This is a genomic window from Streptomyces sp. Ru62 (genome assembly GCF_002920615.1).
Lineage (GTDB): Bacteria > Actinomycetota > Actinomycetes > Streptomycetales > Streptomycetaceae > Streptomyces.
Window position 1 is genome coordinate 1 of the sequence record NZ_PQSU01000050.1, and the last position, 46,178, is coordinate 46,178.

At 72.4% G+C, this 46,178-nt stretch carries 46 protein-coding genes and 1 pseudogene; 18 read left to right on the plus strand and 29 right to left on the minus strand.

Going from position 1 to position 46,178, the window contains the following annotated elements; genetic code table 11:
- Both C3492_RS40380 and C3492_RS40385 read left to right on the plus strand, forming a co-directional pair.
- Nucleotides 1–476, plus strand: a pseudogene (locus C3492_RS40380) (ATP-dependent helicase); the annotation flags it as partial.
- Between the two features lie 211 nt (nt 477–687).
- A complete protein-coding gene (locus C3492_RS40385; protein WP_103817580.1) occupies nt 688–1,572 on the plus strand; it encodes an alpha/beta fold hydrolase in 885 nt (294 codons plus the stop codon).
- A gap of 14 nt (nt 1,573–1,586) precedes the next feature.
- On the opposite strand, the gene C3492_RS40390 is transcribed toward C3492_RS40385, so the two are convergent.
- Nucleotides 1,587–2,492, minus strand: a complete 906-nt coding sequence (locus C3492_RS40390; protein WP_103817581.1) for an NYN domain-containing protein — start codon at nt 2,490–2,492, stop codon at nt 1,587–1,589.
- Between the two features lie 218 nt (nt 2,493–2,710).
- Here C3492_RS40390 and C3492_RS45010 point away from each other — a divergent pair, with 218 nt between their 5' ends.
- On the plus strand, nt 2,711–2,863 hold the full coding sequence (locus tag C3492_RS45010; protein WP_014674826.1) for a hypothetical protein: 153 nt from the start codon (nt 2,711–2,713) through the stop codon (nt 2,861–2,863).
- A gap of 59 nt (nt 2,864–2,922) precedes the next feature.
- On the opposite strand, the gene C3492_RS40395 is transcribed toward C3492_RS45010, so the two are convergent.
- The 3 genes from C3492_RS40395 to C3492_RS40405 form a co-directional block, all read right to left on the minus strand.
- A complete protein-coding gene (locus tag C3492_RS40395; protein WP_103817582.1) occupies nt 2,923–3,528 on the minus strand; it encodes a MarC family protein in 606 nt (201 codons plus the stop codon).
- A 119-nt stretch (nt 3,529–3,647) separates the two neighbouring features.
- Nucleotides 3,648–4,505 (minus strand): PHP domain-containing protein, encoded by an 858-nt coding sequence (locus tag C3492_RS40400; RefSeq protein ID WP_103817583.1) that lies wholly within the window; start codon nt 4,503–4,505, stop codon nt 3,648–3,650.
- A gap of 185 nt (nt 4,506–4,690) precedes the next feature.
- Nucleotides 4,691–5,332 (minus strand): DUF6758 family protein, encoded by a 642-nt coding sequence (locus C3492_RS40405; RefSeq protein ID WP_041665487.1) that lies wholly within the window; start codon nt 5,330–5,332, stop codon nt 4,691–4,693.
- A gap of 170 nt (nt 5,333–5,502) precedes the next feature.
- Here C3492_RS40405 and C3492_RS40410 point away from each other — a divergent pair, with 170 nt between their 5' ends.
- Entirely contained in the window at nt 5,503–6,726 is a 1,224-nt protein-coding gene (locus C3492_RS40410) for an MFS transporter (RefSeq protein WP_103817584.1), read from the plus strand.
- A 51-nt stretch (nt 6,727–6,777) separates the two neighbouring features.
- Here the strand turns inward: C3492_RS40410 and C3492_RS40415 are convergent, their stop codons facing one another.
- Nucleotides 6,778–7,362, minus strand: coding sequence for a suppressor of fused domain protein (locus C3492_RS40415; protein WP_103817585.1), 585 nt, complete (start codon nt 7,360–7,362; stop codon nt 6,778–6,780).
- A gap of 458 nt (nt 7,363–7,820) precedes the next feature.
- Here C3492_RS40415 and C3492_RS40420 point away from each other — a divergent pair, with 458 nt between their 5' ends.
- Together C3492_RS40420 and C3492_RS40425 are read left to right on the plus strand one after the other, a co-directional pair.
- Nucleotides 7,821–8,945, plus strand: coding sequence for a magnesium and cobalt transport protein CorA (locus tag C3492_RS40420; RefSeq protein ID WP_103817586.1), 1,125 nt, complete (start codon nt 7,821–7,823; stop codon nt 8,943–8,945).
- Between the two features lie 33 nt (nt 8,946–8,978).
- Nucleotides 8,979–9,494 carry a hypothetical protein gene (locus tag C3492_RS40425; RefSeq protein WP_103817587.1) on the plus strand — a complete coding sequence of 172 codons (516 nt, stop codon included), beginning with the start codon at nt 8,979–8,981 and terminating at the stop codon, nt 9,492–9,494.
- 43 nt (nt 9,495–9,537) lie between these two features.
- On the opposite strand, the gene C3492_RS40430 is transcribed toward C3492_RS40425, so the two are convergent.
- Entirely contained in the window at nt 9,538–10,272 is a 735-nt protein-coding gene (locus C3492_RS40430; protein WP_103817588.1) for a hypothetical protein, read from the minus strand.
- A 238-nt stretch (nt 10,273–10,510) separates the two neighbouring features.
- Between C3492_RS40430 and C3492_RS40435 the strand changes: the two genes are divergently transcribed.
- From C3492_RS40435 to C3492_RS40445, 3 genes are read left to right on the plus strand one after another with little or no spacing between them, the layout of a single operon-like run.
- Nucleotides 10,511–11,812 (plus strand): magnesium transporter MgtE N-terminal domain-containing protein, encoded by a 1,302-nt coding sequence (locus C3492_RS40435; RefSeq protein ID WP_030649749.1) that lies wholly within the window; start codon nt 10,511–10,513, stop codon nt 11,810–11,812.
- Nucleotides 11,802–12,416, plus strand: a complete 615-nt coding sequence (locus C3492_RS40440; protein WP_103817589.1) for a DUF1003 domain-containing protein — start codon at nt 11,802–11,804, stop codon at nt 12,414–12,416. The genes C3492_RS40435 and C3492_RS40440 overlap by 11 nt, the downstream gene beginning before the upstream one ends.
- A 43-nt stretch (nt 12,417–12,459) precedes the next feature.
- Nucleotides 12,460–13,593: an Mrp/NBP35 family ATP-binding protein gene (locus C3492_RS40445; protein ID WP_103817590.1), complete on the plus strand. Its 1,134-nt coding sequence runs from the start codon at nt 12,460–12,462 to the stop codon at nt 13,591–13,593.
- A 166-nt stretch (nt 13,594–13,759) separates the two neighbouring features.
- On the opposite strand, the gene C3492_RS40450 is transcribed toward C3492_RS40445, so the two are convergent.
- Nucleotides 13,760–14,161, minus strand: coding sequence for a hypothetical protein (locus C3492_RS40450; protein WP_103817591.1), 402 nt, complete (start codon nt 14,159–14,161; stop codon nt 13,760–13,762).
- Between the two features lie 178 nt (nt 14,162–14,339).
- Here C3492_RS40450 and C3492_RS40455 point away from each other — a divergent pair, with 178 nt between their 5' ends.
- The gene (locus C3492_RS40455; RefSeq protein ID WP_103817592.1) at nt 14,340–16,958 is read left to right on the plus strand and encodes a DUF6185 family protein; all 2,619 of its coding nucleotides are present in this window, start codon (nt 14,340–14,342) and stop codon (nt 16,956–16,958) included.
- A gap of 45 nt (nt 16,959–17,003) precedes the next feature.
- Here the strand turns inward: C3492_RS40455 and C3492_RS40460 are convergent, their stop codons facing one another.
- The 5 genes from C3492_RS40460 to sigE form a co-directional block, all read right to left on the minus strand.
- Complete coding sequence (locus tag C3492_RS40460; RefSeq protein ID WP_103817593.1) at nt 17,004–17,669, minus strand: hypothetical protein; 666 nt, start codon at nt 17,667–17,669, stop codon at nt 17,004–17,006.
- A 251-nt stretch (nt 17,670–17,920) separates the two neighbouring features.
- Nucleotides 17,921–18,367, minus strand: a complete 447-nt coding sequence (locus tag C3492_RS40465; protein WP_103817594.1) for a sec-independent translocase — start codon at nt 18,365–18,367, stop codon at nt 17,921–17,923.
- Nucleotides 18,368–18,451: 84 nt separating this feature from the next.
- Nucleotides 18,452–20,221 carry a S1C family serine protease gene (locus C3492_RS40470; protein ID WP_374938429.1) on the minus strand — a complete coding sequence of 590 codons (1,770 nt, stop codon included), beginning with the start codon at nt 20,219–20,221 and terminating at the stop codon, nt 18,452–18,454.
- 333 nt (nt 20,222–20,554) lie between these two features.
- Nucleotides 20,555–21,610, minus strand: a complete 1,056-nt coding sequence (locus tag C3492_RS40475) for a zf-HC2 domain-containing protein (RefSeq protein ID WP_181140812.1) — start codon at nt 21,608–21,610, stop codon at nt 20,555–20,557.
- Nucleotides 21,607–22,323 carry an RNA polymerase sigma factor SigE gene (gene sigE / locus C3492_RS40480; protein WP_078611813.1) on the minus strand — a complete coding sequence of 239 codons (717 nt, stop codon included), beginning with the start codon at nt 22,321–22,323 and terminating at the stop codon, nt 21,607–21,609. Before sigE ends, C3492_RS40475 begins: the two co-directional genes overlap by 4 nt.
- Nucleotides 22,324–22,557: 234 nt before the next feature.
- On the opposite strand from sigE, the gene C3492_RS40485 reads away from it, so the two are divergent.
- Nucleotides 22,558–23,256: an O-methyltransferase gene (locus C3492_RS40485; protein ID WP_103817595.1), complete on the plus strand. Its 699-nt coding sequence runs from the start codon at nt 22,558–22,560 to the stop codon at nt 23,254–23,256.
- An 84-nt stretch (nt 23,257–23,340) separates the two neighbouring features.
- Here C3492_RS40485 and C3492_RS40490 read toward each other — a convergent pair whose 3' ends face one another.
- Nucleotides 23,341–23,508, minus strand: a complete 168-nt coding sequence (locus C3492_RS40490) for a DUF3117 domain-containing protein (protein WP_018544333.1) — start codon at nt 23,506–23,508, stop codon at nt 23,341–23,343.
- 371 nt (nt 23,509–23,879) lie between these two features.
- Between C3492_RS40490 and C3492_RS40495 the strand changes: the two genes are divergently transcribed.
- Entirely contained in the window at nt 23,880–24,683 is an 804-nt protein-coding gene (locus tag C3492_RS40495) for an enoyl-CoA hydratase-related protein (RefSeq protein WP_103817596.1), read from the plus strand.
- Nucleotides 24,684–24,724: 41 nt separating this feature from the next.
- Here the strand turns inward: C3492_RS40495 and C3492_RS40500 are convergent, their stop codons facing one another.
- Together C3492_RS40500 and C3492_RS40505 are read right to left on the minus strand one after the other, a co-directional pair.
- Nucleotides 24,725–25,312 (minus strand): DNA-3-methyladenine glycosylase I, encoded by a 588-nt coding sequence (locus C3492_RS40500; protein ID WP_103817597.1) that lies wholly within the window; start codon nt 25,310–25,312, stop codon nt 24,725–24,727.
- Nucleotides 25,309–25,674 carry a DivIVA domain-containing protein gene (locus C3492_RS40505; protein WP_103817598.1) on the minus strand — a complete coding sequence of 122 codons (366 nt, stop codon included), beginning with the start codon at nt 25,672–25,674 and terminating at the stop codon, nt 25,309–25,311. Before C3492_RS40505 ends, C3492_RS40500 begins: the two co-directional genes overlap by 4 nt.
- A gap of 138 nt (nt 25,675–25,812) precedes the next feature.
- On the opposite strand from C3492_RS40505, the gene folP reads away from it, so the two are divergent.
- Nucleotides 25,813–26,673, plus strand: a complete 861-nt coding sequence (gene folP / locus C3492_RS40510; RefSeq protein WP_103817599.1) for a dihydropteroate synthase — start codon at nt 25,813–25,815, stop codon at nt 26,671–26,673.
- 54 nt (nt 26,674–26,727) lie between these two features.
- Here folP and C3492_RS40515 read toward each other — a convergent pair whose 3' ends face one another.
- Both C3492_RS40515 and dapE read right to left on the minus strand, forming a co-directional pair.
- A complete protein-coding gene (locus C3492_RS40515) occupies nt 26,728–27,486 on the minus strand; it encodes a TIGR00730 family Rossman fold protein (RefSeq protein ID WP_103817600.1) in 759 nt (252 codons plus the stop codon).
- A gap of 106 nt (nt 27,487–27,592) precedes the next feature.
- Nucleotides 27,593–28,672: a succinyl-diaminopimelate desuccinylase gene (dapE, locus tag C3492_RS40520; RefSeq protein ID WP_103817601.1), complete on the minus strand. Its 1,080-nt coding sequence runs from the start codon at nt 28,670–28,672 to the stop codon at nt 27,593–27,595.
- Between the two features lie 106 nt (nt 28,673–28,778).
- On the opposite strand from dapE, the gene C3492_RS40525 reads away from it, so the two are divergent.
- Together C3492_RS40525 and C3492_RS40530 are read left to right on the plus strand one after the other, a co-directional pair.
- Complete coding sequence (locus C3492_RS40525; RefSeq protein WP_181140813.1) at nt 28,779–29,795, plus strand: heavy metal transporter; 1,017 nt, start codon at nt 28,779–28,781, stop codon at nt 29,793–29,795.
- 286 nt (nt 29,796–30,081) lie between these two features.
- Complete coding sequence (locus C3492_RS40530; protein ID WP_103817602.1) at nt 30,082–30,549, plus strand: ATP-binding protein; 468 nt, start codon at nt 30,082–30,084, stop codon at nt 30,547–30,549.
- A gap of 83 nt (nt 30,550–30,632) precedes the next feature.
- Here the strand turns inward: C3492_RS40530 and C3492_RS40535 are convergent, their stop codons facing one another.
- On the minus strand, nt 30,633–31,730 hold the full coding sequence (locus C3492_RS40535; protein WP_103817603.1) for a bifunctional succinyldiaminopimelate transaminase/glutamate-prephenate aminotransferase: 1,098 nt from the start codon (nt 31,728–31,730) through the stop codon (nt 30,633–30,635).
- Nucleotides 31,731–31,862: 132 nt separating this feature from the next.
- Nucleotides 31,863–32,183 (minus strand): ferredoxin, encoded by a 321-nt coding sequence (gene fdxA / locus C3492_RS40540; RefSeq protein ID WP_014674796.1) that lies wholly within the window; start codon nt 32,181–32,183, stop codon nt 31,863–31,865.
- A 140-nt stretch (nt 32,184–32,323) separates the two neighbouring features.
- On the opposite strand from fdxA, the gene C3492_RS40545 reads away from it, so the two are divergent.
- Together C3492_RS40545 and C3492_RS40550 are read left to right on the plus strand one after the other, a co-directional pair.
- The gene (locus C3492_RS40545) at nt 32,324–33,493 is read left to right on the plus strand and encodes a GNAT family N-acetyltransferase (protein ID WP_374938427.1); all 1,170 of its coding nucleotides are present in this window, start codon (nt 32,324–32,326) and stop codon (nt 33,491–33,493) included.
- 288 nt (nt 33,494–33,781) lie between these two features.
- On the plus strand, nt 33,782–34,648 hold the full coding sequence (locus tag C3492_RS40550; RefSeq protein WP_103817604.1) for a transglutaminase-like domain-containing protein: 867 nt from the start codon (nt 33,782–33,784) through the stop codon (nt 34,646–34,648).
- 9 nt (nt 34,649–34,657) lie between these two features.
- On the opposite strand, the gene C3492_RS40555 is transcribed toward C3492_RS40550, so the two are convergent.
- The 8 genes from C3492_RS40555 to C3492_RS40590 form a co-directional block, all read right to left on the minus strand.
- Nucleotides 34,658–35,272: a response regulator transcription factor gene (locus C3492_RS40555; protein ID WP_030649794.1), complete on the minus strand. Its 615-nt coding sequence runs from the start codon at nt 35,270–35,272 to the stop codon at nt 34,658–34,660.
- On the minus strand, nt 35,269–36,462 hold the full coding sequence (locus C3492_RS40560) for a sensor histidine kinase (protein WP_103817615.1): 1,194 nt from the start codon (nt 36,460–36,462) through the stop codon (nt 35,269–35,271). Before C3492_RS40560 ends, C3492_RS40555 begins: the two co-directional genes overlap by 4 nt.
- 5 nt (nt 36,463–36,467) lie before the next feature.
- Nucleotides 36,468–37,208 (minus strand): ABC transporter permease, encoded by a 741-nt coding sequence (locus tag C3492_RS40565; RefSeq protein WP_103817605.1) that lies wholly within the window; start codon nt 37,206–37,208, stop codon nt 36,468–36,470.
- A complete protein-coding gene (locus C3492_RS40570) occupies nt 37,205–38,134 on the minus strand; it encodes an ABC transporter ATP-binding protein (RefSeq protein ID WP_181140814.1) in 930 nt (309 codons plus the stop codon). The genes C3492_RS40565 and C3492_RS40570 overlap by 4 nt, the downstream gene beginning before the upstream one ends.
- Nucleotides 38,135–38,274: 140 nt before the next feature.
- Nucleotides 38,275–40,797 carry a hypothetical protein gene (locus C3492_RS40575; RefSeq protein ID WP_103817607.1) on the minus strand — a complete coding sequence of 841 codons (2,523 nt, stop codon included), beginning with the start codon at nt 40,795–40,797 and terminating at the stop codon, nt 38,275–38,277.
- 193 nt (nt 40,798–40,990) lie between these two features.
- The gene (locus C3492_RS40580) at nt 40,991–41,407 is read right to left on the minus strand and encodes a DUF6113 family protein (RefSeq protein WP_103817608.1); all 417 of its coding nucleotides are present in this window, start codon (nt 41,405–41,407) and stop codon (nt 40,991–40,993) included.
- The gene (mshB, locus tag C3492_RS40585; protein WP_181140815.1) at nt 41,404–42,264 is read right to left on the minus strand and encodes an N-acetyl-1-D-myo-inositol-2-amino-2-deoxy-alpha-D-glucopyranoside deacetylase; all 861 of its coding nucleotides are present in this window, start codon (nt 42,262–42,264) and stop codon (nt 41,404–41,406) included. Before mshB ends, C3492_RS40580 begins: the two co-directional genes overlap by 4 nt.
- A gap of 48 nt (nt 42,265–42,312) precedes the next feature.
- Nucleotides 42,313–42,507 (minus strand): hypothetical protein, encoded by a 195-nt coding sequence (locus C3492_RS40590; RefSeq protein WP_031163587.1) that lies wholly within the window; start codon nt 42,505–42,507, stop codon nt 42,313–42,315.
- A gap of 172 nt (nt 42,508–42,679) precedes the next feature.
- Between C3492_RS40590 and C3492_RS40595 the strand changes: the two genes are divergently transcribed.
- Complete coding sequence (locus tag C3492_RS40595; RefSeq protein WP_103817610.1) at nt 42,680–44,812, plus strand: S9 family peptidase; 2,133 nt, start codon at nt 42,680–42,682, stop codon at nt 44,810–44,812.
- A gap of 110 nt (nt 44,813–44,922) precedes the next feature.
- On the opposite strand, the gene C3492_RS40600 is transcribed toward C3492_RS40595, so the two are convergent.
- Nucleotides 44,923–45,990 (minus strand): ABC transporter ATP-binding protein, encoded by a 1,068-nt coding sequence (locus tag C3492_RS40600; RefSeq protein ID WP_103817611.1) that lies wholly within the window; start codon nt 45,988–45,990, stop codon nt 44,923–44,925.
- A partial coding sequence (locus C3492_RS40605) for an oligopeptide/dipeptide ABC transporter ATP-binding protein (RefSeq protein WP_374938428.1) occupies nt 45,974–46,178 on the minus strand: 205 nt, incomplete at its 5' end. The genes C3492_RS40600 and C3492_RS40605, both read right to left, overlap by 17 nt.

Genomic DNA, 46,178 nt, shown 5'->3' on the forward strand with positions numbered 1-46,178 from the left:
GCCGGACCCGCAAGACCGCAGCCGCCGAGGTCGCTGTCGACACCGCCGAGGGCACGGAGACCAAGCCGCGTCGGACCCGCAAGACCGCGGCTGCCGCAGAGGCCGCCGCGGACACCGCGGAAGCGACCGAGGCCAAGCCCCGCCGCACCCGCAAGACCGCCGCGGCCGCGCCGGAAGCCCCCGAGGCCGAGGCCAAGCCCCGCCGCACCCGGAAGACGGCCACCGCGGCCGTGGACGCGGTCGACGGGGAGGCGGTCACCGCTCCCAAGGCGCGACGGACCCGTAAGGCCGTCGCCGAGGCGGTTGTTCCGGAGATTCCGGCGCAGGCCACCGAGGAGCCGGAGGTCAAGCCGCGGCGCCGGACCCGCAAGACCGCGGCGTCCGCTGCCGAGACGGCCGGTGAGAGCGTCGAGACGACGCCCAAGCCGCGCCGGACCCGCAAGACCGCGGCGGCCGTGGAGGCTCCCGAGGCCTGACCGCGCGCCGCGTGTGCGGCAGCGTAAGTGCCGGTCCGATGGCCGGGTTCACGACAGTGGACCCGGCCATCGGCGTCCTCAGAGGTACTTGGCGCCACCCCGCGCCACCATCCCGCCCCGCGCCACGACCTGCGTCCCCGCGCGACCGTCCAACCCCTCACCCGCCCACTCCCGATCGGCCGACCCCGCCCACTCCCGATAACCTCTCCCCATGAGCCGGCCCCCCACCTTCGTCCCGCCCCCGGGCGCCCGCGCGTACGCCCTTCGGACGGCGCGCGGTGAATTCGCCGTGGTCGACGCGCCCGTGGCCGTCGGTGTCGAGCCGAAGGGTGTCGCGCTGCTGCTGCCGGGGTTCACCGGCAGCAAGGAGGACTTCAATCCCCTGCACGTACCGCTCGCCCGGCGCGGATACCGGACCGTCGCCGTGGACGGGCGGGGCCAGTTCGAGTCGGACGGACCGACGACGGACGAGTCCGCCTACGCGCAGGAGGAGTTGGCGCGGGACGTGCTCGCGCAGGTGGAGGCGATCGGCGGCCCGGTGCATCTGCTGGGGCACTCCCTCGGCGGCCAGATCGCGCGCGCGGCCGTACTGCTCGACCACACGCCCTTCCTGTCGTTCACCCTGATGTCCTCGGGGCCGGCGCAGATCTCGGCGCCCCAGCAGGAGCGTGTGAAGCTGCTCCGGGACGCGCTCGCGGTGCTGAGCATGGCGGAGGTCTGGGAGACGATCCAGGCGATGGAGCCGCCGGAGGAGACGGAGACGCCGGCGCTCGACGCGGGCCTGGACGACCGGGACGACCTGCGGCGCCGCTGGCTGGGCACGAAGCCCGCGCAACTCCTCGCCACGGGCCGCCAGTTGTGCACCGAGCCGGACCGCGTCGCCGAACTGGCGGCCGTACCGCTGCCGTTCCACGTGCTGTCGGGTGCGCGGGACGACACCTGGCCGCTGCCGCTGCTCGACGACATGGCGGTGCGGCTGAAGGCGCGCCGGACGGTCGTCGAGGGCGCCGAGCACTCCCCCAACACCGACCGTCCGCTGGAGACGGCCCGCGCGCTCGCCGACTTCTGGGACGACGCCCCGGGCACCCGGCGGTAGGAGCTGACGCCTGGCTAGTACTGGGACTGCAGATGTTCCCAGAACCCGTCCCTGAGCGCCCGTCGCAGGTCCGCCTGGCCGCGCAGGGAGTACTGGAGCAGTTCCTCGGCCTCGACGAGCAGGTCCTGGTCGACGGAGCCGGGCAGATAGGGGTGGCCGGGGAACAGCTCGACCATCGCTTCGCGGCCCCGGGAGGCGAGCCAGCGCGCCGCGATCTGGGCGCCGACGAAGCGCACGTCCTCGCGGCTGGGGCGGGCTCCGCCGGTGGTCTCGAACGCGGCGGCCGTGCGCCGGGAGACGTACGGCTTGAAGAACTCCAGGTCGAAGGTGCGCTGGCTGTCGACCTCCCAGAGCAACGGCTCGGCCTGGTTGCGGCCTTCGGGCGCCTCGATGCCCCAGAGGTGGACGCGGGCGCCGTAGCCCTGGGCCGCCTCGACCGCCGAGACCAGGTCCTCGTCGCCACCGAGGAGGGCCGCGTCGCTGATCGCGCGGTGCCGTGCCAGTGATTCCAGGTCGGTCCGGATCAGCGAGTCGACGCCCTTCTGCTGGTTGTTGGCGTTGAGGTTGCCGAGGCGGACCTTGACGTCGGGCAGTTCGGCGATGACCTGCTGCTCGGCGGTGTGGATGCGGCGCCGGGCGCCGTCGTACCAGTAGACGCGCAGCAGCCGGCTGTCCGCGAAGATGCTGCGCGCCTTGTCGATGAGGGCGTCGATCAGGCCCTCGGCGTCCAGGTCGAAGGCGCGGCGGTCCTCGGTCCCGGCGACCAGCCGGCCGACGGCCGCGTACAGGTAACCCGCGTCGACGAAGATCGCATGGGTCGAGGGTGTCTTGGCCACCTCGGCGAGCATGCGTTCCAGCAGCTCGTTCGTGCGGTCGATACGGGCGCCGAGGGCGGCCAGGTCGTCGTTCATCACCTCCATTGTCCTGGTCGTCACAGTGCGAACACAACCGGTCCCGGTCGGTCCTTGCCCAGTCCCCGAGATGTCACTTACCGGTCGGTAATTAGTTGTTCGAAAAATTTCTTTAGCGTAGGGAATGTTCGTAACAAGCGGCGCGTTGACTACGTACGACGCTGGATACACCAGAGGTCACACCAAGTAGTTCTCCGCAGGAGGATGACCAGACGAAGGGAGAAGCCATGCGCTTCGAAATCATGCGACTCGACGAGGTCGACGGCACCGCCGTGGACAGCACCGTCGTGGACGCCGCCTCCGTCAACCGGATCGTTCAGCAGGCCGCCGCCATCGGGCAGCGCCTGTGGATCCGCCCGGCCGAGACCCCGGCCTCGTAACCCGCACGCGGGCTCACCCCGCCACTCAAGCTTTCCGGGGGAGCCGAGCCGCCGACGGCTCAGCTCCCCCGGATCACCTGAGTGACCCCGTTGATGATCTGCTGCACGGCGATCGCGGAGAGCATCATGCCCGCGAGCCGCGTCACCAGGACGACACCGCCGTCCTTGATGACCCGGATGATCAACAGCGAGTAGCGCATCACCAGCCACAGCACCACGTGGATCGCGAGGATCGCGGACCACACCGAGAGCTGCGCGGACACGCTGTCGGCCTTCTGCACGGCCAGGATCACGGACACGATCGCACCGGGCCCGGCCAGCAGCGGCATGCCCAGCGGCACGAGCGCCACGTTCACGTCCTTGGTCTGCTTCGGTTCGTCGGTCTTGCCCGTCAGCAGATCCAGCGCGATCAGCAGGAGCAGCAGCCCGCCCGCGATCATCAGGGCGGGCACGGACACATGCAGGTAGTTCAGGATCTGGTGGCCCAGGACGCCGAAGACGGCGATGACCCCGCCCGCCACGCAGACGGCCTGGAAGGCCATCCGCCGCTGCACCTTGGCCGGCCGCCCGGCGGTCAGGGCGAGGAAGATCGGGGTGATCCCGGGGGGATCCATGATGACGAAGAGGGTCAGGAACAGAGAGCCGAAGACGGCGATGTCGAACATGGGGGAAGTACGGGCCTTGCGGGAAGAGGAACTACGGGCGTGAGGCGGTCCGGACCGCGGGCATGAGGCAGTACGGACCGCGGGTGTGAAGCGGTACGGCGGGTCGGCCCCAGGGGGCCTCAGGCTCCGCCGGTCCCCGGCACCGGGAACGCGCCCGTCGCCCGCCGGGTGATCTCCCCGTACACCTCGGGGTCGGTCGTGAAGGCGCCCAGCGCCACGGTCTTGCGGCTGCCGTGGTAGTCCGAGGAGCCGGTGACCAGCAGTCCCAGCTCCTTCGCCAGGCCCCGCAGGCGGTCCCGGGCATCGGCGTCGTGGTCCATGTGGTCGACCTCGACGCCGTCCAGACCGGCCTCGGCCATCTCCGCGATCCGGAACTCGGGCACGGTGCGGCCGCGCTTGGCGGCGGCCGGGTGCGCGAACACGCAGACCCCGCCCGCGGCCTTGACCAGCCGGATCGCCTCGAAGGGGTCGGTCTCGTGCTTCTCCACGAAGGCCCGCCCGCCGTCGGCCAGCCACTCCTCGGTGAACGCGTCACTCACGGTCGGCACGACACCCAGCTCGACCAGCGCCGAGGCGACATGCGGGCGCCCCACCGAACCTCCGGCGGCGATCCGCTCGACCTGCTCCCAGGTGACCGGCACGCCCAGCGCGTTCAGCTTGGCGACCATCCCCTTGGCCCGCGGCACCCGGTCGTCCCGGACCAGCTCGCGCTCGGCGAGCAGAGCGGGCTCCTCGGGGTCGAACAGGTAGGCCAGCAGGTGCATCGAGACCCCGTCGACCCGGCAGGACAGCTCGGCCCCGGTGACCAGGGTCAGCCCCTCGGGCAGTGCGCCGATCGCCTCGCCGTACCCCCGCGTGGTGTCGTGATCGGTCAGCGCGACGACGTCCAGGCCGGCGGCGGCAGCGTTCCGCACCAGCTCGGCCGGGCTGTCCGTACCGTCGGAAGCCGTGGAGTGACAGTGCAGATCAATACGCACGACAACTCCAGGACACGGACGGAGGCAAGGGGACACCTAAGGATAGCGGTGTTTCCGACCCCCACTGTCACACCCGCACCCGGTGAGCGCCCCCTACTGCAACCCCTAGGGGCGCGGGGAACCGCGCGACAAGCCACCACGCACCCGCAGCCGCGAACGCACAGGACCCGGCACCCCCATGGGCGCTACGGCCGAAGCAAGCGCGGCGACAACGCTCCGCAGGGCACCAGATCCAGCTCCGCCCCCGCCTCCCGCAGGTCGGTCAGCACCAGCTCGTCGTACATCAGCAGACCGGACTGCTCGGGCCACATCACCGCCCACAGCCACATCCCGAGCGCCTCGCCGGCGAAGACGGCGCGGTCGTCCGGGGTGCGGTAGACGTGCCAGAGCGGGGTGGGGCGGCCCGCGGCGAGCACCTTGGCCTCCGGCGGCTTCTCCACGTTCATGTACGACCCCGGGTCCGGGCCGTCGATGCCGGCGTAGTGCGCGCCGAGGCCGACGCCCAGCTCCTCGGCGATCAGGATCAGCTCGCCCGGCCCGCCGAGCGGTCCGGGGCCGGAGCAGGCCACCGCGGTCGCCCGGCCGCCGCTGCGGTCGTCGCCGGCGTACGCCACGCCCGTGAACAGCCAGCCGACCGGCAGCGGCCACGGCATCCACACCGGCACCTGCGTGCGGTGGACCACGACGTTGAGCGCCTCGACGCTGGGCGGGATCACGGGCTGCAGCGGATACACCGTGCCGTGCACGTCGCACTGCCACGCATCGGCGAAGAGTCCGGGAGCCCTGACCCGGCCACCACACCTCGGGCAACTGGGTTCGCCCCTCATAGGGCTCCACGGTCCTACCCCTGCCCGCCCACGTCAAGGACGATCACCCGTCCGGACCGAAGAGCCGCCCCGATGCCCCGTCCGGAGCGATAGATGCATCTTGCATTAATTAGCAGACCTAACTTACTATGTGCATAACCCAACTATCTGCATGAGGACGGGAGAAGCACATGGACCCCTTCGACGCGGGAGCCGGTGGCCTCCTGCGACAGCCCAAGGCGGTCTGGGCCACGGCCGGCGCCTCCGTCGTCGCCTTCATGGGCATCGGCCTCGTCGACCCGATCCTGCCGTCGATCGCGCAGGGCCTGCACGCCACCCCCAGTCAGGTGTCCCTGCTCTTCACCTCGTACTTCCTGATCACCGCCGTCGCGATGCTGCTGACCGGCTTCGTCTCCAGCCGCATCGGCGGCCGCAGGACCCTGCTGCTCGGTCTCGCCTTCGTGGTCGTCTTCGCGGGCCTGGCCGGCACCTCCGGCTCGGTCGGCCAGCTCGTCGGGTTCCGGGCCGGCTGGGGGCTCGGCAACGCGCTCTTCGTCTCCACCGCCCTCGCGGTGATCGTCGGCGCGGCGGCCGGGGGCAGCGCGGCGGCGATCCTGCTCTACGAGTCCGCGCTCGGCCTCGGCATGGCCTGCGGCCCGCTGCTCGGCGCGGTCCTCGGCAACGTGAGCTGGCGCTACCCCTTCTTCGGCACGGCCACGCTGATGGCGATCGGATTCCTGTGCATCACGGCGTTCCTGAAGGAGCAGCCGAAGCCGGCGCGGAAGACCTCGGTCCTGGACCCGCTCAAGGCGCTCGCCCACGGCGGCCTGGCCTCGGCGGCGGTCTCGGCGTTCTTCTACAACTACACGTTCTTCACCGTGCTGGCCTTCACGCCGTTCGTGCTGAACATGACGCCGTACCGCTCGGGCGCGGTCTTCTTCGCCTGGGGTGTGCTGCTCGCCGTCTTCTCGGTGATCGTCGCCCCGCGCCTGCAGGCCCGGTTCGGCTCGCTGAAGGTGCTCGGCGGCTCGCTGGTGCTGCTCGCGGCGGACGTGCTCGTGCTCGGCTACGGCAACCACACCACGGCCGTCGTGTGCACGATCCTGTCCGGTGCCTTCATCGGCGTGAACAACACCGTGTACACCGAGCTGGCCCTCGGCGTGTCGGACGCCCCGCGCCCGGTGGCGAGCGCGGGCTACAACTTCGTCCGCTGGTTCGCCGCCGCGGCGGCGCCCTACTTCGCGCCCAAGATCGAGGAGTGGACCGACATCCACGTCCCCTTCGTGGTCGCGGCCGTCACGGCGGTGCTGGGCGCGCTCGTGGTCGTCGTACGGCGCAAGGCCCTCACCCACGAGGCCGAGGAGCTGGAGCCGGGGCACGCCACCGAGGACGGTGTCGGCGTCTTCGCCAACTGACCGGATCCGGCCTTGTGTTGGTGAGATCGGTCACGTGCGGCCGGTGCCGTGTCAGTCCAGCGGGACGGATCTGCGGGCGGGGTCCCTCAGGTCCGTCCCGTGTCCGAGCCAGCGCTCCTGAAGGGCCTGGGCGCCGTGCACCCGCTTCCAGGCGGCCTCGTTCGGGGTCATCGGCAGCAGCGGCAGGAACCGCACCGGGTCCATCGGGGCGTCCAGCTCCAGGTCCTCCACCAGCCCGCCGGGCTCGCCCACCAGCACGGAGGTGAAGGGGGCGCCGGGCCACAGCGGCTCGCCCACGTCCAGCGAGGCGCCCGGGGTCACCACCAGGCCCTCGACCTGCGGAGTCGCGGCCAGCACGGCGAGCGGGCGGAGCACCTTGTCGGTGTCGGCGAGGCCCGCGCGGACCGACAGGACCAGTTCGGCGCGGGGGCCCTTGACCGGGTCGGCGAGCATCGCCGAGGGGTCCGTCATGGGGTGCTGGGACATGCCGAGGGTGGCGTACCGGACGACGTCCCCCTCCTGGAAGCGGAGCACCTCGATGCGGTCCGTACCGAGGAAGGTGACCGCGGCGCGGGCGTCCGGCTCGCCCAGCGCGGTGGTCAACCGGGCCTCGACCAGAGGAAGAACATCAGCCATGCGCTGAGCATAGAACTCGTCAGCAGCGGGCAAAGCGGCGCCTTGACAGTACGGGCGGCTGGTACTCTGAGCCGGTGGTTCGGGGCCAGCACGCCGAAGCGTGCCATCGGGTCCCGACGCCGATGGGACTCCCTTACGAGGGACCGGCCGGAGGAGGTGGGGCTGTCATGGATCGAAGTCGACCGTGCAGTACCACTCGCTCTTCCGGCTGCTGATGTAGTTACCGGCTGGCCGCCGCCTTCCTCTGCGCTCCGTCGTTCGGAAGAGCACTTCGTTTCGCTTTGCCTGATCTGTCTGACCTGAATCAGTTCTGCGTCAGCAGCGAAGTCGCCACCGTGACGGTGCGGTGCTCCCCGCTTTGCGGACGTGCTAAACACACGCACTCAGGACGTCCCCATTCCGGGTAGTTCCACCCGTCGCCGCGTGCCCTCGCTGCCCGCCCGCGAAGGAGCCTGCCCATGTCGATGATCCGCGACCTGCGCGCCGTGGTCCGCCCGTCGTCCCGTGTCTCGCTGCGCAAGGACACGAGCACGTCGTACGACGCCACGCGCGCTCCCGGCACGCCCTCGGCCGTCGTCGACTGCGCCGTCTACCGCGACGGCGCCCGCGTGCAGAGCCCGGGGCCGCTCAGCCCGCAGGAGGCGATGCGGCTGGTGCGCCGCGACGGCGGCTTCGTCTGGATCGGGCTGCACGAGCCGACGGAGGGCGAATTCGCCGGTATCGCGAGCGAGTTCGGACTGCACCCGCTGGCCGTCGAGGACGCGGTGCAGGCCCACCAGCGGCCGAAGCTGGAGCGGTACGACGACTCGCTGTTCACCGTCTTCAAGACCATCCACTACGTCGAGCACGACCGGCTCACCGCCAACAGCGAGGTCGTGGAGACCGGCGAGGTGATGTGCTTCACCGGCCGGGACTTCTTCATCACCGTCCGGCACGGCGGCCAGGGTTCGCTGCGCGCCCTGCGGCACCGTCTCCAGGACGACCCGGAGCTGCTCGCCAAGGGCCCCTCGGCCGTGCTGCACGCCATCGCCGACCACGTCGTGGACGGCTACATCGCGGTCGCCGACGCCGTCCAGGACGACATCGACGAGGTGGAGACCGAGGTCTTCTCGCCCGGCCGCCGGGGCGGGGTCTCGCGCGGTGTGGACTCCGCGCGGATCTACCAACTCAAGCGCGAGGTGCTGGAGTTCAAGCGGGCGGTGGCGCCGCTGCTGCGGCCGATGCAGCTGCTGAGCGAGCGGCCGATGCGGCTGATCGACCCGGACATCCAGAAGTACTTCCGGGACGTCGCCGACCACCTCGCCCGGGTCCAGGAGCAGGTGCTGGGCTTCGACGAACTGCTCAACTCCATCCTCCAGGCCAACCTCGCGCAGGCCTCCGTCGCGCAGAACGAGGACATGCGCAAGATCACCGCGTGGGCGGCCATCATCGCCGTACCGACGATGGTGTGCGGGGTGTACGGCATGAACTTCCAGTACATGCCCGAGCTGCACTGGAAGTACGGCTACCCGGTGATCATGGGCATCACGGCCGCGCTGTGTCTGGGCATCCACCGCACGCTGAAGCGCAACGGCTGGCTGTGAGCGGGCCGGTACGGCCTGGTTAGGCTGGGGCGCATGACAAGCGAGCTGCTCGACCGGGCCCTCATCGAGGAGGCCGCGAAGAAGTCCGGCCTGATCTGGGTCAGGGGCGCCGGGGCCCCGGCCGCGCGTGCGCTGTGGCACGTGTGGCACGAGGGCGCGGTGTGCGTGGTCGGTGACGGTCCCGGTGAGCAGCCGCTGGAGGGGCTGGCCGACGGGGGCTCCGCCGAGGTGAGCGTGCGCAGCAAGGACAAGGGCGGCCGGCTGGTGACGTTCACGGCGGCCGTGTCCGAGCTGGCGTCCGGCTCGCCGGAGTGGGAGGCGGCCGTCGCCGAGCTGAAGGGCAAGCGGCTGAACGCCCCCGACGGCGAGCGGATGCCGGCCCGCTGGGCCCGTGAGTGCCGGGTGCTCCGCCTGGCACCGACCGGGTCGGTGGCCCCGCTGCCGGACGGAAACCTGGCGCAGCGCCCGGTCACGACACCGGCGACCACCCGCAGACCGGCACCGGCGGGCCTGCCGAAGCTGTTGCTCCGACGCCGGAAGGGCAAGTGACCGGCCGCCCTCTCGGCAACCGTCCTACGCCCCCGCCACTCCCCTACGACGTCGGCAGCTGTCTGCCGTAGTCGACCGTCTCCGACCTGGCCGGTTCCTCGACGGAGAAGTCCTTGCCCCAGTCGGAGAAGCGGAGCGTCCCCGCGTCGCCGGCGCGGACCAGCCGCAGGGGATAGGGCGTGCCCTGGAGGGACACGTCCAGCGTGCCGCCGGCGCCCTTGTCGCCGGTGATGCGGATCGTGCGGGTACCCGCCCCGTCGGTGTGGTGGCCGTCCGTCGCCAGCGTGCCGTGCAGCGTGAGGAGACCGTCGAGGAGGACGTCCTTGTCCGTGAAACCGCTGAACTTCTTGTACGAGGGATCCCCCTGCGGCACCTTCACGTACTTGCCGTCGAGCTTGCCCGCGGCGCCGTCGCTGCCGTCGGCGTGGTTCCAGAAGTCCGCGTCGGCCTTGAGGTACAGCTCCTTGCCGATCCGCAGCAGTTTGAAGGTCGCCCCCTGCGAGGTCACCGACCCGGTGCCGCCGGCGTCCTTGAGCTGCATGTCCAGCCGGTACGTACGGCCACTGGTGACCACGGTCCCGGCCAGCCGGACGGCCGACGCCGCCTGTGCCGCCGCCCGCGTCTTCGCCTGGATCCTGTCGGCGGGCAGCTTGCCCACCCCGTTGGTACCCGCGTCCGGGTCGTCGCCGCCGCACCCCGACAGCACCATCGCTCCCGTCACGGCCAGTGCGCAGGTCGCGGTCAGCAGCGCGGTCCGGCGGGTACGGCCCCGGGGCATCGCAGTCACAGGTGGGATCGCCTTCCTGACGGTTCCTGAGCGGCGTACCGCAGCGTACCGGTGCCCCGCCCGCCCGGCGGAGCCAGTCCGTCCGGACCCCCCACCAGGGCGTATCCGAGCGGTACGGGCTAGCCTGAAGCGCACCCGCGCGGGCAAATCCGAGCAAATTCCACCCACAGCAGTCCTCAGCGACTCCCAGGCAGATTCCCAGCGACTCCCAGGCAAAGGAAGCAGAGCCATGGCAGCCGGCGCCCCCCGGATCTTCGTCTCGCACCTCGCCGGGGTTCCCGTCTTCGATCCGACCGGCGACCAGGTGGGTCGCGTCCGCGACCTGGTCGTCATGCTGCGCGTCGGGCGACGGCCCCCGCGCGTCCTCGGGCTGGTCGTCGAGCTGTCCACCCGGCGCCGTATCTTCCTGCCCATGACCCGGGTCACCGGCATCGAGTCCGGCCAGGTCATCACCACCGGCGTGGTCAACGTCCGCCGGTTCGAGCAGCGGCCCACCGAGCGGCTGGTCTTCGGCGAGCTGCTGGACCGGCGCGTGACGCTGGTGGAGACCGGCGAGGAGGTCACCGTCCTCGACGTGTCCGTGCAGCAGCTGCCCGCCCGCCGGGACTGGGAGGTCGACCGCGTCTTCCTGCGCAAGGGCAGGAAGGGCGGCGCCTTCCGGCGGGCCAGGGGGGAGACGCTGACCGCCGAGTGGTCGGCCGTCACCGGGTTCTCCCTGGAGGAGCACGGACAGGGCGCCGAGAGCCTGCTCGCCACCTTCGAGCAGCTGCGCCCCGCCGACCTCGCCAACGTCCTGCACCACCTCTCCCCGAAACGGCGGGCCGAGGTCGCCGCCGCCCTGGACGACGACCGGCTCGCCGACGTGCTGGAGGAGCTGCCGGAGGACGACCAGATCGAGATCCTCGGCAAGCTGAAGGAGGAGCGCGCGGCGGACGTGCTGGAGGCGATGGACCCGGACGACGCGGCCGACCTGCTCGCCGAACTGCCCGAGGCGGACAAGGAGCGGCTGCTGAGCCTGATGCAGCCCGCCGACGCGGCCGACATGCGCCGCCTGATGTCGTACGAGGAGCACACGGCCGGCGGTCTGATGACGACGGAGCCGATCGTGCTGCGGCCCGACGCCACCGTCGCCGACGCGCTCGCCCGGGTCCGCAACCCGGACCTGTCCCCCGCCCTCGCCGCCCAGGTCTACGTCTGCCGCCCGCCCGACGAGACCCCCACCGGCAAGTACCTGGGCACCGTCCACTTCCAGCGGCTGCTGCGCGACCCGCCGTACACGCTGGTCAGCTCGCTCGTGGACGACGATCTCCAGGCGCTGTCCCCGGACGCCGGCCTGCACGTCATCGCCGGGTTCTTCGCGACGTACGACATGGTGGCGGCGCCCGTGGTGGACGAGTCCGGGTCGCTGCTCGGCGCGGTGACCGTGGACGACGTGCTGGACCACATGCTGCCCGAGGACTGGCGGGAGACGGAGTTCCACCTCGAAGAGGGGCTCGATCAAGGAGAGGGGGCGGCCACGCATGGCTCCTGAACGCGAGACCGCGACCCGCGAGCGTCATCCGACGGGCGCCACGGCCGCCGGCCGGCCCCGGGCCGCCCGGCTGGACCAGCCGCGCTCGCCACGCCGCCGGATCCTGCCCGAGTGGGACCCGGAGGCCTTCGGCCGGCTGTCGGAGAAGATCGCCCGCTTCCTGGGCACCGGGCGCTTCATCGTCTGGATGACGGTCGTCATCATCGTGTGGGTGGTGTGGAACGTCGCCGCACCCCGCCATCTGCGCTTCGACGAGTACCCGTTCATCTTCCTCACCCTGATGCTGTCCCTCCAGGCGTCCTACGCGGCCCCGCTGATCCTGCTCGCGCAGAACAGGCAGGACGACCGCGACCGGGTCAACCTGGAGCAGGACCGCAAGCAGAACGAGCGGTCCATCGCCGACACCGAGTACCTGACCCGGGAGGTCGCCGCCCTGCGCACGGGCCTGGGCGAGGTGGCCACCCGCGACTGGATCCGCTCGGAGCTCCAGGACCTGGTCAAGGAGCTGGAGGAGCGCCGCCGCCACGACGGGCACCCAGGTCACGTCGTATTCCCGGCGGAACGGACGGAACGACCGCCTGGACGTGACACAGACGACCGCTGAGGGGCATCCCGGACGCCCCTCGGCGCGCCGTACCATCGTCCTTATGGCTACGGAAGACGCGGTGCGCGAGGCACTGGCGACGGTGAACGACCCCGAGATCAACCGCCCGATCACCGAACTCGGGATGGTCAAATCGGTGGAGATCGGCGCGGACGGAGCGGTCGCGGTCACCGTGTACCTGACGGTGTCCGGCTGCCCGATGCGCGACACCATCACGCAGCGCGTCACCGAGGCGGTCTCCCGGGTCGAGGGCGTCACGCGGGTCGACGTCACCCTGGACGTGATGAGCGACGAGCAGCGCAAGGAGCTGGCGGCGGCCCTGCGCGGCGGCCAGGCCGAGCGCGAGGTCCCCTTCGCCAAGCCGGGCAGCCTCACCCGGGTCTACGCGGTCGCGTCCGGCAAGGGCGGCGTCGGCAAGTCCTCGGTGACGGTGAACCTGGCCGCGTCGATGGCGGCCGACGGCCTCAAGGTCGGCGTCGTGGATGCGGACATCTACGGCCACAGCGTGCCGCGCATGCTGGGCGCCGACGGCCGGCCCACCCAGGTCGAGAACATGATCATGCCGCCGTCCGCGAACGGCGTGAAGGTCATCTCCATCGGCATGTTCACCCCGGGCAACGCCCCGGTCGTCTGGCGCGGCCCGATGCTGCACCGCGCCCTCCAGCAGTTCCTGGCGGACGTCTACTGGGGCGACCTGGACGTCCTGCTGCTGGACCTCCCGCCCGGCACCGGTGACATCGCGATCTCCGTCGCGCAGCTGGTCCCGAACGCCGAGATCCTGGTGGTGACGACCCCGCAGCAGGCGGCGGCCGAGGTGGCCGAGCGGGCCGGCTCCATCGCCGTACAGACCCACCAGAAGATCGTCGGCGTGGTCGAGAACATGTCCGGCCTGCCCTGCCCGCACTGCGGCGAGATGGTCGACGTCTTCGGCACGGGCGGCGGCCAGCTGGTCGCCGACGGCCTCACCCGCACCACGGGCACGTCCGTTCCCGTCCTCGGCAACATCCCGATCGACGTCCGCCTGCGCGAGGGCGGCGACGAGGGCAAGCCGGTCGTCCTGACCGACCCGGACTCCCCGGCGGGCTCCGCGCTGCGCGCGATCGCCGGCAAGCTGGGCGGTCGGCAGCGGGGGCTGGCGGGACTGTCGCTGGGGATCACGCCGAAGAACAAGTTCTAGGTCTGCTTCCGGGTCTGCCACGGTGGATCTGATTCCAGATCTGCCACGGCGAAGGGGCGTCGTCTTCACGGACGGCGCCCCTTCGTCGTACCCGGAGCGCTCGGGACGGCGCCCCTGTGGCGTAACGGCGCGGTCGGGACGGCACCCCTGCGTCGCACCGGCGCGCTCAACGGCCGTCGCGGTCGTCCGTGCGCCCGGGGCAGAGATCGAGCGTGGTGCAGAGCATGATCTCCTGACAGGAGCCGCCCGCGGACCCGGCGCCCGGCTCTCGGCCGTCATGCGGCACGAACCGCCACTGCGACGCTTTGGCGTGCTGCGTCCTGTCCGCCTTCTCGACATGGGCGTGCAGGGTGCGGGCCACGGGGTCGTTCGTCTCCACCAGCACTTCGCCGGCGCGGAGCGGGAAGTGGTCGTGCAACAGGCAGAGGCCGAACCGGTCCAGATTCCCGTGCTTGGCCAGCACCGCCACTAGATCCTCGACGAACTCGGCGTCCTCGGGCCCCAGTCCTTCGGCTTCCTCGAATCGGGGAAGCGGATTGCGCGGGACGCCCGTTTCGGTGTCGGTCATGGGTCCTCCGTCAATCGACTGACGGTCACCGGCTTCCATTGTCGGACGCCGAACCCGACCCCGCAAATGCCCCTGGCACGCCCAAGCAGGTGCGTGTCAGCGAGCCGCCGTGTGTCTGAGCATGACATACACACCGCTTTGTCTACATTCGCCGGGGACATGGAGAGGTGTCGACCCTATGGCGATGACTCGGTGGTGGCGGCTGCTGCTGCCACTCCTGGTGCTGGTGGCATGGGCGGGAGGGTGCGGCACGGCACAGGCACGGCAGCGGGACGCCGGAACTGACTGCCTGTCGGACGGCCTCAGGGGAAGCACCGTCAGCGCCGCCCTGCGGCTGGAGCAGCACAAGCGCTCGACTCCCCGGCTCACTTCCGACATGACGGTGCGGGTGCCCAGACAGTGGCCGCACGCCAGGCATCTGACGTTCGGTGAGAACTCCCCGCAGTACCGCCATGCGATGCGATGCCTGCTGCTCGGGGACGAGGCCCCGGGGGAACGGAGCGAATGGCGCCCCCACGACCCCGTCGTGACCGCCACCGACGCTTCGGTCACGGTGCACTACGTCGCCTACGACTGGATCACCTCGGAAAACCCCGTCCTCGTGGGTCCGTGGGAGGTCATCCCCACGGGCAGGACATGGATGATCTACCTGTGGCCGCCGACGCTCCAGACCATCCGGTGGAAGCAGATCGAGGTCGATCTGGGCGGCCTCAGTTTCAACGACCTCGTGGAGCATGCCTCGTCTTCCACCGAGGACCGCCTGGTGTGGAAGAACAAGCTGCCCGAAGAGGTACAGGTGGAGGTCGATCCGCCCTGGCAGCGCTGGCTGCCGGTGAAGCTCGGCCAGTCGCTCTGGGCCACCGCGGGCATCGCCTCGTGGTGGGTGTGCGCCTCGGTCCTGATCGCCGTGGCCGCACTCCGTACCGAGCCCGCCGAGGCAGCCGCCGGGGGCGGAGCGGCACGGCGACCGGCGGAGGGGGAGGGGACCCAGCGGTCCACGGCGGACGCCTCGGACACCGACGCCGGACAGGACGTCAGCTTCACGCGCACGCTGCTGGAGTGGGCCGGGCTGAGCGCGGGGGTCGCTCTGGCACTGCTGCTGTTCGTCCCGCAGGGCAGGTTCTCCCCTCGGTCGCACGCCCTTCTGTGCATCCCCGCGGGCGTGGCCCTGGTCTTCGCCGCCCGCCCGTGGAGCGTGGGCGCGTCACGGCCCTCGGCGGGCGCCGGCCCGGACGAGCCGGCCCGGCCAGCGGAGATCCGGCGTCGTCAGGCACTCGCCGTCATGGCGACCACGTGTGCGGTGGCGGCCGTCGGCCTGCTGGTGATCCTGGCGCACGATGTCTTCGGGCTCCCCGCGGGCCTGGGAGCGAAGACGACGACCGACTTCGGCCGCACCGGGCTCGTCCTGCTGGGGCTGGTGACCGTGTGGTTGTGGCTGGCCGCGATGGCCGCCTGGGCCTGGCGCTTCGTGCGCGAGGGAGGACTGTTCCCCGGGCGCTGGACCAGCCGGTGGGACGATGACCCGGCCCGGTGCGTGGCCGTCGTCGGAAGCCTGCTGGCCGCCGTCGCCGTGGCACTGCTCGCATGCGCCTGGTGGGTGAGCGAACGACGGTGGGAGCGCGTCAACTGGCTCGTCGGGCAACCGGACCCTTCCGCTCACGACGCGTCACTGAGCCACATGTTCTCGAACTTCTTCTACACCGACCTGAGATGGCTCTTCGCCTACAGCTGGGTGCTGACCGGAGTCGCCCTGCTGGCCCTGCTGCGCTTTCGCAGCGGGCCGCCCCGGGCACATGGCCGCCCCGGACACGAGCGGTTCGCCCTGGGGCCGAGCAAGCCGGATCTGCTGCTGACGTTCTCCCTGTTCGCCTTCTTCGTCGGCGTCCGGGCCGCGCGGTTCGCGGGCGCCGGCGCACTGTACGGCGTCTGGCTCGGGCTGAACATCCTCGCCCTGTACGCCCTTCTCGCCCTGGGGCGTCGGTGGTCCGTGTTGAGCCGGATGGGGGAGCAGTTCTGCCGGGTGCGCCTGGCCAGCGAGCAGGACAGGAGCGAACTGCTGGAGAAGGCCCGCCAGTACCGGACCGCGAACCATCAGATGCACTTGCTGGATCAGGGCCGCTCCGCCGGAGTGACCGGCGAGCAGTTGGAGGAGAAGCTGGGCGGGCTCCACCAGTGGGTGGTCACCGCGTACGAAGGAGCCGACCCACCGGAGCAGATCTCGGTGCTGGACATCGCCCTGGCCTGGGGGCCGGAGGGACACTGGTGGTCCAACGCGGTTCGCGCGGCGCGTCTGGCGTTCTGGTTCGGGACGCCGGCCACCGCGCTGCTCGTCTACTACGAGGCACAGGATCCGTACGGGCGACAGCAAGCCCTGTACTCCCCCATCGGCCTTCCGGAGTTCGCCGCGGACCTGGTCCTCTACCAGCTCGGGTGGACGATCGCCGGCTTCACGCTGGGGGCGCTGTGGCGTCTGCTGCCCGGACGCCGGAGCCAGGCCCGCGCCTGGCTCCTCACCGCTGCCTACGGCTTCCCCGCGGTGCTGGCCGCCGCGCTCATCCACATCATGGACACGGACCCTCGCCAGCTCCTCCTGTACGCCGCGCTCCTCCTCGTCATCCTGACCCTCACCAGCATCTGGATGGACCTGGCGACGTTCCGGAGGGAACGGAAGTACTGGCCCAGCGGTTTCGCCCTGCTGCTGTCCATCCACCAGCTGCGCGGCTTGTCCGTAGGGGTCACCTGGATCCTGGCCCAGCTCGTGGCCGTCGTGACGATCTTCAAGAGCCTGACCCACTGAACGGACGGCCCGGCCCGGGCGGCAACCGCCCCCGGGCCCGGCATCTCAGGCGTAGGCGGCGATGTCCTTGATCGCGGCGAAGCCGAGGCCGTACGCGCTCATCCCCCGCCCGTACGCGCCCAGGTGCACCCCCGCCTCCGTGGTGCCGGCGAGCACCCAGCCGTACTCGGACTCCCGGTAGTGGAACGAGGCGGACACCCCGTCGACGGGCAGGGAGAGCCGCGACCACTCCGGGCCTTCCAGGTCGTCGGCCAGGGCCCACGCCGTCTCCGTCTGCTGGTCCAGCCAGTCGTCCCGCAGGCTGTGGTCCATCTGCCCGGGCCAGGTGAACGACAGCAGCCCCACTCCGGCCAGCCACGCCGCCGAGGACACCGATGTGGCCTCCAGCAGCCCCGTACCGTCGGCGCTGCGCCGGGACGGCTGCGCGGCGACGGTGACCACGACCGCGAACTTCTCCCGGGGCTCACCGGCGGAGCCGGTCTCGCCCCGCACCGAGGGCTCGTCGCCGTGCCCGATCGAACCGTGCTCGACGGCGCCGTCGGCGGCCGTGCCGACCTGCATCAGCCAACGCGGCCCCGTGAACGCCTCGTCGAGCCCGTACCACGGGAAGGGCGCCCGCAGGTAACCGTCGACCGTACGCCGGGCGGAGGGGAGCTGCTGTCCGCCCTCCGCGGCCGGCACCTGCGCGCCCACCCGACTCGTCGTCTCCATCTGCCCGGACGCCTCCTCGCTCTCGTCGGACCGGGGTGGCCCGCCCCCCATTCGGGCGTACGCGTCCGGTCCGCACAACAACTCGGCAGCATATCCACACCACTGGAGACAGCAGGGCAGGCGCTGGATGCGTGGGTCGCGCGAACGGCCTGTTCAGGCCGTGTACGACGGGCGTGCGGTATGAAACGCGTCACGTGCGTGGCGTACGCACGCGTGCGCGTGTCGGCGGGGCGGAGCGCCGGTGGACGCGCTCAGGTGGCGTCCGCGTCGAAGGGCGGGCGCTCGTCGTCCCCGGGCGTCTCGGGCTTCTTGGTCATGTCGACGCGCCCACCTGAGGACGAGGAGGACGACGAGGACGACGAGGAAGACGAACCGTCGCGGCCGTGGACCGCGTCCGTGACCTCAGCCATCTCCTTCTTCAGGTCGAAGCCGTTGCGGATCTCCTTGAGTCCCAGTTCGTCGTTGTCCAGCTGCTTGCGGAGGAACGTCTTGGGGTTGAGATCCTCGAACTCGAAGTCCTTGAACTCGGGACCCAGTTCGCTACGGATGTCCTGCTTCGCGCTCTCCGAGAACTCGCGGATCTTCCGGATCGTGCGCATCACGTCCTGGATGACCTTCGGGAGCTTGTCCGGACCGAAGACGAGCACGGCGAGCACGATGATCGTCACCAGCTCCAGTGGTCCTATGTCATTGAACACCTGACGCTCCTTGCGATGTCCTCGGTCGCTCAACGGTACCCGGCGTTCCTGTCCGACCGGTACCGTCCCGAGGTGAGACTTCTGTCAGTTCTGCTCCGACGCGCCCAGCACGAGTGACACCTCCCGCTCGATGCCGTCACGCTCGACCGTCAGCCGCAGCCGGTCCCCCGGCCGGTGGGCGCGGATCTTGACGATCAGCTCGTCACCGGTGTGGACCCGCTCGCCGCCGACCTCGGTGATGACGTCGCCCGCCCGGAGCCCGGCCCGCTCGCCGGGGCCGCCCCGGGTGACCGCGGAGCCTCCGCTCGGGCTCTTGGCGTCGATACGGGCGCCGTCACCGGTGTAGCCCATGTCGAGGGTGACGCCGATCACGGCGTGTGTGGCGCGGCCGTCGTTGATCAGTTCCTCGGCGACGCGCTTGGCCTGGTTGACGGGTATGGCGAAGGCGAGGCCGATGGACCCCGCCTGGCCGCCGTCGGTCTCGGAGCCGCCGCCGGCGGAGCGGATGGCGGAGTTGATGCCGATGACCCGGGCCCGGGAGTCGAGCAGCGGGCCGCCGGAGTTGCCCGGGTTGATGGGGGCGTCGGTCTGGAGCGCGTCGACGTACGACACGTCGCTGCCGTCGCTCTTCTCCCCACCTGCGGTGATCGGCCGCTCCTTGGCGCTGATGATGCCGGAGGTGACCGTGTTGGCGAGGTCGAAGGGGGCGCCGATGGCGACGACCGGGTCACCGACCTTGACGTCGTCCGAGTTGCCGAGGGGCAGCGGGGTGAGCCCGTGCACACCGTGCACCTGGACCACGGCGAGGTCGTAGCCGCTGTCCCGGCCGACGACCTTGGCCTTGACGGTGTCGCCACTGCTGAAGGTCACGGATATGTCGCCGCCCGTCCCGGCGGGCTCGACCACGTGGTTGTTGGTGAGGATGTGCCCCTCGGTGTCGAGCACGAAGCCGGTGCCGGTGCCCGCCGCGTCGGCCCCTCGGACGTGCAGCGTCACCACGCTGGGCAGGGCGCGGGCGGCGATCCCGGCCACGCTGTCCGGCGCCCGGCCGGCCGGCACGCTCCCGGCCTGCGGCAGCCGCACGTCGTCGCCGAAGCCCTCGCGCTGGACATAGGCGCCGACGGCTCCGCCGACGCCCGCGGAGACGAGGGCGACGACCAGGGTCCACGCGAGCAGGATGCGCCGCGCGCCCCTCTTGCGCTGCTGCTCCGTCGGCACACCCTCACCGGTCTGCTGCAACGGCCCCCGCGCCATCGCCTGCTCCTTGGCGGAACCGGCCGCCCAAGGGTCGTAGCGGCTCCACGGGTCGGTGACCTGCGGGGCGGGACCGGGCGAAGTACCGGGAGTGACGGGGGCGGTGGACGCCGAGCCGTGGCCGACCGGCGCGGCGGCGGCCGATGCGGCGGCGAGCGGGGCCGGCGCGGGGCCGGGCACGTGCGGCACGGCCGCGGAAGGAACGGGTGCCGGCGCGGGGCCGGGTACGTGCGGCACGGGCGCGGAAGGAACTGGTGCCGGTGCGTGCGCCATGGCCACAGGCATGGGTGCCGTGGGCGTGGCCGGTGGCGGAGCCGTCGGCGCGGATACGGCTGTCCCGTGCGCCGGGGTGGCCGCCGGATGCTGCACCGGCGGTGCGGGCGCCCAGGGGCCGGGTTCGCCGTACGGCGGGGTGCTGTACGGGTCGGGGTCGTGCAGCGGCTTGGGCCGTTCGGCGGCAGCCGCCCAGGAGGTGCCCCCGGACGCTACGGCGTCTCCACGGATGTCTTCACCCGCCCCGCCCCGGACATCGCCACCGGTGTCTCCGCGGATGGCCGGCTCGGTTGCTCCCCCGGTTCCTCCCCCGGCCGCTCCCGCGATGTCCCCCGCCGTGCCTCCCCCGTGGGTCTCCCCTCCGTCCGCGTCGGCCGGCCGCCGCGTCGGCCTGGCCAGCTCGAAGTCGCCGTCGGACCCGGTGGCTTCCGGTACGGCACCCCCGGGCGCCCCGGTCCGGTCGGCCGGTGTCGGCCCCGCCGCTCCCTCCGGTCCGTCCACCGGCGGGACACGGTTCCCCTCGTTCATGCTCTCCCCACGGCTGGGCCGCGACCGCGCGCTGCCGCGGCCATGGAACGTCGTCCACCGCCCCCGGGTCATCGCCGCGGGAGCGGTCTCACAGGATTCAACCAGGTTCGCGGGCCGGGACGCAGTGGCCGGTCAGGGCGACTGGTGGGGCACGGCGGGAGCGGCCGGGGAGGCCGGAGCGGCGGAGGGGGCGGTGTCGGGGACGGGGGCGGACAGCAGGCCGGGGCCGGTGACTGCGTTGGTGGTGGACCAGTCGGCGAGCGGCAGGGCCACGGTCTCGTCGAGTTTGCGTATCAGGGGGGAGACGGCGGCCACACCGGCCAGCACGGGCGCGGTCACGGCGCGCGCCGGCTCGGCCCGGTCCTGCCCGGCGGCGGGGGACGGCACTCCGGGGAGCAGCGGCGCGGACAGGGTGGTCGGCGCCGCCGGCGCCGGTCCGAGCAGCGCACCGCCCTGGGCCAGCAGCGGCCCCACCGGGCGGCGGCGCTGGGTGTCCGGCGTGGCCGCGCCTCCGCCCGCGCCGGTGCCGGCCGAGCGGGCCGGGGTCACGTTGCTGCCGGCGCCGGTGCCGCCGCGGGCGTCCGTGGTGAGGTCGCCGGGGAGGGAGGTCGTGACGCCACCGAGGGCGACCGCGGCCAGCGACACCGCGCCGGCGGCGGCGAACGCGAACCGCAGTCCGCGCGAGGCGGAGCGGCCGTCGTCCGGGCGGCCGACGGGATGGATGCGGAAGCCGCGGTCCTCGGGTGCGGCGACGCGGTCCGCGCGGGCCGGGAGGAGGCCGGGTGTGCGGGCGGGGACGTACCCGAACGGGAGGCGCTCGCCGCGGCTCACTCCGAACGGCCCGGAGGCGTCGGACGCGCCGGACGGTCCGCCGGCAGAGCCGCCGAGGAATCCGCCCCCGGGCGACGGCGTGCCGCCGCCGTCCAGGTCACCTCCCCCGGGGAGGCCCTGGAGGCGGGCCAGCAAGCTCGCCGAGGGCGGGGGCGGGGCCGCCTCCGCGAACACGTTCTTCAGCGCGCGCTGGGCGTCCGCCTCCGCTTTGCACCGGGCGCAGGTGGCCAGGTGCGCGAGGACGCGCTCACGCGTCTCATGACCGAGCTCTCCGTCCACGAGGGCGGAGAGCCGGTCTCCCAGGTGCTGCTCTGCGAGGCGCGCCTCCTCGACAGGTTTCGGCCGAGATCCACTCACGCGGTCGCGCCCCCTCCCCCCAGAGCGGGGACACGGGGGGCCAGGAACGAGCGCCGCTCGGCCGCGCGGGCCTCCGGGGAGCGGTGCGCGAGCGCCTTGCGGAGCTGGGACCGGCCGCGGTGGATGCGGGAGCGGACCGTGCCGAGCTTCACGCCGAGGGTCGCGGCGATCTCCTCGTACGACAGTCCTTCGATGTCGCACAGGACCACGGCGGCGCGGAACTCGGGCGCGAGGGTGTCGAGGGCCTGCTGGACGTCGGCGTCGAAGTGGGCGTCGTTGAAGAGCTGCTGCGGGGTGGGCTCGCGGCTGGCCAGGCGCTCGGCCGCGTCCTCGCCGAGGGCGTCGAAGCGGATGCGCTGCTTGCGCCGGACCATGTCCAGGAAGAGGTTCGTGGTGATGCGGTGCAGCCAGCCCTCGAAGGTGCCCGGCGAGTACGTCGACAGGGAACGGAAGACGCGGACGAAGACCTCCTGGGTGAGGTCCTCGGCGTCGTGCTGGTTGCCCGTCAGGCGGTAGGCGAGTCGGTAGACCCGGCCGCTGTGCGTGCTGACGATCTCCTCCCACGCGGGCGGAGTCCACGCCTGCCCGTCCGCGTCGGTGGCGAAGGTCGCGGTCTGGGTCTCGCCTGCGGCGAGACCGGCGGCGTGGCTGTCGGCAGCGGTGTCGGTCACGGATTTCGGCCTGCCCGCCGACCCGAGGAAGCGCCGCAGCACTCCTCCCCGATCCCCGGGCGCAGCCGCACCTCCCCTGTCGGCTCTGGTGGTGTCCAGTGGAGCCCCTACCATAGCCACCTCGCCCGTTAGCTCCGGATAAGCGGTTTTACGAGAATTTGATACACGCTGATACGGCTCATGCGCCTGCGTCAGCAGTTGCTCGGCGTCCTGATCCACCTCTCGCCCCCCGTCGCGTCCCCGGTCACCGGCCCATCCTTCTAAACGCCCGGTCCCATCTGCGGGTTCCCGCCGCCAACGGATACAGTCACGCCCAGGCAACCACGGGGACAGGAGAGGGTCATTACCGGCAACCGGCAGACGAGCTGGGCGTTCGCCGACGCCTTTGTCGCCGAGGACGAAGCGCTGCGCTGGGCCCGCGACCGGGCCCGCGAGGCAGGGCTGCGCTCGGTGTCGCCCAGCACGGGCGCCGCGCTGCGACTGCTCGCCGCCTCCGTGGACGCGAAGGCGGTCGCGGAGATCGGCACGGGCTGCGGGGTGTCCGGCATCCATCTGCTGCACGGGATGCGGCCGGACGGGGTGCTCACCACGGTGGACCCGGAACCGGAGCACCAGCAGTTCGCCCGGCAGGCCTTCCGCGTCTGCGGCTTCGCCAGCAACCGGGCCCGGTTCATCCCCGGCCGTGCGCTGGACGTGCTCCCGCGTCTCGCGGACGCCGGCTACGACCTCGTCTTCTGCGACGGGGACCGCCTGGAGTACCCCGACTACCTCGCTGAATCGTTGCGCCTGCTGCGGCCGGGCGGCCTGGTGGTCTTCGAGGGCGTGTTCGCCAACGGCCGTACGGTCGACTCCGGACCGCAGCCGACCGAGGTGCTGCGGCTGCGCGAGCTGCTGCGCACCGTGCGGGAGAGCCAGGAACTGGTCCCCTCGCTGTTGCCGGTGGGCGACGGCCTGCTGTGCGCCGTCAAGCGCTGAAGCCGCGGTGAGGGGTGCGGGAACGCGGCTGCCCCGGCACCGCGTACGATGCCGGGGCAGCCGGAAGGACTGATCGCTGGGGCGTCAGACGACGACCTTCTTCAGGGCGTCGCCGAGCGCCTCGGCCTCGTCAGGGGTCAGCTCGACGACGAGTCGACCGCCGCCTTCGAGCGGAACGCGCATGACGATGCCCCGCCCCTCCTTGGTCACCTCGAGCGGGCCATCACCCGTCCGCGGCTTCATGGCCGCCATGCTCGTTCCCCTTCCTGAAACCAGCTCATCGTCTGCCGACGGCCCCACGGGGCACCCGCCATCCGGAACGGACACGCGACACCGGCATCGAACACATTGCTTCCAAGCCATTATCCCGCATCGCAGGACCCGATGACCAACATCAGTCGGCATCGCTTGGGCAACGCGCGCGAGCAAAACCACCCAATTCGGCGATGTGGCTGCGATACTGCGCCCCCGCACGAAGATCCGCCGACGGCTTCCGCTCCGGTTTTCTTTGACGCAGGTCACACGTCCGGTCCGGTCCTCGGGCGGCGATCTCCGCCATGCTGTCCTCAGACATGGACGTACTGAGCGGTACGTCACCAGCCGCGAACCGGAGGGGATGCGCCATGGCCGACACCGTGCTCTACGAGGTGAGCGACGGACTCGCGACGATCACGCTGAACCGCCCCGAGGCGATGAACGCGCTGAACATCGCGACCAAGGTCGCCCTCCGGGAGGCGGCGGAATCGGCGGCCGGCGACACGGCCGTACGGGCGGTCCTGCTGACCGCCGCCGGGGACCGGGCGTTCTGCGTGGGTCAGGACCTCAAGGAGCACATCGGACTGCTGGCCAGTGACCGGGAGACCGGGGCCGGGCAGACGATGACCACGGTCAGGGAGCACTACAACCCGATCGTGCGGGCGCTCGCGGGGGCGCCGAAGCCGGTGGTCGCGGCGGTGAACGGCGTGGCGGCGGGGGCCGGGTTCGGCTTCGCGCTCGCCGCCGACTACCGGCTGGTGGCCGACAGCGCCTCCTTCAACACGTCGTTCGCCGGTGTGGCCCTCACCGCCGACTCCGGGATCTCCTGGACGCTGCCCCGGGTGATCGGCCCGAGCCGCGCCGCCGACCTGCTGCTCTTCCCGCGCAGCATCAGCGCGCAGGACGCGCTGGAGCTGGGCATCGCCAACCGGCTCGTCCCCTCCGCCGAGCTGCGCGCGGAGGCCGAGAAGGTGGCGCGGGCGCTGGCCGCGGGGCCGACGGTGGCGTACGCGGCGATCAAGGAGGCGGTGGCCTTCGGGCTGACGCACTCCCTCGCCGAGACGCTGGAGAAGGAGGACGAGCTCCAGACCCGGGCGGGGCAGTCCGAGGATCACGCCATCGCCGTCCAGGCGTTCGTGAACAAGGAGAAGCCGAAGTACCTGGGGCGATAGGGCCTCTCGTTCCCGGCCTGATCCGAACGAAAGACCCTGGCTCAGCGGGCGGTTCTCGCCACGCAGGTCTCCAGGTGGTCGTCGACCAGGCCGCAGGCCTGCATCAGCGCGTACGCCGTCGTCGGGCCCACGAACCTCAGGCCGCGTTTCTTCAGGGCCTTGGAGAGGGCCGTCGACTCCGGAGTCACCGCCGGGACGTCCGCGAGGGTCTTCGGGGCCGGGCGGGTCGCCGGGTCGGGGGCGTGGGACCAGATCAGGGTGTCCAGCTCGCCCTCGGCCCAGTCGGCGAGGACGCGGGCGTTGGCGAGGGTGGCGTCGATCTTGGCTCGGTTGCGGATGATGCCGGGGTCGGCGAGCAGGCGGTCGCGGTCGGTCTCGGTGAAGGCGGCGACCTTCTCGATGCGGAAGCCGGCGAAGGCCGCGCGGAAGCCCGGGCGGCGGCGCAGGATCGTGATCCAGGACAGGCCCGACTGGAAGGCCTCCAGGCTGAGCCGCTCGAAGAGGGCGTCGTCGCCGTGGACCGGGCGGCCCCACTCCTCGTCGTGGTACGACACGTAGTCGACGGTGGACAGGGCCCAGGGGCAGCGCAGGGCGCCGTCCGGCCCGGGAACGGCCGCTCCGGTGGTCATCGCTGCTCCTCCGGGCCCTCGCTCCGGTCCTGCTGTGCGTGGTGCGCGTGCGCGGCGGCGGCTCTCGCGCCGGCCAGCGCGGACTCCAGGTCGGCGATGCGGGCGTCCCGCTCCGCCAGTTCCGCCGCGAGCCTGCCGAGCGCGTCGTCGACGTCGGCCATGCGGTAGCCGCGCGGGGCGAGGGGGAAGCGCAGGCCCTCCACGTCCGCGCGGCGCACCGGACGGTCCGCGGGGAGGGGGTCGCGGAGCCGCTCGGGCGCCGCCTCGGGCAGCGGGGCGCTCTCCCCGCCGCCCACCACGGCCAGGGTCACCGCGGCGACCACGACGGCCAGCGCGACGACCAGGAACAAGAACATCACCATCGCCTTAGGGTCCCCACGCTCGTTACCGGACGCTGTGCCGGAAGCTGAAACTGTCAGGGTCCGATCGTGCCATGCGAGTCTGACAGTTAGGGTCGCAGGCGGCCGTACTGCGGAACGTACTAGGAGAGGTCACAGCGGATGCTCAGGCTGGGCAGGCGGGAATTCGGGCCGCACGAGCCGGTGATCATGGCGATCGTGAACCGGACGCCGGATTCCTTCTACGACCGGGGGGCCACCTTCCGCGACGAGCCGGCCCTGGTGCGTGTGGAGCAGGCGGTGGCCGAGGGCGCCGCGATCATCGACATCGGCGGGGTCAAGGCCGGGCCCGGGGAAGAGGTCACGGCTGAGGAGGAGGCGCGCCGGACGGTCGGTTTCGTCGCGGAGGTACGGCGGCGGTTCCCCGATGTGATCATCAGTGTGGACACCTGGCGGGCCGAGGTCGGCGAGGCCGTGTGCGAGGCCGGCGCGGATCTGCTGAACGACGCGTGGGGCGGGGTCGACCCGGGGCTCGCGGAGGTCGCCGCGCGTTACGGCGTGGGGCTGGTGTGCACGCACGCCGGTGGCGTGGAGCCGCGTACGCGTCCGCACCGGGTGACGTACGACGACGTCGTGGCCGACATCCTGGACGTGACCGTGGGGCTGGCCGAGCGGGCGGTGGCGCTCGGCGTGCCGCGCGAGTCGGTGCTGATCGACCCCGGGCACGACTTCGGGAAGAACACCCGGCACAGCCTGGAGGCGACGCGGCGGCTGGACGAGATGGTGGCCACGGGGTGGCCGGTGCTGGTGTCGCTGTCCAACAAGGACTTCGTCGGGGAGACGCTGGACCGGCCGGTGAAGGAACGGCTGATCGGCACGCTGGCGACGACCGCGGTCTCCGCATGGCTGGGGGCGCAGGTGTACCGGGTGCACGAGGTGGCCGAGACCCGTCAGGTGCTGGAGATGGTGGCGTCGATCGCCGGCCACCGGGTTCCCGCCGTGGCCCGCCGGGGTCTGGCCTGACCGACCAGGGGGCCGAGGCGGGCGGACGCCCCTCTCAGCCCCCGGTGCCGGCACCTAGCGGCCCGCCTCCTTGGACACCAGGGCCACCGCCTCGTCCACGTCGTCCGTCACGTGGAACAGCAGGAGGTCCTTCTCCGACGCCTTGCCCTGGGCCACCAGCGTGTTCTTCAGCCAGTCCACCAGGCCGCCCCAGTACGCGCTGCCGAACAGGACGATCGGGAACCGGGTGACCTTCTGGGTCTGGACCAGGGTCAGCGCCTCGAAGAGTTCGTCGAGGGTGCCGAGGCCGCCCGGGAGGACCACGAAGCCCTGCGCGTACTTCACGAACATCATCTTGCGGACGAAGAAGTAGCGGAAGTTCAGGCCGATGTCGACATAGGGGTTGAGCCCCTGTTCGAAGGGAAGTTCGATTCCGAGGCCGACCGAGACGCCACCCGCCTCGCACGCACCCTTGTTGGCCGCCTCCATCGCCCCCGGGCCACCGCCCGTGATGACCGCCCAGCCGGCCTGCACGAGTCCCCGGCCGAGCCGCACGCCCGCGTCGTACTCCGCCGAGTCCACCGGGGTCCGCGCCGAGCCGAACACGCTGATGGCGGGCGGGAGTTCGGCGAGCGTGCCGAAGCCCTCGATGAACTCCGACTGGATCCGCAGGACCCGCCAGGGGTCGGTGTGGACCCAGTCCGTGGGGGCGCGCTCGTCCAGCAGCCGCTGGTCCGTCGTGCTGGCCGTCACCTGGCCCCGCCGTCGGAGGACCGGTCCGAGCCGCTGCTCGTCCGGCGGCTGCTTCTTCCCCTCGGGATTGCCGGTAGGCATGTGCGCTCCCTCCGCTTGCCGGTAGTTCGATCTCAGACTAGATCGACGCGGGTTACGGCGGGGGGACCTGGGCGTGTCCGGCGTGCAGCGGCGCGCCCCGCACGGGCTACGCGGTGAGCCAGTTCCGCAGCCGTTCCTCGCCCGCGAGGATCTTCGCGGTCTCCACGCGCTCGTCCCGCTTGTGCGCCAGGTGCGGGTTGCCGGGGCCGTAGTTGACCGCGGGGATGCCGAGCGCGGAGAAGCGGGACACGTCCGTCCAGCCGTACTTGGGCCGCGGGGTGCCGCCCACCGCCTCGATGAAGGCGGCGGCGGCCGGCTGGGAGAGCCCGGGCAGCGCGCCGGGGCTGTGGTCGTCCACCACGAACTCCTCCACCCCGCAGTCCGCGAACACCTCCTGGACGTGCGCGACGGCCTCCTGCTCGGTGCGGTCGGGGGCGTACCGGAAGTTGACCGTGACCACGCACTCGTCCGGGATGACGTTCCCGGCCACTCCCCCGCTGATGCCCACCGCGTTCAGGCCCTCGCGGTACTCCAGCCCGTCGATGACCGGCCGGCGCGGCTCGTAGGAGGCCAGCCGGGCCAGGACGGGGGCCGCCGCGTGGATGGCGTTGGAGCCCATCCAGCCGCGCGCCGAGTGGGCCCGCTCGCCCTTCGTCCTCAGCAGCACCCGCAGCGTGCCCTGGCAGCCGCCCTCCACCTCGCCGTCGGAGGGCTCCAGCAGGACCGCGAAGTCGCCCGCCAGCCACTCCGGGTGGGCCTCGGCGACGTGCTTCAGGCCGTTGAGGTCGGCGGCGACCTCCTCGTTGTCGTAGAAGACGAAGGTCAGGTCGCGGTTGGGGGCCGGGACGGTGGCCGCGATGCGCAGCTGCACCGCCACGCCCGACTTCATGTCGCACGTGCCGCAGCCCCACAGCACCCCGTCCGCGTCGAGCCGCGAGGGCACGTTGTCCGCGATCGGCACGGTGTCGATGTGGCCGGCCAGGATGACGCGTTCGGCGCGGCCCAGGTCCGTCCGGGCGATCACGTTGTTGCCGTAGCGGTCCACCGTCAGGTGCGGCAGGGCGCGCAGCGCGGCCTCGATGGCGTCCGCGAGCGGCTTCTCGGTGCCGCTCTCGGAGGGGAGGTCCACGAGCCGCGCGGTGAGCGCGGCGGCGTCCAGCGTGAGGTCAAGCGAGGTGTCGGCCATGGCCACGACCCTAACGCGCCGTGCGCCGGGGCCGGGGGCGCGGAGGTCGGCGCGGTCCCCTCGGACCCCGCGTAAGGGTCCCGGGGTGCTCCAGTACCTTGTACGCGTGCCAGAGCCGTCCCCCACCCATCCCAAGCGCCGCGGGCGCCTCTTCCGTTACGCCGCGGCCCTGTTGGTCCTGTGCGGCGTCGCCGCGTACCTCGTGGTGCAGTACGTCACCGGAGGCGGCGGTGCGCGCGGCTGCACGGTGGTCTCGGCCTCGGACGACGGGGCGTCGTACGAGTTCACGCCCGAGCAGGCGGTGAACGCGGCGACGATCGCCGCCGTCGGCACCGGGCGCGGGATGCCCGAGCGGGCCGTGACGATCGCGCTGGCGACCGCCCTTCAGGAGTCGGGGCTGCGGAACATCGAGCACGGCGACCGGGACTCGCTGGGCCTGTTCCAGCAGCGGCCCTCGCAGGGCTGGGGCACCGAGCGGCAGATCATGGACCCGGCCTACGCGGCGGGCATCTTCTACGCGCACCTGGCGAAGGTGCCGGACTACACCGACCTGCCGCTGACGGTGGCCGCGCAGCGGGTGCAGCGCAGCGGCTACCCGGAGGCGTACGCCAAGCACGAGCAGGATGCCACGCTGCTGGCGGCGGCCCTGACCGGTCGGGCGGCGGCCACGCTGACCTGCGACGGGCGCCCGCAGCGCACGACCTCGGCGACCGGTCCGGACGCGGTCCGGGCCGCGCTGGTACGGGACTTCGGGCGGGACGCGCTCCAGGAGACCGGCGCGGTGGTGGGCGGGACCCCCGTGCCGTCGCCGTCCCCGTCGCCGAGCGTGACCGCGACCGCGCGCGGGCGGACGGTGACGGTTCCGGTGCCGGAGGGTGCGAAGACGGACGCGACCGGGCGTGGCGAGCAGGAGCGGGGCTGGCAGCTCGCGCAGTGGGCGGTGGCCAACTCCTCGGCGCTGCACATCGAGCGGGTGTCGTACGCCGGGCGGGTGTGGACCGCGGGGAGCGACGGCGACGAGTGGCGGACGGCCGGGCCGGACGGGGCCGGGGGCGCGCAGAGCTCCGCGGGGACGACCGGGGAGACGTCCGTGGGCTCGGTGCGGATCGTGGCCGGACAGTAGTACGGACGGTCACTCCGGCGGGTTGTGCGGCGCCGGGGCGCACGACGGTTCGGGTGGATGGTGTGTCCGCCTCGGGAACCCTTGGGAATCAAGGGCGGGAAGGATTCTGCGCGATTTCCGGCGGACGTTCTTTGCCCGTTTTTATCCACACCTGATAATGCGACGCGTTATCCATTCTTTACCTGGGGCGTCCGCAACCTTCGCGGGCTTCGAGCGGTAGTCACGGCGTCCGAGCCGGAGACGGGCTCGGACGCAGACACCGTTCTCTCCCGTCGAATGGAGCATCATGTCCCTCCCCCTGACCCGCCGGATCGCCCGTGCCGCGCTGCTCGTCGCAGCGGGAGCGGCTGCCGGGGTCGGTGCGGCCGGCTCCGCCGGAGCGGCCACGAACCTGCCGGTGGCCACCCCGAACCTGGGTGGTCTGACCGCCCTGGACGGCGCGCAGGTCGGCAACACCGTGGACAGTGCCGCGCAGAGCGTCACCGCCGCCGCGGGCCACACGGGCGGCAAGGCGTTCGAGCAGGCGGTGCCGGCCGCGGGCGCGACCGGTGGCAGTGCCGTGAAGAAGGCGGCCCCTGCGGCACAGCAGGCCGTGGGCGGTGCCGTCGGGGCGGCCGGGGGTGTCCTGGGGGACACGGCCTCCGGTGCCACGAAGGGCGGGCTGCCGACGGACTCCCTCGCCAAGGGCGGGCTGCCGACGGCGTCCCTGCCGACGTCCTCCCTGCCGGCCAAGGGCCTGCCGCTGGGCGGCTGAGCGCCCGGCTGTGCACGCCGACGGGGTCCGGGTTCCTCTCCTGGGCCCCGTCGGCTTGTGCGCCGGCGAGACGGACGGGTGGCCTAGGCCGTCAGGCGGGCCACCGCTGCCCGCACTCGTTCGTCCGTCGCCGTGAAGGCCACGCGGACGTGGTTCTGCCCCGCCTCGCCGTAGAAGTCGCCCGGGGCCACCAGGATGCCCCGATCGGCCAGGTGGGCGACCGTGGTCCAGCAGGACTCGTCGCGGGTGGCCCAGAGGTAGAGGCTCGCCTCGCTGTGTTCGATGCGGAAGCCGTCGGCGAGGAGCGCCTCCCGGAGGGCCTCGCGGCGGGCGGCGTAGCGCTCGCGCTGCTCGTGGACGTGGACGTCGTCGCCGAGCGCGGCCACGACCGCCGCCTGCGTCGGTGCGGAGGTCATCATGCCGCCGTGCTTGCGGATCTCCAGCAGGGGGCCCAGGACGGCCGGGTCACCGGCGACGAAGGCCGCACGGTAGCCGGCCAGGTTGGAGCGCTTGGAGAGGGAGTGGACGGCGACGACGCCGTCGTAGGAGCCGCCGTTGACGTCCGGGTGCAGGACCGAGACCGGGTCGGCCTCCCAGCCCAGCTCCAGGTAGCACTCGTCGGAGAAGACGAGGACGTCGTGGGCGCGGGCCCAGGCGACGATGTCCGTCAGCTCCTGCCGGGACAGGACCTTGCCCGTGGGGTTGGACGGCGAGTTCAGCCAGAGCAGCTTCAGGCCGGCCGGGTCCAGGTCGCGCGGGTCGTCGTAGACCTCGTACGCGGCGCGGGCCAGGCGGGCGCCGACCTCGTACGTGGGGTAGGCGAGGCGCGGGTACGCGACCGTGTCGCCGGGGCCGAGGCCGAGCTGGGTGGGCAGCCAGGCCACCAGCTCCTTGGAGCCGACGACCGGCAGGACGTGCCGGTGGGTGATCCCGCGGGCGCCCAGGCGGCGCTCCAGCCAGCCGGTGATCGCGTCGCGCAGGGCGGGGGTGCCCCAGACGGTCGGGTAGCCCGGGGAGTCGGCCGCGTCGATCAGGGCCTTCTGGACCAGCTCGGGGACCGGGTCGACCGGGGTGCCGACGGAGAGGTCGACGATGCCGTCCGGGTGGGCCGCGGCCGTCTTCTTGTACGGCTCCAGCTTGTCCCAGGGGAAGGTGGGAAGCCGGTCGGAGACTGCGGACACGGGAATCAGGCTCACTTTCGTACGGTGCGGCAAACGCCTCGGTCCCGTGCGGCGGTGATCAGGGTGATCGGGCCGTACGGGACCGAGGCGGCGCGGCGCTGCGTGGCGGGCGGCCGCTTGGTGCTCAGACGGTCACTCGCCCTGCGGCGGCAGCGCGGCGACGAAGGGGTGGTCGCGCTCGATCAGCCCCAGCTTGCTGGCGCCGCCGGGCGAGCCGAGCTCGTCGAAGAACTCGACGTTCGCCTTGTAGTAGTCCTTCCACTCCTCCGGGACGTCGTCCTCGTAGAAGATCGCCTCGACCGGGCAGACCGGCTCACAGGCACCACAGTCGACGCATTCGTCCGGGTGGATGTACAAGGACCGCTGGCCCTCGTAGATGCAGTCGACCGGGCACTCCTCGATGCACGCCTTGTCCTTGACGTCGACACAAGGCTGCGCGATGACGTAGGTCACGCTGTCGTTCCTCCTCGATAGGGCGCTGGCGGGCCTCCTCAGGCTCCGCCGCCTGGCGCGCGGGAGCGCGGCGTCGTCGATGCCCGCCCCTAGTATCTCCGTTCCGGAGCATGATCCGAACAGGAGGGGTGAACTGACCAGTGGAAATCTCGGCGAAAGGACGCCCGGAGGTCCGAATCACCCCTTCTGACGTGGGGAAACGGGTCTCTGTACGGCGGTTGGGCGAACCCGGTGCCGGACCGGAGAAGTTCACTGACACGGTGGGTGTTCTCACATCATGGGACGGGGGCGTGCTCATGATCACACGGCGGGACGGCGAACGGGTCCGGATCCCGCAAGCCGCGCTGGTCGCCGGGAAGGTCGTGCCCGCCGCCCCGGCGCGGCGCAGGGGGCCCGCCGCCACCTACCCGGAGCTCGCGCGGGTCACCTCCCGGGCGTGGCGGCCGGTGGAGAGCGAGCGGCTGGGCGAGTGGGAGCTGCGGGCGGCGGGCGGGTTCACCCGGCGTGCCAACAGCGTGCTGCCGCTCGGGGACCCCGGGCTTCCGCTCGACGCGGCCCTGGTGGCCGTACGACGCTGGTACGGCGAGCGCGGCCTGCCCGCGTACGTGCAGACCGCGACCGGCGCCGAGGGGACGCAGGAGATGCTGTGCGCGGAGCTGGAGCGGCGCGGCTGGGTGCGGGAGGTGACCGCCGAGCTGTGGACCGGACCCCTGGCGCCGGTCGCGGACCGCGCCGCGGGCGCGGGCGTGGTCCTGTCCCGGGCGGTGGACGAGGCGTGGCTCGCCCGGTACCAGCGCAAGGGGGTGAGCGAGGTGGCCCTGCGGGTGCTCGGATCCGGGCCGTCGGTGTGGTTCGCCTCCGTGCCCGGCGGGGAGGGCGAGCCGCCGGCGGCGATCGGGCGGTGTGTCGTGGACGGGCGGTGGGCCGGGTTCGCCGCCGTCGAGGTCGACCCCGGCCGGCGGCGGCAGGGGCTGGCCACCGAGGTCATGGCCGCGCTGGCCCGGCGCGCGCTGGAGGAGGGCGCCTCGGCGGCCTGGCTCCAGGTGGAGACGGACAACGACTCCGCCCGAGCCCTCTACCGCGCCCTCGGCTTCACCCCCCACCACGCCCACCACCATTACCGGGCCCCCGAGGAGCAGGACGCGCAGGAGCGACCGCCCGCCTCCGCCGACTGCCCGGCACCGGGTGACACGCCTGGGACGCGCTCCCTACCGGGGGACAGCCCTGAGACCGGGTCCCTGCCCCAGGACGGCCCTGGAACCCGGTCCCTGCCCACGAACGACCCCCAGACCCCGGACCCAGGCAAGTGACGCTCCCAGCACCCGCCCCCAGCAGGGCGGTATGCCCAACGGCCGGACCCACGCGAGCAGCCACCCCGGCAACCGAACCCAGCCCGCCGACACGCCCAGCACCCCGGCCCAACCGAGCAGCCACCCCGGCAACCGAACCCAGCCCGCCGACACGCCCAGCAGTGCGACGCGGCCGAGCAGCCACCGCGACGGCCGGAACCGGCACGGCGGCCACCCGGTGTCCCGAGCGCCGCAGGCATACCGCTTCGGGGGGCCGTAGAACTCCCCGTGGAAGGGCATGAGGCTGCCATGAGTCATCCGTATCTGCCGCCCCCGTATCCGCCCCCGGAGGACCGCTCCGCCGAGCTGCGGCGGCGGTTCGCCGAGGAGGCGCGGTCCGAGCGGCCGGACCTGTCGGCGCTGTGTCTGCTGATCGGTGCGGAGACGGACGGCTCGCTGGACGAGGCCGGCATCGACGCCGCGCAGGCGGAGCTGGACCGGCTGGCGGGCGAGCTGCCGTACCGGCCGGACGGGCCGCGGGCCTGGGCGGAGGCCGTACGACGGCTGCTCGGCACCCGCTACGGGTTCCACGGGACGCCGGGCGACTACCAGCGGCTGGAGTCCTCCCTGCTGCACGAGGTGCTGCGGCGACGGCGCGGGCTGCCGATCCTGCTGTCGGTGGTGTGGCTGGAGGTCGCGCGCCGGGCGGGCGCCCCGGTGTACGGGGTCGCGCTGCCGGGGCACTTCGTGGTCGGGTTCGGGGCGGCGGCGGAGCAGGTGCTGGCCGATCCGTTCGACGGTGGCCGGGTGCTCACCGGGACGGACGCCGAGCTGCTGGTCGTGGGTGCCACGGGCACGCCGCTCGACCCCTCGATGCTGGAGCCGGCGGCGCCCCTGGAGGTCGTCCAGCGCATCCTGAACAACATGCGGGCGTGGGCGGCTGCCCGGCCGGAACGGTCCGACGTCGCGCTGCGGGCGGTGGAGCTGGCCCTGCTCATCCCCTCGCACCCGGCGCGGCTGCGCTACGAGCGCGGACAACTGCTGGTGCAGCGCGGCGAGTTCGTCGCGGGCGCCGAGGAACTGCAGCACTACGCCGACCTGATCGAGGTGGTGGACGAGTCGGCGGCCCGCAAGGTCCGGCAGGAGGCGCGCACGGCGAGGTCCAAGCTCAACTGAGGTGGTTACTCAGAGCCACCCCTTGTCCCGGGCGATCCGTACCGCCTCCGCCCTGTTGCGCGCGGCCAGTTTCTGGATGGCGGTCGACAGGTAGTTGCGGACGGTGCCCTGGGACAGGTGCAGTGCCTGGGCGAGTTCCGCGTTGGTGGAGCCGTCGGCCGCCGCGCGGAGCACCTCGCGTTCGCGCTCGGTGAGCGGGTTGGCGCCCTCGGCGAGCGCGGCGGCGGCCAGCGTGGGGTCGATGACCCGCTCCCCGGCCAGCACCTTGCGGATCGCCTCGGCGAGCTGCGCGGCCGGGGCGTCCTTGACGAGGAAGGCGTCGGCGCCCGCCTCCATGGCGCTGCGCAGATAGCCGGGGCGCCCGAAGGTGGTCAGGACGACCAGCTTGACCCGCGGGTGTTCCCGGTGCACCCGGGCCGCGGCCTCGATGCCGGTGCAGCCGGGCATCTCGATGTCGAGCAGTGCGACGTCCACGCCGTGCGCGCCGACGGCCGCGAGCACCTCGTCGCCGCGCGCCACCTGGGCGACGACCTCGATGTCGTCCTCCAGTCCGAGCAGTGCGGCCAGCGCCTCGCGGACCATCGACTGGTCCTCGGCGAGGAGTACCTTGATCATGCTCGTCATGCCCCGGATCCTACGTCCGCCCCGGCGGCCGTGGGCACGCGGGCGACGAGCCGGAAACCGTGCCTGACCCGGCCCGCCTCCAGGGTGCCGCCGGCCTTCTCCAGGCGCTCGGTCAGCCCGGTCAGTCCATTGCCGGGCCCCTTCCCGGAGCCCCCGCTCCCGTCGTCCTCGACGGAGAGTTCCAGCACCGGTCCGTCCAGGGTCTGACGGCGCAGCAGCCGTACGGCGCAGCGGTCGGCGCCGCTGTGCCGGACCACGTTGGTGACCGCCTCGCGCAACGCCCAGGCCAGCGCGGACTCGGCCTCCTCGGGCACGCCGGCGAGGTCGGGTTCGGCGGGCACCTCGGCGACGACCCCGGCGGCCGTCAGCGCGGCCTGGGCGCCGGCGAGTTCGGCGGCGAGCCGGGGCCGCCGGTAGCCGGTGACGGCCTCGCGGACGTCGACCAGTGCCTGCCGGCTGACCTGCTCGATGTCGGCGACCTGGCGGGCGGCCTTGTCGGGGTGGTCGGGCAGCATCCGGCCGGCCAGCTCGCTCTTCAGCGTGATCAGCGACAGCGAGTGGCCGAGCAGGTCGTGCAGGTCGCGGGCGAGGCGGAGCCGCTCCTCGTTGGCGGCGAGCTGGGCGACGGTGGCCCGCGCCTTGCGCAACTCGATGGTGGTGCGCACCAGTTGCCCGACGCCGGCCATCGCGAACCCGATGAGGACGACGAGGAGCAGCAGACCACGGGCCTCCTTCTCGTTCGAGTGCAGCCCGACGAGGTACATCAGCGCGGCCGTCGCCGGGATCGCCCAGTACGACGCCCGGACCGGCAGGGTGGCCCCGCAGGCCACCGACAGGTAGACGAAGAGGCCGAGCCAGGCGCTGCCGAGGGTGTAGGCGAGGACGGGGGCCAGGACGGCCAGGACCGCGATGAGGCCGACGACGGTCCGGGGCGCGAAGGGCCGGCCCACGTTGCGGAAGACCAGCGCCAGGTAGACCCCGACGAACGCGGCCAGGCCGAGGGAACCGGCGAGGGTGGCGCGCGCGGTGTGGTGGCCGCTGACCAGGTCGTCGACCGGTGAGCCGAGGAAGACCAGCCACACGCCGATCCACAGCACCTTGGCCAGCACGTCCCGCCGGGTGCGGGGGCCCTGGCCCAGCCGCACCTGGTGTTCCGGCCGCTTCTCGCGGGTCAGGGGGTCTTCCGTCATCGCGCTCACGCCTTCAGCGTGTCCTTCCGGTACAGCCAGGCCGCGCCGCCCGCGAAGAGGACGAAGTAGACGGCGAGGACGGCGATGTCCGCCGCGTGGGGCGCCTGGCTCTGCTCGATCGCCCGTCCCAGGGCAGCGTACGCGTGCGTGGGGAGCCACTTGGCGATGTCCTGGAGGACCTGCGGGAAGGTCGTGGACGGCATCCACAGGCCGCCGAGGATCGACAGACCGAAGTAGACGATCATCGTGATCGGGCGGACCGCGTCCCCGGAGGCGAGGTAGCCGAGGGCGACGCCGAGCGCGGCGAAGACGAGGCTGCCGGCCCAGATGACCCCGGTGAGCGCGAGCCACTGCCAGGCGTCCAGTCGTACGTCCTTGAGGCCGGCGGCGACGGCGAACACGACGACGATGGCCGGCAGGCTCACCACGGCGGCGCTCGCGGTCTTGGCGAGGACGTAGCCGCGGCCGGGCAGCGGGGTCAGCCGCAGCTGCCGTACCCAGCCGCTCTCGCGTTCCTTGGCGATGCGCTCGCTGTTGCCCATCAGGACGGCGGTCAGGGCGCCGAAGGAGGCCATGGAGACCATCAGGTAGGTGGCGACGGTCAGGCCGCTGCCGTCGACCCGCTCGTTCGCGCCGGCGCTGCTGGAGAAGATCAGGTAGATGATCGACGGGTAGAGCACCGAGAAGAACAGGAATTTCCTGTTCCGCAGGGCGCGGGCCAGTTCGAGCTTGATGAGGGCGTTCACGACTGCTTGGCCTCCTCGGCCTCCGTGATGGCGACGAAGGCCTGCTCCAGACCGAGCCCGGCGACTTCGAGGTTGCGGGGGTAGACACCGAGGCCGTACAGGGCGTGCACGGTCGCGTCGGCGTCGGACGACTGGATGCGGACGGTCTGGCCCGAGACGTCGACCGAGGTGAGGAACGGCAGCCCGCGCAGGGCGGTCTCGTCGATCTCACCGGCCAGGTCGAAGGAGATCCGCCGCGCGCCCGCCCTGGCCTTGATCTCGGCGGCCGTGCCGTCGGCGAGGAGCCGGCCCCGGTGCAGCACCAGGACCCGGTCCGCGATGGCGTCGGCCTCTTCCAGGTAGTGGGTGGCGAAGAGGACCGTACGGCCCTGGTCGGCCTGTTCGCGCATGGTGGCCCAGAAGGCCTGGCGGGCGGCGACGTCCATACCGGTGGTCGGCTCGTCCAGGATGATCAGGTCGCTGTCCCCGGCGGTGGCGAGGGCGAACCGGACCCGCTGCGCCTGGCCGCCGGACAGCTTGTCGACCTTGCGGCCGGCGATCTGGGCGATGCCCGCGCGGGCCAGCACGTCGGAGACCGGGTACGGCCGCGGGTGCAGCGAACAGGCCAGCTTCACCAGTTCGGCCACGGTGACCCCGTCCATCAGGCCGCCGCTCTGCAGCATCGCCCCGACCCGGCCGGCGGTGATCGCCTCGCGCGGGCTGCCGCCGAACAGGCTCACCGTGCCGCTGTCGGCGTGCTTGAGCCCGAGGAGCAGGTCCAGGGTGGTGGACTTGCCGGCCCCGTTCGGGCCGAGCAGGGCGACGGTCTCGCCCGGGTACAGGCGGAGCGAGAGGCCGTCGACGGCCCGCACGCTCCCGTACGTCTTGGTCACCTGGTCGAACCCGACCACCGGGGTGGTGGTGGCCGGTGCCGCTGTCGTCGTCATGCCGTCCATGCTGGCGGCGGGGGCCGGGGAGCGGGCAGTGTCGGGGGTCCTGAGTGCCGCATGACAGATGTCACGCGGATCAGGTGACGGACACGGCGAGGGGCGCCCCCTCGGCGGGAGCGCCCCTGGAAACGGCCGGACTAGCTGGGGTTGGTGTCGATGACCCCGACCCGCTCCGCCTCCGTCTTGCCCCGCAGGGCCTGGCGCAGCGCGCCGACCACGTCCTGCGGCAGCACGCCGCGCTTGCCGGTCGCGGTCTGGATCTGTACGCCGTCGAAGGTGCTGCCGTAGGCCTCCTTGAGCGCGTTGAGGTCGTACGTGTCCACGAGCTTGCCGTCCACGGCCTTGAAGCCGAGGATCTTCGGCAGCGACAGCGGACCGAACCGGATGACGTGCGCCGCGTCGGTCTGCACCTTGACGATGCCGGACATCGCGGGCTTCGCGAAGTCCTTCATCACCCGGTCCACCTCGGCGTTCGACACCGTCGGCTGCTTGATGGTGGTCGGCACGGTGACCGGGGACGCGCTGCCCGTCTCCACCAGCGTGCGGTACGCCTGCTCGACCGCCGAGGTCGAGCGGCCGGCGTCGATGGCCTTGCCCGCCTTGCCGTAGACCGCCACGGCCTTGCCGCCGGACTCGAACTTGATGGTGCCGTCCGTGGCCGAGCCCGAGCCGCCGCCGGCCTGCTGGAGCGCGGCCTGCAGCTTCTCCTCGTCCACCGGCATGACCGGCTGGACCACGCGCTTCTGCCCGAAGAGGGAGCCGACGACGTGGACCGGGTTGTAGTCGCTCTTCGCGGCCCCGCTCACCGTGGCCTGGTAGTCGAACTGGAGACCGGCGTTCTCCGGCGTGAGGGTGACCGTCTTGCCGCCCACGGCCAGCTTCAGCGGCTTGTTCACCCGGCTGCCGAAGGCGTCGTCCAGCTTCTTGACGGCGTCGTCGCGGGTGCCGCCGCCGATGTCGACACCGAGCACGGTGGTGCCCTTGGGCACGTCGGTGTGGTTCATCAGCAGTCCGGCGCCGTAGGCACCGCCCGCCACGACGAACACGCCGACGACCAGCAGCATCAGCTTGCTGCGGCCCTTCTTCTTCGGCTTGCCCGCCGCCTTGGGCGCGGCGGCCGGCTCCGGCTTGGGCGCCGCGGGTGCCGCCGGACCGCCGGGCTGGGTGCCGAACGGGGGCTTCCCGGCGTTCGGGACGACCGGGATGCCGCTGGTGACGGTGTGTCCGGAGACGTTGTCGGCGGACGGGGAGCGGTATCCGGGCGTGCCCGGCTCGGGGGCCGGCTTCTGCGGGGTGAGGATCGCCGTGTCGTCGCTGAGCCCGCCACCGGGGACACGGCCCGCCGGACCGCCGGGGGTGACTCCCGGAGCACTCGGACCGCCGGGGGCACCGGGACCGCCGGGCCGGCCGGCACCGCCGGGTCCGTTGAAGCCGCCGGGACCGCCCGGACCACCCGCGGCACCGGGCGCGTCGAGATCGGCGATGTCGGTGAGGGCGCTGCGCGCGGGCGAGGTGCCGTGGCCGCCGAATCCGGCGCCGGCCGGGCCGTCGAAGGGCTCGCCCGGCCCCATGCCGACGCCACCGGCGGCCGGCGGGACGAGGGTGCCGTCACCGGTCACCGGACCGCTGGTGGGACCGGCCGGCCCGCCCTGCGGACCGCCGGGGCCGCCATGGCCACCGGGTCCGTCGAAGCCGCTGGCGCCGCCGGGACCGCCGTTGCCACGGGCACCGCCCGCGGCACCGCCGAAGCCGTCGTGGCCGCCGACGCCCGCGGCACCGCCGCCGAAGCCGTCGTGCCCGGCCGCCCCCGCCGCACCGGCACCATAGCCGTCCCGGCCGCCGGTGCCCGCCGGGCCCGTGCCGAAGTCGTCCTGGCCGCCGTTCTCCGAGAAGTACGGCAGGTCGTCGCGGCGGGGCTCGTCGGAGCCGGTGGAGCCGGGGCGGGAGCCGCCGCCGAGGGGGCCCGCGGTCAGCGCCTCGGTCACGTCGAAGGAGCCGGTGCCGCCGCCGTGACCCGGGGCGACCGGGCCACCGGTGGCGCCGGGCAGGCCCTTGCCGTTCGTACCGCCGGGGCGGGGACCGCCCGGCACGCTCATGGAGCCGACCACACCACCGGGACGGCCGCCGCCGGGGCGTGCGCCGGTGGTACCGGCCGCACCGGAAGCCCCAGGACCACTCGAACGGGTGCCCGACCCGCCGGAGGAGGCGGTGGCGGCGGAACCACCGGACGTTCCGGCGCCGTTCGTGCCCCCGCCGCCCGGACCGCCCTTGGGCGCGCCGGACTTGCGGGGCGCGAACCAGTCGCTGGTCTTCTCCTCCGCCTGGGCGGCGGGCTCGGCCGGGGCCTCGGCGGCGCTGGCGGACGGCCGTTCGGCCACGGGCGGCGGCTCGGCGGCCGGCGCCTCCTCGGCGCCCTCGCCGTCCCCGACGGGCTTGCGCACGACGACCGGCGGGATGGGCCGGGACCCGGGGATGTTGATCCGGATCCGGGTCGTCAGCGTGGTCTCGGTCTTCTTCTCCTCCGGTCGCGTGCCCGAACGGCCCGCGCCCGTACCGTCGTCGGAAGCCATGGGGGTCCCGTACGGCGGCGTGCCGGAGGGGTATGCGGCTCCGCCGCGCCCGTTGGGCCCGGAGGACGGAGTGTCAGTTTCACGACTCAAGGCAGGTTCTCCCGGTTGGCTCCACCGCCCGTTTCGACCTCAGCTGGGGGTACCCCCTGTTCGAGCGCAGTCGAGAACTTGGGGGAGGCTCGGCGGCGCGCACCACCATACTGGCCACTTCTGGCGCGTATCCCATGACCGCCGAGGAAACCCACACCGGACTCGCACGCGCGCGGTACGGCGAAGTGGTACGTCACTTGCCAAGTCGGGCGGAGCCGCCGCGCGGTTGCCGCCCCGCGCCGACGGTGGCGCAGATCACAGCGAGGGCCATGCCGCCGAGCAGGTACAGATAGGAGCTGCCGCCCGCGCCGAAGAGGTAGTCGCCCTCCGGGCGCGTGGTGGTGAGCAGGATGACCGCGACCACCCAGCCCGCCGCCGGCGCGACCGCCCCGCCCCGGCCCCCGGTGGCGTACGCGCCGCCGAGGAAGAGGCCGGCGGCGCCCGCGAGGGCGAGCAGCAGCCCGCCGGGGAACCAGGCGGCCTGGAGCAGGGCCCCGGCGAGGCCGGTGACGGCGCCGAGCAGGAACAGCCCGACGAGGGCGGCGGCCCGTCCCGCGGAGGGCGGGCGCAGCGGCTGGGCGAGCAGGGAGCCGTTCCCGCCGTCGCTCATGACGTCTCCCCGAGGTCGAGACCGGCGAAGAGGTCGGTCTCCCCGCGCTGTCCGGGCCCGCGCACCAACTCGTAGTACTCGGTGGTGAACAGCGGCTGGGCGAGTTCGTTGGAGAGCGCGAAGTACGGCTCGGCGACGTGGATCTGGGTGGCGTGCGCGCGCATGGCGGCGGCCTTGGCGGCGGCGTACGCGGTGCCGTCGATCGTGGTGGTGATCCGCTCGTCGGCCACCACGCCGGGCACGTCGTCCACGGTGGCACCCTTGTCGAACGGCAGTGCGGGCAGCTCGTCCTGGAGGCGGGCGAAGGCGGCGTCGGCGACGGAGCGCGGGACGCGGCTCCAGTACACCTTGGCGATCCGGTGGCCGCGCTCGGCCGCGAGGTCGACCGCGCGCATGGCGACGCGGTGCGCCTGGACGTGGTCCGGGTGGCCGTAGCCGCCGTCGTCGTCGTACGTCACGAGGACCTGGGGACGGACCTCCAGGATCACCTCGGCCAGCCTCCCTGCGGCCTCGTCGACGTCGGCCTGCCAGAAGCAGCCCGGGTCGTCGTTGTCGGCGAGGCCCATCATCCCGGAGTCGCCGTACCGCCCGGCGCCGCCGAGCAGCCGGGCGTCCGTGACGCCGAGCGCGGACACGGCCGCGGCCAGCTCGCCGCGCCGGTGCGCGCCCAGCGCGGCGCCCGTCAGATGCCGCAGCTCGGGCGGGATGACCTCGCCCCGCTCCCCCAGGGTGCAGGTGACCAGGGTGACGTGGGCACCCTCGGCCGCGTACCTGGCCATGGTCGCGCCGTTGTTGATCGACTCGTCGTCCGGGTGCGCGTGCACCAGGAGAAGACGCCGGGAGGGCAGTTCCGTCATGGCCACCACCCTACGAGGTCCCCGCGCCCGGTCCCGCGACGCCGGCCGTCAGAACTTGATGCTGCCGATCATGCTCGCGACGTTGGTCGTCAGCTCGCTGATCGTGGGAGCGACGGTCGAGGAGGCGAGGTAGAAGCCGAGCAGGACGCAGATGACGGCGTGGCCGCCCTTCAGCCCTGACTTCTTGATCAGCAGGAAGACGATGATCGCCAGCAGCACCACCGCCGAAATCGAGAGTGCCACGGCGGCTCACCTCCAAAGATCCCAGGGACGCGGGTTCCAGATCAGTTGAGCAAGTCCATGCAGACGCCAGCGGGTTCATACCCACTCTGCGGTAGTGATCATAACTATCCGTACTCGCGCATCGGTCGGCGCACAGCCGCACAAGGGGGCGCATGGCCAATATGGTCTGGGTATGACGACCGAGGCTGACTCCTTCCCCCGTCGGCACGCCCGGACCCAGCGGTTCACGCTCGGCGCGCCGCGTGCGTTCACCGTGGCACCCGACGGTTCGCGTGTCGCGTTCCTGCGTTCCGGCTCGGGCACCGACCGGGCCAACTCCCTGTGGGTCATGGATCTTCCGGGGGGTGCGGAGCGGCTGGCGGCCGATCCGCGCACGCTCCTCCAGGGCGCCGCCGAGGAGCTCTCGGCCGAGGAGCGGGCGCGCCGCGAGCGCAGCCGCGAGGGCGGCGCCGGGATCATCGGCTATGCCACCGACAGCGCCGTGGAGTTGGCATCTTTCGCCTTGTCAGGGCGGCTTTTCACGGCGGAGCTGCGCGCCGGCACGGCACGTGAACTCCCCGTCCCCGGGCCGGTGATCGACCCGCGTCCGTCCCCCGACGGCCGGCACATCGCGTACGTCGCCGGGGGCGCGCTGCGGGTGGTGGACGCCGAGGGCGGCGACGACCGGGCGCTGGCCGAGCCGGAGTCGGCGGACGTCTCCTACGGCCTCGCGGAGTTCATCGCGGCGGAGGAGATGGCACGTTCGCGGGGCTTCTGGTGGGCGCCGGGGTCGGACCGGCTGCTGGTGGCACGCGTGGACGACACGCCGGTACGGCGGTGGTGGATCTCCGATCCGGCCCACCCGGAACGTGAGCCGGTCGGCATCCGGTACCCGGCCGCGGGCACCCCCAACGCGGACGTCCGCCTGTTCGTGTGCGGGCTGGACGGGACGCGCACGGAGGTGGTCTGGGACCGCGCGCGCTATCCGTATCTGGCACGTGTGCACTGGTCAGAGGCGGGTGCGCCGCTGCTGCTGGTACAGGCGCGGGATCAGCGCAGCCAGCTCTACCTGGCGGTGGAACCGGATTCCGGGGCCACGCGGATGGTGCACGCCGATGAAGATCCAACTTGGCTGGAACTGTTCGCTGGTGTGCCCTGCTGGAACCCCTCCGGGCAGCTCGTCCGTATCGCTGACGAGGGCGGCGCACGGGTGCTGGCGGTCGGCGAACGTCCCTTGACCAGCGGTCAGTTGCACCTGCGCGCCGTTCTGGACGTGGGTGCGGACGACGTACTGGTTTCCGCCTCTTCCGGTCCGGAGGCCGAGGCACCGGAAATCGGCGAAGTCCACGTGTACCGGGTGAACGAACTGGGTGTGGAGCGCCTGTCGCGGGAACCCGGTGTGCACTCGGCGGTGCGCTCCGGGAACGTGACCGTCCTCGTGTCGGCCGCGCTGGACCGGCCGGGCGCCCGGGTCGAGGTGCTGTGTGACGGAAAACCGACGGCCACTGTCCGGTCGTACGCCGAAGATCCCAGTTTGTCCCCCCGGGTCACCCTCACCCAAGGGGGCGCACGCCGAATTCCGTGCGCCGTGCTTATGCCACGGGACTACCCCGATGACACTCCCCTGCCGGTCCTCCTGGACCCCTACGGCGGTCCGCACGGCCAGCGCGTGGCCGCCGCCCACAACGCCCACCTCACCTCCCAGTGGTTCGCCGACCAGGGCTTCGCGGTGGTCGTCGCCGACGGCCGGGGCACCCCGGGCCGCTCGCCCGCCTGGGAGAAGTCGATCCGGGACGACGTGGCGGCGGTCGTCCTCCAGGACCAGGTCGACGCGCTGCACGCGCTCGCCGAGCGGTACCCGCTGGACCTCACCCGGGTGGCCATCCGGGGCTGGTCCTTCGGCGGCTATCTGGCGGCGCTGGCGGTGCTGCGCCGCCCGGACGTCTTCCACGCGGCGGTGGTCGGCGCGCCGGTCACCGACCTCAGGCTGTACGACACCCACTACCAGGAACGCTATCTCGGCGACCCGGGCGAGCAGCCGGAGGTCTACCGGCGCAACTCGGTGATCGACGACGCGGGCTTGGTCGACCCGGCCGAGCCGCACCGCCCGATGCTGGTCATCCACGGGCTGGCGGACGACAACGTGGTCGTCGCGCACTCGCTGCGCCTCTCCTCCGCACTGCTGGCCGCCGGCCGCCCGCACGAGGTGCTGCCCCTGTCCGGAGTGACCCACATGACCCCGCAGGAGACGGTCGCGGAGAACCTGCTCCTGCTCCAGCTGGACTTCCTCCGACGCTCCCTCCCCGAGCCGGGCGGGCAGGCCTGAACTGCGTTAACACGCAGGCAACTTCACCGAAGCGGTACCGATATACGGACACGGGAGGCTGATCAGCGTACGGCCGTGCGGGTGCCGTGAACGGGCCGGGGTGCGCCATGTCACCCCGGCCCGTTGCCGTTCAGCCGGGACTCCTCCGGCGGTACCACTTGTTTTTCCTCCGCGAAGTGGCAGGCCGAGGGGTGCGCGGCGGGGCCGGCCGCGTCACGGAAGGCGGCCGGCACGGCGAGCGCGGGGACCTCCACGGCGCAGCGTGCTTGTGCTTTCCAGCAGCGGGTGCGGAAGCGGCAGCCGCTGGGGATGTTGGTGGGGGAGGGTACGTCGCCGGTGAGGATGATGCGTTCGCGGTGTTCGCGGGCGTCGGGGTCGGGTACGGGGACGGCGGAGAGCAGGGCCTGGGTGTAGGGGTGGGTGGGGTGGTCGTAGATCTGGGTGTCGCGGCCGGTCTCGACGATGCGGCCCAGATACATGACGGCGATGCGGTCGGAGATGTGGCGGACGATGGACAGGTCGTGGGCGATGAAGAGGTAGGAGAGGTCGAACTCCGCCTGGAGGCGGGCGAGGAGGTTGATGACCTGGGCCTGGACGGAGACGTCGAGGGCGGAGACGGGTTCGTCGGCGACGATGATCTCGGGGCGTAGTGCCAGGGCGCGGGCGATGCCGATGCGTTGGCGTTGGCCGCCGGAGAACTGGTGGGGGTAGCGGTTGACGTACTCGGGGTTGAGGCCGACGACGTCGAGGAGTTCCTGGACTCTGCGGCGGCGGTCGGTCTTGGGGGCTGCTTCGGGGTGGATGTCGTAGGGCTCGCCGATGATGTCGCCGACGGTCATGCGGGGGTTGAGGGAGGTGTAGGGGTCCTGGAACACCATCTGGATGTTGCGGCGCACGGCCTTGAGGGCCTTGCCGGACAGGCGGGTGATGTCCTCGCCCTTGAACGTGATGGTGCCGGCGGTGGGTTGTTCGAGGCCGCACAGGAGTTTGGCGACGGTGGACTTGCCGCAGCCCGATTCGCCGACGATGCCGAGGGTTTCGCCCTGGGCGAGGGTGAAGTCGACGCCGTCGACGGCCTTGACCGCGCCGGTCTGCTTCTTGAACAGGATGCCCCGGGTGAGGGGGTAGTGCTTGACCAGGCCGCTGACTTCGAGGAGCGGCTCAGTGTCCGAGGTCATCGAGGCACTCCCTCCAGAAGTGGCAGGCGCTGCCCCGTGTGTCGGAGACCTGGTACAGCGGGGGTTCGTCGGTGTGGCAGATGTCCCGGGCCAGGGGGCAGCGGGGGTGGAAGGAGCAGCCGGGTGGGATGTGCGTCAGGTTCGGTGGCAGGCCCTTGATGGCGTAGAGCTGGTGGCCTTTGTGGTCC

Bases quoted from the DNA above. Each gene is read 5' to 3' on its own strand.
- C3492_RS40385 (WP_103817580.1), top strand. From the start codon at position 688: ATGAGCCGGCCCCCCACCTTCGTCCCGCCCCCGGGCGCCCGCGCGTAC.
- C3492_RS40390 (WP_103817581.1), bottom strand. From the start codon at position 2,492: ATGGAGGTGATGAACGACGACCTGGCCGCCCTCGGCGCCCGTATCGAC.
- C3492_RS45010 (WP_014674826.1), top strand. From the start codon at position 2,711: ATGCGCTTCGAAATCATGCGACTCGACGAGGTCGACGGCACCGCCGTG.
- C3492_RS40395 (WP_103817582.1), bottom strand. From the start codon at position 3,528: ATGTTCGACATCGCCGTCTTCGGCTCTCTGTTCCTGACCCTCTTCGTC.
- C3492_RS40405 (WP_041665487.1), bottom strand. From the start codon at position 5,332: ATGAGGGGCGAACCCAGTTGCCCGAGGTGTGGTGGCCGGGTCAGGGCT.
- C3492_RS40410 (WP_103817584.1), top strand. From the start codon at position 5,503: ATGGACCCCTTCGACGCGGGAGCCGGTGGCCTCCTGCGACAGCCCAAG.
- C3492_RS40415 (WP_103817585.1), bottom strand. From the start codon at position 7,362: ATGGCTGATGTTCTTCCTCTGGTCGAGGCCCGGTTGACCACCGCGCTG.
- C3492_RS40420 (WP_103817586.1), top strand. From the start codon at position 7,821: ATGTCGATGATCCGCGACCTGCGCGCCGTGGTCCGCCCGTCGTCCCGT.
- C3492_RS40425 (WP_103817587.1), top strand. From the start codon at position 8,979: ATGACAAGCGAGCTGCTCGACCGGGCCCTCATCGAGGAGGCCGCGAAG.
- C3492_RS40430 (WP_103817588.1), bottom strand. From the start codon at position 10,272: ATGCCCCGGGGCCGTACCCGCCGGACCGCGCTGCTGACCGCGACCTGC.
- C3492_RS40435 (WP_030649749.1), top strand. From the start codon at position 10,511: ATGGCAGCCGGCGCCCCCCGGATCTTCGTCTCGCACCTCGCCGGGGTT.
- C3492_RS40440 (WP_103817589.1), top strand. From the start codon at position 11,802: ATGGCTCCTGAACGCGAGACCGCGACCCGCGAGCGTCATCCGACGGGC.
- C3492_RS40445 (WP_103817590.1), top strand. From the start codon at position 12,460: ATGGCTACGGAAGACGCGGTGCGCGAGGCACTGGCGACGGTGAACGAC.
- C3492_RS40450 (WP_103817591.1), bottom strand. From the start codon at position 14,161: ATGACCGACACCGAAACGGGCGTCCCGCGCAATCCGCTTCCCCGATTC.
- C3492_RS40455 (WP_103817592.1), top strand. From the start codon at position 14,340: ATGGCGATGACTCGGTGGTGGCGGCTGCTGCTGCCACTCCTGGTGCTG.
- C3492_RS40460 (WP_103817593.1), bottom strand. From the start codon at position 17,669: ATGGAGACGACGAGTCGGGTGGGCGCGCAGGTGCCGGCCGCGGAGGGC.
- C3492_RS40490 (WP_018544333.1), bottom strand. From the start codon at position 23,508: ATGGCGGCCATGAAGCCGCGGACGGGTGATGGCCCGCTCGAGGTGACC.
- C3492_RS40495 (WP_103817596.1), top strand. From the start codon at position 23,880: ATGGCCGACACCGTGCTCTACGAGGTGAGCGACGGACTCGCGACGATC.
- C3492_RS40500 (WP_103817597.1), bottom strand. From the start codon at position 25,312: ATGACCACCGGAGCGGCCGTTCCCGGGCCGGACGGCGCCCTGCGCTGC.
- C3492_RS40505 (WP_103817598.1), bottom strand. From the start codon at position 25,674: ATGGTGATGTTCTTGTTCCTGGTCGTCGCGCTGGCCGTCGTGGTCGCC.
- folP (WP_103817599.1), top strand. From the start codon at position 25,813: ATGCTCAGGCTGGGCAGGCGGGAATTCGGGCCGCACGAGCCGGTGATC.
- C3492_RS40515 (WP_103817600.1), bottom strand. From the start codon at position 27,486: ATGCCTACCGGCAATCCCGAGGGGAAGAAGCAGCCGCCGGACGAGCAG.
- dapE (WP_103817601.1), bottom strand. From the start codon at position 28,672: ATGGCCGACACCTCGCTTGACCTCACGCTGGACGCCGCCGCGCTCACC.
- C3492_RS40530 (WP_103817602.1), top strand. From the start codon at position 30,082: ATGTCCCTCCCCCTGACCCGCCGGATCGCCCGTGCCGCGCTGCTCGTC.
- C3492_RS40550 (WP_103817604.1), top strand. From the start codon at position 33,782: ATGAGTCATCCGTATCTGCCGCCCCCGTATCCGCCCCCGGAGGACCGC.
- C3492_RS40555 (WP_030649794.1), bottom strand. From the start codon at position 35,272: ATGACGAGCATGATCAAGGTACTCCTCGCCGAGGACCAGTCGATGGTC.
- C3492_RS40560 (WP_103817615.1), bottom strand. From the start codon at position 36,462: ATGACGGAAGACCCCCTGACCCGCGAGAAGCGGCCGGAACACCAGGTG.
- C3492_RS40570 (WP_181140814.1), bottom strand. From the start codon at position 38,134: ATGACGACGACAGCGGCACCGGCCACCACCACCCCGGTGGTCGGGTTC.
- C3492_RS40580 (WP_103817608.1), bottom strand. From the start codon at position 41,407: ATGAGCGACGGCGGGAACGGCTCCCTGCTCGCCCAGCCGCTGCGCCCG.
- mshB (WP_181140815.1), bottom strand. From the start codon at position 42,264: ATGACGGAACTGCCCTCCCGGCGTCTTCTCCTGGTGCACGCGCACCCG.
- C3492_RS40595 (WP_103817610.1), top strand. From the start codon at position 42,680: ATGACGACCGAGGCTGACTCCTTCCCCCGTCGGCACGCCCGGACCCAG.
- C3492_RS40600 (WP_103817611.1), bottom strand. From the start codon at position 45,990: ATGACCTCGGACACTGAGCCGCTCCTCGAAGTCAGCGGCCTGGTCAAG.